We start from the raw sequence: 44,407 nt of genomic DNA on the forward strand, positions 1-44,407 counted from the left end.
GAGCGCGGTGGCCGCGAGGGTGGAGCGGAGCGGGGCGACCGCGATGGACGCGGCGGAGCCGACCGTGACGGACGCGGCGGGCGCGAGGGCGCGGCCGAGCGCGGTGGCGGGCGGAGCGAGGCGCGCGGCGCCGTCAACCGCCTCGACACGCGCCAGCGCACGGAGTTCCGCCAGTCGGTCACGAGGCTCGGTGTCTCGCCGGTGCGCAGCGTGAACTTCAGCCTCAACGTCGGCACCGCGATCCCGCGCTCGGTGACGCTGCACGCGCTGCCGCCGGCGATCCTGACCCTGGTCCCGGCCTATCGCGGCTATCGCTTCATCCTGGTCGAGGACGACATCGTCATCATCGATCCGGACACCTACGAGATCATCGACGTCATCCCGGCCTGAACCGGTACCGGGCGGCGCTCCGGCGCCGCCCGAACCTTCTCACCGCCCTCCGTCGAGGAGCTTCGAGACCACGCGGGCGGTGTAGTCGACCATCGGCACGATGCGGGCGTAGTTGAGCCGCGTCGGCCCGATCACGCCGACCACGCCGACGATCTTCTGGGAGCCGTCGCGGAAGGGCGCGGCGATCATCGACGAGCCGGACAGCGAGAACAGCTTGTTCTCCGAGCCGATGAAGATCCGCACGCCCTCGCCGCCCTCGGCCCGGGCGAGCAGGTCGATCACGTCCTTCTGCGTCTCCAGATCGTTGAAGAGCAGGCGGATGCGCTCGAGATCCTCGACCGCCCTGAGATCGTCGAGCAGGTTCGCCTGCCCGCGCACGATGAGCTGGCGCGCGTCGGACGGCCCCACCGTGGTCGCGAGCCCCGCATCGACGAGGCGCTCGGTGATGACGTCGAGTTCCCGCTTCATCGCCTGGCGCCCGGCCTCGATCTCGGCGCGCAGCGCCCCGAGGGTGCGCCCCTGCAGGCGGGCATTGAGGTAGTTCGAGGCTTCCTGCAGCGCGCCGGTCGGCAGACCCGCCGGCAGGTCGAGGAGGCGGTTCTCCACCGAGCCGTCGTCCGAGACGAGGACGACGAGGGCGCGGTCCCGGTCGAGCCGCACGAACTCGATGTGCTTCAGGTGCACGTTCTGCTTCGTCGTCACGACGACGCCCGCGCCGCGCGAGATGCCCGAGAGCAGCGTCGAGGCCTCCGCGAGCGCGGAATCGAAGGTGTGGCGGGAGGCGGCGGCGCGCATCTGCGCCTCGATCAGCGCCTGCTCCTCGCGCCCGACATCGCCGAGTTCCAGCATCGCGTCGACGAAGAAGCGCAGGCCCTGCTCCGTCGGCAGCCGCCCGGCCGAGGTGTGGGGCGCGAAGATGAGGCCCGCATGCTCCAGATCCGCCATCACGTTGCGGATCGAGGCCGGCGACAGGGTCATCGGCAGGATGCGCGCGAGATTGCGCGACCCGACCGGCTCTCCCGTCGAGAGATAGCTCTCCACGATCTGCCGGAAGATCTCGCGGGCGCGCTCGTTCATCGCGGCGAGCGCCTGGAATTGCTGCGGGGAGGAGAGGGAGCGGGGAGTTTCTGTCACCGGGTTCTTGTCCTGACCGCCGATTGTGTCGCCGCTCAGGCCGCGGATCAACCGTGCCGCCCGCGCCGCGGGGCCGCAGCGTCCCGCCCGGAGCGCATGGAGACTCTACAAGACCTGTCCTCAATACCGGCCCGCGCGGCCGGCATCTGCAAGGGAGCGCTGCGGGGAGGGGCCGTGCGGGTTGCCGCCTCCGCCGGGCCGGCCTATGAGCGCAGCCCTGACATCCGACAGGACGGGGAGAGTGGCATGCGGCCCTCGAAGCGCGCGGCCGACGAGCTGCGCAAGGTGACACTCGAGCGCGCCGTGGCGCGCTACGCGGAGGGGTCGTGCCTCGTCACCTTCGGCGAGACCAAGGTCCTGTGCACGGCCTCCCTGGAGGAGCGCGGGCCGCCGTGGCTGCGCGGCTCCGGCAAGGGCTGGGTCACGGCCGAATATGCCATGCTGCCGCGCGCGACCCACGACCGCACCCGCCGCGAGGTGAATTCGGGCAAGCCCTCCGGGCGCACGCAGGAGATCCAGCGGCTGATCGGCCGGTCGCTGCGCGCGGTGACGAACCTGCCGGCGATCGGCGAGCGTCAGATCACGGTCGATTGCGACGTGCTCCAGGCCGATGGCGGCACCCGCACAGCCGCGATCACGGGCGCCTGGGTGGCGCTGCACGATTGCTTCGCCTGGATGCAGAAGCGCTCGATCATCTCGGTCAACCCGCTGCGCGACCACGTGGCGGCGGTCTCCTGCGGCATCTACCAGGGCACGCCGGTCATCGACCTCGACTACGCCGAGGATTCCGCCGCCGAGACGGATGCGAATTTCGTGATCACCGGCACCGGCGGCCTCGTCGAGGTTCAGGGCACCGCCGAGGGCAAGCCGTTCTCGGAAGAGGAACTGCTGGAGCTCCTGCGCCTCGCCAAGGGCGGCGTGGGCCAGCTCGTCGCGCTCCAGAAGCAGGTTCTGGCGGGGGCGGCCGCGTGAGCCACCGCATCCTCTCGGGCCGCGTCGTCATCGCGACCCACAACGCGGGCAAGCTCGTCGAGATGCGCGAGCTGCTCGCGCCCTTCGGCGTCGAGGCGGTGTCGGCGGGCGATCTGAACCTGCCCGAGCCCGAGGAGACGGGCACGATGTTCGCCGAGAACGCGGCGATCAAGGCGCTCGCCGCGGCGGAAGCGTCGGGCCTGCCCGCCTTCGCCGACGATTCGGGGCTCTGCGTCGACGCCCTCGACGGGGCGCCGGGCCTGTTCTCGGCCCGCTGGGCGGGACCGGCGAAGGACTTTTCCGGCGCGATGGCCCGCATCCTGTCCGAGCTCGAGCGCCGCGGCGCCACGAACCGCCGGGCGCATTTCGTCTCGGCCCTCGTCCTCGCCTGGCCGGACGGCCACACCGAGCTCTTCGAGGGCCGGGTCTTCGGCGATCTCGTCGAGCCGCGCGGCACGGCTGGCTTCGGCTACGACCCGATGTTCCGGCCGGACGGGTTCGAGCGGACCTTCGGCGAGATCTCCTCGGAGGAGAAGCACGGCGTCGACTGGCAGAGCGGCAAGGCCCTTTCCCATCGGGCGCGTGCCTTCGTGACCTTGGCGGAGGCCTGCCTGCGCCGGCCGTGAACCGGCTTCGAGCAACGGGCCCGCAGGGGCCGGTGACACCATGCTGATCGATCACCCGACCCGCGACGCCGGCTTCGGCGTCTACCTGCACTGGCCCTTCTGCGCCTCGAAGTGCCCGGATTGCGACTTCAACAGCCACGTCCGGCAGGCGCCGGTCGACGAGCCGCGCTTCCTGGCGGCCTTCCGCGCCGAGATCGCGCATGTCGCCGCCCGCACGCCCGGGCGGCGCGTGTCGAGCGTCTTCCTCGGGGGCGGTACGCCCTCGCTGATGCGACCGGAGACGGTGGCGGGCCTCCTGGAAGCGGTCGAGGCCGCGTGGGGGATGACGGCGGATGTCGAGATCACCCTGGAGGCCAACCCGACGAGCGTCGAGGCGGGCCGATTCCGCGGCTACCGCGCGGCAGGCGTCAACCGCGTCTCCCTCGGCGTGCAGGCCCTCGACGACGCCTCGCTGAAGGGCCTCGGGCGCCTGCACACGGCCGAGGAGGCGTTCCACGCGGTGCGGACCGCGCAGGCGCATTTCGAGCGCACGTCCTTCGACCTGATCTACGCCCGGCCGGCGCAGACGCCGGAGGCGTGGCGCGCTGAGCTGACGGAGGCGATCGCGCGGGCGGCCGAGCATCTGTCCCTCTACCAGCTCACCATCGAGCCGGGCACGCCCTTTTACGGCCTCGCGAGGGCTGGGCGCCTCGTTCCGCCGGACGAGGAGAGCGCGCGCATCCTCTACGACGTGACGCAGGAGGTCTGCGACCGGGCGGGCCTGCCGGCCTACGAGATCTCGAACCACGCGCGGCCCGGCGCGCAATCGCGCCACAACCTGCTCTACTGGCGCTACGGCGAGTATGCCGGCATCGGACCCGGCGCGCATGGGCGCCTCGTGACGGAGACCGGACGCATCGGCACCGTGACGGAGCGGGCGCCGGAGGCATGGCTCGCCCGCGTCGAGGCGGAGGGCCACGGCATCACCGAGACGGAGGCGCTCGCGCCCGCCGACGAGGGCGACGAGTTCCTGATGATGGGCCTTCGCCTCACCGAGGGGATCGACCCGGCCCGCTACGCCGCGCTCAAGGGCCGCCCGCTCGATGCCGTGCGGCTCGCGGCCCTCGTCGAGGACGGGCTCGTCGCCCGGTTGGCCTCCGGCCGCATTGCGGCAACGCCGAGGGGGGCGCCGGTGCTGAACGCCCTCGTCGCCGAACTCGCAGCCTGAGCGGCGGCCATGCCGGGGGCCACCCTCGGCCTCGTCCTGTTCGCGGCCTTCCTGCACGCGGCCTGGAACACGCTGCTCCGCGGCGGCTCCGACCGCCTCGGGTCGATGGCGGTGATGAACCTCGCCAGGGGCCTGCCCGGGCTCGCCGGCCTCTCGCTCTACGGCCTGCCGGTGCCGGCGGCGTTTCCCTAGCCGCCGCCGGCGTGATCCAGCTCGCCGACAACCTCCTCCTCGTCGCCACCGACCGCAGCGGCGATCTCGGCGAGACCTACCCGATCGCCCGCGGCTCATCCCCCATGATCGTCGCCCTCGGCGCGGCGATCGCGGCGGGCGAGCGGCCGGCTCCCGGCACCTTCCTCGGCATCGCCCTCGTGAGCGGAGGCATTCTGGCCCTTTCCGTCGCGCGGGGAAGCCTCGGCCGCACGAGCCTTGGCGCCGCGCTCGCGACCGGCACCACGATCGCCGCCGACACGCTCGTCGACGGGCTCGGCGTGCGGGAATCGGGCGACTGGCAGGCTTATTCGGCGGCGATGTTCTGCTTCCACCTGATCCAGCCCGGTTGGCTCGTCCTGCGCCGCGGCGCCGACGTGCTCGACGTCACGGCCCGCGAGGCTCTGAAGGCTGTGGGCGGCGGCCTGATCTCGTCCGCGGACTACGCGGCGGTGATCTGGGCGATGCAGCGCGGTGCGATGGGGGCGGTCTCGGCCCTGCGCGAGACGAGCGTCGTCTTCGCCGCCTTTCTCGGGCGGATCGTGCTCGGCGAGCAGCTGACAGCGGGGCGCGTCGCAGCCTGCATCGTGATCGCGGCGGGCGCCGTGCTGATCGGCGGTGCCTGAGGAGCCCGCCTCAGGTCCCGGACTTGCCGAGGGTCCGCGGGGCCGGGCTCACCACCGTCGCGGCGTTGTTGCGGATCTCGTAGACCGCGAGCGCCCGGTCGCTCGGTCCCTCCGGACGGAAGCGGAAGGTGCCGTCGATGCCGGAGAAGCCCGCGCCGTTCGTCAGCGTCCCCTCGGCGAAGCGCTGCGAGCCGTACTGGCGGCTGAGCGCCGCGCTGAGCGAGACCGAATCGTAGGCCAGCGAGGCGACCCTTGGCGGGCTGGCGCCGAAGCGCGCCTGATACCGGCCCGCGAAGCCTCCGAACCCCGCGCGGTCGGGCGAGGCGAACCACGCCCCCTGGAGCGCGGGAAGGGCGAAGACCCTGGGCTCGTTCCAGACGGCCGTGCCGAGGGGGCGCACCCGCGCGGGCGAGAACCCGGCCTTCTGCAGGGCCGGCGCCACGACGGCGAGCCCGTCCGGGGTCTCGGGCAGGAACAGGGCGTCGGCCTGCGCGGCCGGCCCGGAGATGACGCCGGCGAGCCGCTGGACCGCCGGTTCCGGCGCGCCGGGCGCGTAGCGTTCGAGGCCGGCGAGGCGCGCGCCCTTGCGCGCCACCGCCTCGCGGAACTGTGCCTCGACGGCGTTGCCGTAGCTGTTCTCGGGGATGAGCGCCGCGAAGGAGCGCTTGCCGCTCGCCACCGCCTCCTCCACGACCCGGTCGACCTCGGATTGGGGGAGGAAGCTCAGCAGGTACACGCCCTTCGTCGCGACGGTGGCGTCCGTCGAGAAGGCGATGACCGGCTTGCCCGCCGCTCGGGCGGGCCCCGCGGCCGCCTGCACGTTCGCGGCGAAGAGCGGCCCCAGCACCAGCTCCGCCCCCTCGCTGATCGCGCCCTGGGCAGCCTCGCGGGCGCCCTCCGGCGTGCCCCTATCGTCGCGCACCAGGATCTGCAGGTCGGGCTGCTGGAACTCTTCCATGGCGAGTTCCGCCGCGTTGCGCAGGGCGGCCCCGAGGGCCGCGCCCTGGCCGCTCAGGGGAACGACGAGCGCCACCTTGACCGCACCGTTGCCGATCCGCCCCGGCGCCGAGGCGGAAGCCGTCCCCGCCTCGGGCGGCGGCGCGGTGCGGGCCGTCCGCGGGCCGTCCGGGCCGCCGATGCAGGCGGAGAGGGCGAGCAGCGGCAGGGCCGCGACGAGGCGGCCGATGCCGCCGAGGCCGGGTCGGGATCGCGCCATCCGTGCTGTCCTCCGCGGTGGCCCGTGCGCTCGAGCGTACTTGAAGGGATAGGATGCATGCGGCCAAAGCAATAGTGCGCGCAAGTCACGGACCATTCCGCCGGGCCTGCGCGCCGTGGCAATGTCCACAGCGATGACCCAGCGAATCGACAAGCCCGGCCGCCGCCCCGAACACGGGGCGCCGAGGCCGCCCGCCACCTTCACCGCTTTCGGCCTCGCGGCGGAGGCCGAGCCCATCGAGCCGGGGCTGCACATCGTCGCGACGCCGATCGGCAACCTGCGCGACGTCTCCTTCCGGGCCCTCGCGACGCTCGCCGCCGCCGATGCGGTGCTCGCCGAGGATACCCGCGTCACCCGAACGCTGCTCATGCATTACGGGATCACGACACCGCTCGTGGCCTATCACGAGCATTCGAACGCCGCGGTGCGCGAGCGGATGGTGGCGCGCATGAAGGCCGGGGAGGCCCTGGCGCTCGTTTCCGATGCCGGCACGCCGCTCGTCTCGGATCCCGGCTTCAAGCTCGTGCAGGCGGCGATCGAGGCCGGCCTCGCGATCACGCCGATCCCCGGCCCCTCGGCCGTGATGACCGCCATCGTCGCGGCGGGCCTGCCGACGGACCGCTTCTTCTTCGAGGGCTTCCTGCCGCAGAAGTCTGGCGCGCGGCGCAACCGCCTCGCGGCGCTCGGTGCGATCCCCGGCACCCTGGTGCTGTTCGAATCCCCCCACCGCCTGCCCGAGATGCTGACCGACGCCGCCGAGACGCTCGGCGGCGCCCGGCCCGCCGCGGTCGCGCGCGAGTTGACGAAGCTCTACGAGACGATCCGCCGAGGCACGCTCGGCAGCCTCAGCGCGCTCTTCGCGGAGGAGGGGCCGCCGAAGGGCGAGGTGGTGGTGGTGATCGGCGCGAGCCCCGAGGAGGCGCCCTCCGAGGATGCGGATGCAGCCCTCGACGCCGCGCTCGTCGCCGCGTTGGAGCGCCACTCGATCAAGGACGCGGCGAGCCTCGTCGCCGACGAGACCGGGCAGCCCCGGCGCATCGTCTACGCCCGCGCCCTCGTTCTCGCCCGGCGCGGTCCCGATGCGTCCTGACGGGGCGGAGGCGCGGCGGCGCGCCGCCTACCGGCGCGGCCTGCGCGCGGAGGTCATCGCCCTGGCGCTCCTCTCGATCAAGGGATACCGCCCGCTCGCCCGGCGCTTCTCGGCCTCGGGCGGCGAGATCGACCTGATCGTTCGGCGCGGGCGCAACGTCGTGTTCGTCGAGGTGAAGGCCCGCCCGACGCTCCTCGCGGCGCAGGAGGCGATCGGCCACCGCAAGCAGCAGAGGTTCTCGCGGGCGGTGCGCGCGTGGCTCGGCCGCAACCCGCATCTCGCGGGGCTGACCTTCCGGGCCGACGCCGTCTTCCTGGAGCACGGGGCGTGGCCCGTGCACCTCGTCGACGCGTTTCCGATCGAAGGTCTCTAGGCTGGCGTCCTAGCGCCGCGCCGCGCTGATCGCCGAGATCAGGGTGCGCTTGAGATCCGCCTGGCTGAACGGCTTCTGCACCACCGGACGGTCGCGGAAGGGCTCGCGGATCCCGGCCCCGCCGTAGCCCGTCGAGAAGACGAGCGGCAGGTCGCGCTTCACGATCGCCTCGGCCACCGGATAGATCGGCTCGCCCGCGACGTTGACGTCGAGGATCGCGACCTCGAAGGTCTCTCCCTCCGCCATTTCCAGGGCGGTCGCGAGACGCGCCGCGGGGCCGACGACCGTGCAGCCGAAATCGAGCAGCATGTCCTCGAGCAGCATGGAGATCGCCGCCTCATCCTCGACGACGAGCACCCGGGCCCCGTTGAGCAGATCGTCGTTAGCTTCCGCACTCACGCCGGATGGTCTTCCCTTGGGTTCGTCCCGAGGCCGGGACGCTGCCTGCGAAGGTCGTGGTTGTATCGACGACCGCGGTGCCTCCCGTCGCGAATGCGCCGGGCGCCCCCCGGAACAAGGCCCGGAACCCTTCGAGCCGTCGCCCGTAAAGCCGGGCGTGTCAAGCGCCCGGGCCGTTCCGCGAGCGAGGCTTAACGGCGCAATGTTACGCTCTGATACATTTTCTCACACCGGTGCTGCAACCGTGCATCGTGCTCCGAGGATGCAACCGTCGATCGGTCGAGCGGGCCGGCCCACCCGCCGGCACGTGCTGGCGGGCGCCGCCTGCCTGCCGCTCCTGCGCCGTGCCCAGGCTGCCGACGGGCGGCCCGTCGTCGTCGCCTCGAAGAGCGACACGGAGGGCGCGCTCACGGCCAGCATGATCGCCTTGTGCCTGGAGGATCTCGGGATCCCGGTCGAGCGGCGTCTAGGCCTCGGGCCGACCCTGATCGTCCGCACGGCACTCCTCTCCGGCGAGATCGGCCTTTATCCCGAATACACGGGCAACGGCGCCTTCTTCACGGGCACGGAATCCGATCCGGCCTGGAAGGATGCGGAACGCGCCTTCGCCACGATCCGCGCGGCGGATGCGGGGCGCGGCCTCGTCTGGCTGCGCAGGGCGCCGGCCAACAACACGTGGCTCATTGCCGTGCGCGGCACCCTCGCACGGCGGGAAAACCTCGTCAGCATGGCGGATTTCGCCGGCGCGGTCCGGCGCGGGCTGATCCGGCTCGCCGCCTCCACCGAGTTCGTGGAGAGCCCGGCCGCCCTGCCGTCCTTCGAGGCGGCCTACGGCTTCGCCATGCCGTTCGACCGCATCATCAGCCTGCCCGGCGGCGACACCGCGGTGACGGCGCGGGCGGCCGCACAGGGCATCAGCGGCGTCAATGCCGGCATGGTCTACGGCACCGACGGCGCCCTCGGCGCCCTCGACCTCGTCGTGATGTCGGATCCCAAGGGCGCGCAGATCGTCTACGAGGTGGCGCCCGTCGCCCGCGCCGAGGTGATCGCGCGCCATCCGGGCATCCCGGGCAAGCTCGAACCGCTGTTCGCCGCCCTCGACGCGAAGACGCTGCGGCGGCTCAACGCCCGCATCACCGTCGAGGGGGAGCCGGCCGAGAGCGTGGCGCGGGCATTTCTGATCGAGCGCGGCGACATCGGATGACGACCGGGATGACGGGCCGGCCGGACCCTCGCTCGCGCCGCGCACGGGACGCGACGGGCCTGCGCGCCGTGCGCGGCGTCGCCCGCATCGGTGCGCCGGCCGCGGCCGGTCTGTTCCTCGCCGCGCTCTACGGATTGCCGCTCCTCGCGACCGCCGGAAACCGCCTCGCCTTGGGTGACCCGGTCTACGCGTCTCAGATGGTCGGCCTCGGGGCGCACGCCGCGGCGGGCCTCGTCGTTGCGGCGGCCCTGGTGTTCCGCGCGCATCCCTCGCGCCGCGTGGCGCTGGCCGCGGCGGCTCTTCTCGCCACGGCCCTCTGCCTGCTCGCGACGGGACTCGGGGCCACCGCCTCCGACCTGCTCGCCGGGCGCCCCCCGGCCGCGCGGGCGAGCCTCGCGAGCGGCGCCTGGATCGCGCTGGCCCTGATCGGGGGCGGCCTCGGCCTCGCCCTGCGCCGGGCGGCGCTGCCCGGGCTCGGCCCGGCACTCGCGGCCGGCCTCGCCCTGCTCCTGCTCCTCGCGTACCGGCAGGGCATCCTCGACGGGCTCTCCCTCGTCGTCGAGTTCCGCGCGCGCCGCGGCGTTCTCCTGAGCGCACTCGGCGAGCACCTGATCCTCGCGGGCGGCGCGCTGCTCCTCGCGATATCCGGCGCGATCCTCCTGGCGCTGTGGCGGCGCGGCCAGGGGCTCGTCGAGGGTCTGCTGGGCGGCGTGCAGGTCGTCCCGGCGGTCGCCCTGTTCGGAGCCCTGGTGGCGTTGCTGGCGGGGCTCCTGCGCTGGATGCCGGCGCTCCGTGATTTCGGGATCGGCGCGCTCGGCCCGACGCCCGCGATCCTCGGGGTGGCGGCCTACCTGCTGCTGCCGCTCTGGCGCGGGATCAACCAGGCCCTTCGGGCGCCGGATCCTGCGACGCTCGACGCCGCCGCGGGGCTCGGCCTGACCCGGGCGGAGACCCTCCGGCGCGTGCGCCTGCCCATCGGCGCGCCCACCCTGATCGGGGCGCTGAGGGTCGCGAGCGTGCAGAGCATCGGGCTCGCCACGCTCGGCGCGCTGATCGGCGCGGGCGGCCTCGGCCGCATCGTGTTCGAGGGCATGGCACAATTCGCGCCGGACCTCATCCTCCTCGGCGCCCTTCCTGTCGTGGGCCTGTCGCTGGCGGCCGAGACCGCCCTCGGCCGGGCCGAGGACGCAGTGCGGAGGCGGCGCGCATGAGGTCCCCGCCATGACCCTCCTGCGCCGCCTGCGCCCCGCCCTCGGGCTCGCCGCCGCGGGGCTCGTCCTCGGCGCCTGCGCCCACCCGACCGTCGCCTCCCGCCTCGCGGCCGCCCTCGGCGAGGCGCCGCGGCGCGCGCTGAGCCCGGCCCACCTGTCGGCGCTGGCGCTGAACCACCTCGCCCTCGCCGCCACGGGCCTCGCCCTCACCGCGATCCTCGGCATCGGGCTCGGCATCCTCGCGACGCGTGAGGCGGCCGCGCCCCTCCGCGGCGGGATCGACGCCATCGCGGCAGCGGCGCAGGCGGTGCCGCCGGTCGTGGTCGTGGCGCTCGCGCTGCCCGTTCTCGGCTTCGGCGGCCCGCCGACGCTCCTCGCCCTCGTCCTCTACGGGCTGATGCCTGTCCTGCGCGGGACGGTCTCGGCGATCGAGGGGGTCTCGCACGAGGCGCGGGAGGCCGCCCGGGCGATCGGCCTCACGCGCGTCCAGGTTCTCGGCCGGGTGGAGATCCCGCTCGCGGCACCGGGCATCGTCGAGGCGGTGCGAACGGCGCTCGTCCTCGCTGTCGCGACGGTCGCGGTCGGGGCGCTGGCCGGTGCGCCCACCCTCGGGACGCCGGTCGTCGCCGGCCTGCAGAACCAGAACATGGTCCCCATGCTGCAGGGAACGTTCGCGACCGCAGCGCTCGCCTTCCTCTGCGACGCCGCGATGCTGGCCCTTCTCGCGCTCCTCAGGCGATGAGGGCGGCCGCGCCGACACGCTCCGTGGCGAGCGTCATGGTGGTGCGGAAGAGCGCCCCGCGCTCGTGCGAGCGCACCGTGGCGACGAAGACCTGAGCCCTGCCGGAGGGGAGGGTCGCGAGGGCGACGTCGTGGAGGACGCTGGCCACCGCGAGGCGGGCGGCCTCGTCGTTGGCGAGCACCACGCCCTCGCGGTCCAGGGCGGAGTTGCCGCAGATGTTGATGTCGAAGAAGTAGCGCGGCATGTCCCGTCCCCCGGGTCCGGCGAGCAGGCCCGGGCACACAGCTTCATCACGCGGAACGATCCCGCATTAACCCAGATCAGGGCCTGCCGCGGGCATGCGGCCCGCGGGGTTGGGGGATCGCTCATTCCTCCTTGAAGGAGACTTTCGCTCCGCGCTCGACGTGGAGGGCGAGGTCCCGCGCGTCCCAGTTGGTCAGCCGGATGCAGCCGTGGGATTCCGTCTTGCCCACCTTCTCGGGCTCCGGTGTGCCGTGGATGCCGTAGGAGGGGATCGACAGGTCGATCCAGACCACGCCGACCGGGTTGTTCGGCCCCGGATGGATCGAGAACTTCGTCTTCGATTTCACGCCGGCGAATTGATATTTCGGGTTGTAGGTATAGTCAGGCTCGAACGCGACGCCCTTCACCTTGGCCTCGCCGCTCGGTGCCGGCTTCTCGTCGCTGCCGATCGAGGCCGGATAATAGGCGATGAGCTTGCCGTCCTTGTCGAAGGCCCGCAGGTCGCGGCTCGACTTGTCGATCTCGATGCGGGTCACCTTCGGCGATTGCGGCAGATCCTTCGCCTTCACCTTGCCGCGCTCCAGGGGCGGTACCGCCGCCACCGCGACCACCGTCCCGGCCTTGTCGAGGGCCGCGCCAGGGTTGAGCGCGCTCAGGAGGTCGCGGCTCATGTGGAAGCGCTCGGCCAGCATCTCCCGCGGGTTGGTGTAGTGCATCGCGTCGAGTTCGGCCTGCTCCTCCATCTTGGCCGGGATCTTCTCCACGTAGGGTCCGCGCACATCGTCCTCGGTGAGGGTGTACTCGGCGATCACCGGGCCGGTGCCGGCGGCCTGCAGCTTCTCGAAGAGTTCGGGCGTCAGGCTCTTCGGCTCCGGCAGCCCCTGCGCCTTGGCGAAGGCCGCGAGCGCGCCGCGATAATTGTCGCCCTGGCGCCCGTCGATGGCACCGGGCGAGAAGCGGGCGCGGTCGAGGAGGACCTGCGCCTTCACGATCAGCGGGTCGGGATCCTCGTCCTTGCGCGCGCCCTTCCGCTCCGGCTTGGCTGCCTTGTCCTTGCCGCCTTTGTCCTTGGCTTCCGCGCCCGGCGCCTCCGGCGCCGCGGCGTTGACCGCATCGCGCGTGAGCGTGGGGGATTCCTCCCGCTTCGGCGCCGCGAGGCCCGGCGCGGCGAGGGCGAGAAGCCCGACCAGGGCGACGCCCGCCCGCAACGCAAACCCAGCCGACATGGCCCGACATCCCTCCGGAGGCGGCAGCGCCCCGGGCGATCAATCCGCAGGGCGCTCAGAGCGTTCCGGCTCTCATTGGCACAGGCGGTGACCGGCGCTGCGCTCGCGCTCGTCGAGATGCAGATGGTTGGCGTGGGCGGCGTCAGAGCCGGGGCCGAGCACCGTGCGGAAGAAGCCGCAGGCGCGGGTGCGCACCGCCGCCAGGAAGCGCGCCTCCGGCGTCCCGTTCGGCAGGGGACCGACCGTGATCGGCGCGCGCCCTTCGATCGTGAAGCTCATCACGTCGATGCCGTTCGCGTAGGCGTGTTCACTGAGCTTGGCGTCGGGGTCGTGGTTCTGCCCGCGGCACTCGTAGGACGTTCCGATGGCGATCGCCTTGAGCGGGCTCCCGAGCTCGGCCTCGGCCACGGCCTGGACCTCGGTCGCCCAGCGGGCCAGCGCCTCGGCGGCGCCGCAGACGAGGGTGGCGGATTGCGGCAGCGCGATGCCCTCGAGCGCCGTGAGCCTGAGCGGGCTCGCGGCCCCGCACTGCCCGCTCTCCAGGCGCGGCAGAGGCTCGAAGGCGGCGCCGAGCCGCTTCAGGCGGACCCGGCAGGCGCCGTCGTCGGGCGCCGCGACCTTCAGGGCAAGCGCCGCCTCGCCCGAGAGCTCGGCCGGCCGGGCCGGGGGGAGGGGCGGCGGAGCCGGTGGCAGCGTCGGGGCCTCGGCCGCCGGGGCCGGCTCCGGCACGGAGGGTTTCAGCTCGGCCGGGCGCTCCGGGGGAAGCGGCACCTCGGGAGAGGGGGCGGCCGGCTTCAGCTCGTCGGGGCGCTCCGGCGGCAGCGGTGTCGCGACAGCCGGTGCCCCCGCGCCACGGGCGGGCTCGGCTCTCGCGCCGGACGTGGCAGCCATGCCAAGCAGAAGTGCGGCGAGGAGCATCAGACCGCTGGAACCGGCTGCTCCGGGGACGATCCGCCGGACGGGAGAACGACGCATACGCATGCCAGACAAACCCCCTCAGGCCGGAACGCGCGAGACGCTGACATGCGCGGGCCACCTGCTGACGATCGAGATGTTCCGCCCCGTCGGCAAGGACGGCGCTACAACGCCCACGATCATTCTGCTCCACGACGCCGAAGGGGCGGGTCCGAATCGCCCCGTCCGCCAGGAGGCGGCGTCGCTCGCGGGGGCGGGCTTCACGGTGCTCCTGCCGCACTATCTCCTGCGCACGGGCCAGGAGCGGGCGGGCTTCTCCGAGATCGCCCGCCACTTCGCCGCGTGGCGGGAGGGCCTGGCGTCGCTCCTGGAGCAGGTGCGCCGGACGGCGCCGGGCGGCATCGCCCTGATCGGGCGCTCCCTCGGCGGCGCTCTCGCCCTCGCGGTGGCGCTGGACGCCGGCGGCGCGGCGGGGCTGAGCCTGCGCTCCGCCTTCCTGCCCCCGGAGATCGCGGACCGGCCGCTGGTCTTTCCGCCGGTCCTCGTTCAGCACGGTGCCCGCGACGTGCTCGTCCCGCCGAGCCACGCGCGGCGCCTCGCTGAGGGCGTGGCCGCGGCGGGCGGGCGCTGCCGCATCGCTCTCTACCCCGATCAGGCCCACACTTTCGACGCGCGGGCCGAGGCCGAGGCGACGGCGCTGACGCTGTCCTTCCTCCGGGAGCACGTCGTGCGAGCCTGAACCGGACCCCGCGCCTTTGCAGGCCGGGAGGCCGGCCCCTATCTTGCCGGGCACCGTACGGGGCGCGTCGCCCGCCGACAGGATCGAGGACCGGAATGAGCGCAGGACAGACCGCAGCCGGGCTGCAGGGCCTCGAACCCGGCAACCCGTTCTCGGAGGCGGATTGGGACACGCCCCACGGCCTGCCCCCCTTCGAGCGGATCCGGCCCGAGCATTACCTCCCGGCCTTCGAGGCGTCCCTCGCCGCCCACGAGGCGGAGATCGGGCGGATCGTCGGCGACGCGGCGCCGCCGAGCTTCGCCAATACGGTCGGCGCGATGGAGCGCGCGGGCCTCGCCCTGGACCGGGTCGCCTCGGTCTTCTTCAACCTGACGGGCAGCCACACGAACAAGGACTTGCAGGCGATCGAGCGCACGATCGCCCCGCGCCTCGCCCGGCATGGCAGCGCCATCTACCTGAACCCGAACCTCTGGGCGCGCATCTCGGCGGTCGATCCGGCGGCCGAGCCCCTGAGCGAGGAGGAGCACCGGGTGCTCGACCGCTACCGGACCCGCTTCCGCCGCGCGGGCGCCGACCTCGGCCCCGAGTCGAAGGCGCGCGTCGCCGAGATCGCGGCGCGGATGGCCGAACTCGGCACGCAGTTCAGCCAGAACCTCCTCGCCGACGAGAGCGGCTTCGAGTTGCCGCTCTCCGGGGAGGAGGATCTTGCCGGCCTGCCTCCCTTCCTGCGGGCCGCCGCCGCGAGCGCCGCCACCGAGCGCGGCGGCCGGCACAGCCACGTGATCACCCTCTCGCGATCCCTCATCGAGCCCTTCCTCGTCTTCTCGACCCGGCGCGACCTGCGCGAGCGCGCCTACGAAGCCTGGACCCGGCGGGGCGAGATGGGCGGAACGACCGACAACCGCGCGATCATCGCCGAGATCGTGGCGCTGCGCGCCGAGCGGGCGCGGCTTCTCGGCTACGAGAGCTTCGCCCATTTCAAGCTCGACGACACGATGGCGGGCTCGCCGGACGCCGCGATGGAACTTCTGCGCGACGTCTGGACGCCGGCCCGCCAGCGGGCGGGTGCGGAGCGCGAGCGCCTCCAGGCGCTGATCCAGGCGGAGGGCGGGAATTTCGCCCTGCAGGCCCATGATTGGCGCCACTACGCGGAGAAGCTGCGGCGGGCCGAGCACGACCTCGACGAGAGCGAGGTGAAGCCGTACCTGCCGCTCGAGGGCATGATCGCGGCGGCCTTCGACACGGCGGGCCGCCTGTTCGGCCTCCGCTTCGAGGAGTTGCCCGAATTCCCGCGCTACCATCCCGACGTGCGGGCGTGGCGCGTCTCGAACGCGGACGGCTCGGAGGTGGGACTGTTCCTCGGCGATTATTTCGCGCGGCCCTCGAAGCGCAGCGGCGCCTGGATGAGCGCCTTCCGCTCGCAGGAGCGGCTCAACGGCACGGTGACGCCGATCATCGTCAACGTGATGAACTTCGCCCGCGCGCCGGCCGGCGAGGCGGCGCTCCTCTCCTTCGATGATGCCCGCACGCTGTTCCACGAGTTCGGGCACGCCCTGCACGGGCTCCTCTCGGACGTGACCTACCCGCTCCTCTCCGGCACGGCCGTCTCGGGCGACTTCGTGGAACTGCCTTCGCAGCTCTACGAGCACTGGCTGGAGCAACCCGAGGTGCTGCGGGCGCATGCCCGCCACCATCTGACCGGGGAGCCGATGCCGGAGGCCCTCTTGGAGAGGCTGCTCGCCGCCCGGACCTTCAACCAGGGTTTCGCGACCGTCGAGTACGCCGCCTCGGCGATCATCGACATGACGCTTCACCTCTCCGCGGCGGCCGAGGACGGGCTCGACGTGCCGGCCTTCGAGGCGGACGCTCTGCGCCGCATCGCGATGCCCGCCGAGATCGGCATGCGGCACCGCTCGCCCCATTTCGCGCACATCTTCTCGGGCGACGGATACGCAGCCGGCTATTACAGCTATCTCTGGTCCGAGGTGCTCGACGCCGACGCTTTCGACGCCTTCCGCGAGGCGGGGGACATCTTCCACCCGGAGACCGCAGCGCGGCTGCGCCGCTACGTCTACGGGGCCGGCAACCTGCGGGATGCGCGCGCCGCCTATACCGGCTTCCGCGGCCGCCTGCCGAGCATCGATCCCCTGCTGCGCAAGCGCGGGCTCGCGGCCTGAAGGCACGGCCTCCGCCCGTCTTCGTACGCGCGGCGGCCGGTAACCTTTCGGTAAACAAACGTCCTTAACCAAAGCTTTCGTGATCCATCGACAAGCAGCGGCCGGGACGAGAGCCATGATCCCATCGGGCACCCAGACGAGCGCCGAGAAACCCGCAGCCCCGAGCGCCCCGTCACCGGAGGAGCAGCTCAAGGCGATCGTCTCGGGCGCCGCAAAGCCGGAGCCGGCGAAGGTCGAGGCTCCGGCAGCAGTCCCGCAGGCCACCGCGACGGCGTCCCGGTTCAGGCCGAAGGTCAAGCTCGACGCGCGTGTTGCGGGCATCGCCTGCGCGGCGCTTGCCTTCGGCACGCTCGTCGGCGCCGGCGCCAGCACGCTCTCGGCGCCGCGGCCGGAGCGCATGGCGGGCGCGTTCACCGAGGTTCTGGCGGGCCTCGAGGCCAACCGGGTCGAGGCCGCGCGATTGAACACCGAGATCGAGCGGCTGGGCCGCTCCCTGGCGGCTCTGCGCGACGCGACCGAGGCCGCCCGGGGCGACGCCAAGACCCGCGCGACAGGCGTGACCGAGCGCCTGACCAAGGTCGAGCAGACCGTGACGGCGCGCCTGAACGCGCTCGGCGAGCGCATGGAATCATCGGACCGCGATCAGGCGACCCGCCTCGCTGCCCTCTCGACGCTCCTCGAGAAGCGTGCCGCGGCGGCTCCCGCGCCGGCCGTGGCCGCTGCGCCCGCACCGGTGCCGACCCCGGCGCCGAAGTCCGAGCCGGCGCAGACGGGGGCGATTCCCGAGAAGCCGAAGCCGGCGATCGTCGAGGGCTGGGCCCTGCGCGACGTCTATGACGGAGCGGCGATGCTGGAGGATAAGCGGCGGCGCCTCGTCGAGGTCGCGCCGGGAGACACGGTGCCGGGCGTGGGCAAGGTCGAGGCCGTGGAGCGGCGCGGGCGCGACTGGGTCGTGGTCACGCGTCAGGGCCTGATCACCTCGCAAGCGTGGTGAGCACCGGACGTCGCCTCAGGTCGTCGGGACCGGGGTCGCGGCGAGGTCGTCGGAGCGCACCGGAAAGCGCGGCTCGACCGCCATCGCCTCGGCCATCGTCGCGGCGCGCATGGCGCGGCGGCGGCCGTTGATGCGCGCCCGGGCCTGCTCGGCCCGCGTGGGATGCAGAAGCGCCGTCAGAAGCGCCTGCCCTTCGAAATCGCTGTCCAGGTTCTTCGCGTCGAAAACAGGCATGGCTTCCTCGCACCGGCGGTGACGAGAGGGCGGCGGACGGCCGCGATAAGCTCGGCCGTATGTGGATAACGGGGACAGTCGGTAGAAGTTCCGAAAGTCGTCCCACGTCAACCAATAATTAATCGTCGCATTCCTTCCGCCCCATTGCGGTGCGAAACCGCACCCACTCTTGTGCTGGTCCGCATTCGCAAGGCTTCGCCGCCGCCGCCTGCAATGACCGCAAATGTTCGCAAGGGGACGGAGTGCCCAGCCCTCACGCCAGTCCTTACGTCCCGATGCCGCGATAGATGTTGGCGGGAAAGCCCCGGAACTCGGTCTCCACGCGGAAGACGTGCCCCGCCATCGGGTCGAGGGCGGGATCGCGCCCGCGGCGGCAAGTCGTGATGTAGAGGGTCGAGAGGTCGGCGCCTCCGAAAGCGCATTTGGTGACGAGCGCCGTCGGCACGGGCAGGATGCGCTCGACTTGCCCGTCGGGCGCGAAGCGCGTGATCCGCGAGCCGGCGTAGTGGCAGATCCAGAGGTAGCCGTCGGCGTCGAGGGTCAGGCCGTCGGGCTTGCCCCAGCCCGGCTCGAAGGTGATGAGCGGTCGCGGCTCGCCGACCCGGGTGCCGTCTAGGTCGTGGACCCGCACGACTCCGTTGCCCGTATCGATCGTGTAGAGGCGGTGCCCGTCCGGGCTCACCACGGGGCCGTTCGTGACCGCCGCCGAGCCGCCGAAATCCAGCAGGCGCTCCCCGTCCCAGCGGTGAAACCCGCCGGTGGGCTCCGTCTCGCCATCATCCATGCTGCCGAACCAGAGGGCGCCGTCCGGCCCGACATTGCCACTGTTGAGCCGGTTGCCCGGCGGGTACGGCTCGGGCCGCACGAGATCCGTGCGCGCGCCGCTCTCCAGGTCGAGACAGGCGACGCCCGACTTGAAGCCGGCGATGACCCGCTGCGGATCCGGCGTGAGCAGTGCGAAGCTCAGCTTCTCGTCGAGGGGAAGGCGGTGCGTCTCGTCCGTCTCGGGGTCGTGGCGCCAGACGGCCGGGTTCTCGATATCGACCCAGACCAGGGTGCCCGAGCGCGCGTCCCACAGGATCTCCTCGCCGAGTTCGCAGCCGCAGGCGACCGCGACGCGGGGCGTATGGGGATGGACGATGGGGGACATGCGGGACGGGCCTCCGAGGGGGATGTCGGCTCAACGCCGCAAGTCCGCGCATCGTCCCCGCCACGATGCCGTCAGCGCGTATCCTCGCGGATCAGCTCGGTGTTGACGGCAAAGGCGGCCATCGCCCCCTCGGCGGCGGCGACAACCGCGAACTGGACGCGCCGCGAGGCGTCGCCCGCCACGAACAGCCCGGGCACGTTGGTCCGCTCGTAATCGCGGGTCGGCACCGTGCCGTTCTGCTTGAGCTCGCAGCCGAGGCCGCGAATCAGGTCCGAGGGCCGGCACTCGGCCGGCATCAGGAAGACGGCGCGGCAGGGGATCGCGCCGCCATCCTCGAATTCGAGGCGCTCCGGGCCCGCCTCGTCGCCGACGAGCCGGCGGAGCTTCGCATCGATGATCCGGATGCCGTGGCGGTCGAGCCGGGCGCGATCCTCTTCGGACAGGTCCAGCCCGTGCCCGTCCGTGCAGAGGGTGACGTCCCGGCTCCAGACCGTCAGCTCGAGGGCGAGCCCCTTGGCGGACGGGCCATGGGCGTAGGCGACGACGGCGTGGTCGCGGGCTTCGTAGCCATCGCAATAGGGGCAGGAATGGACCCCCGTCCCCCAGTAGCGGGAGAAGCCATCCACATCCGGCAGATCCTGGTGGAGACCGGTCGCGAGGATGAGGCGGCGTGCCCGCTCGCGCGTGCCGTCCGCGAGCCGAACCTCGAAGGCGCCGTCGAGACGGGTGGCCTCCACCACCTCGACGGCACGCCGCTCCACCGTCGGGTAGCGCTCCAGATCGGCCTGCGCCGCCTCCCGCAGGGCGAAGGGCGGGGTGCCGTCGCGGGTGAAGACCCCCCAGGTGCGGGGGGTGGCGGCGTTACGAGGCTCGCCCCTGTCGCAGAGGAGCACGCTGCGTCGGCAGCGCCCGAGGATCAGAGCCGCATTGAGGCCCGCCGGGCCCCCTCCGACGATGACGACATCGCGCATGGGAACATTCCCCCGTGACGGGACCTGCCGGAGGAGGTCCTGCACGAGGCAAGCCGCGACGCGCGCCAACGTTTCCCGTCCGCCAAGAAAAAGGGCGCCCGCGGCGCCCTTCGTCGGGGACCGTTCCGGAGCCGATCAGGCCGCGGCGGTCTTCACCGGGATGCCCTTCTCGGACAGGAACTGCTGCAGCTCGCCCGACTGGAACATCTCACGGGTGATGTCGCAGCCGCCCACGAACTCGCCCTTCACGTAGATCTGCGGGATCGTCGGCCAGTTGGAGAAGGCCTTGATGCCGTCGCGGATCGCCATGTCGTCGAGGACGTTCACGCCCTTGAACGGCACACCGAGGTAGTTGAGGATCTGGACCACCTGACCCGAGAAGCCGCACATCGGAAACTGCGGCGTGCCCTTCATGAACACGACCACGTCCTGCGACTTGATCTCGGTCTCGATGGTGGCATTGACGTCGGTCATGGGGCCTTCCTTGTCGGTCACTTGGATTGATCCGTCGCGCTGGATGATCCTTCGGACGAACGCCGCGGGTCAATGCTGGGACGTCGCATCCGCAATCCGGCGAAGTGCTGCATCGATGTCGATCGGCTGAGCCAGAATCTCCTCCAGCGCGATGGGGCACGCCTCCGGAAGGCGTGGCAGCAGCGCGTCGCCGTAAGCGATGAGACCGGAATTGGCGATGGTCTGTGCCAACTTCCAGGTCTGATCCCAGCGGATTCGCTGACGCATCGAATTCTCATACCGGACCACGACCGCCGCGTGGAAGGTCAGGACCTCCTGGCGCAAGTGGATGTTCGCACGCGCTGCCGGTGCCGAGACCTGCTTGAGGAGATGCGACAGGATCTGCGCGAGGAGGCTCTCGACGGCGTGGATCTGGGACCGTCCCACGCTCTCGATCTCCTCGGCGACGTTTTCCCAGTCGACGGCGTTCGAAGAATCCGCTCGCGCGCCGAGCTCGCGCAGAGCCGCCGCCTGCGTCTCCGCCCAGGTCACGATGTCGTCGTCGTAGAGGCTCGGGTGATCCATCGGGCCCTCGGTCCCGCGTTCGCCCCTCAATCCTGGGGGACGCCCGTCGTCAGCGCAAGAGCGTGGAGAACGCCCCCCATCCGCCCCTGGAGCGCGCCGTAGACCATCTGGTGCTGGGCGACGCGGGTCTTGCCCCGGAAGGCCGAGGAGATGACGGTGGCGGCGTAGTGGTCGCCGTCGCCGGCGAGATCCTTGATCTCGATCTGCGCGTCGGGCAGGGCCTCGCGGATCATCGCCTCGATCTCGCGCGCGTCCATCGGCATCGTCTGGCTCCTCGGGTCTCGGAGTGAGGGATCAGGCCGCCGCGCCGGCGGGCTGGCTCGCCATGTAGGCCGGGAACCAGCCCTGGTGCGCCTCGCGCAGTTCCGCGACCGATATGGTCTGCCCGCCGGGCAGGGTCAAATGCTCGGTCCCGGTCACGCCGACGACGCCCGCGTCGATCCCCTGCGCGGAGGCGCTGTAGAGGATCTCGGTGGCCGTCTCGGGATCCACCGCGATGAGGTAGCGGCCCTGGTCCTCACCGAACAGGTAGGCGTGGGCGGGCAGGTCCATCGGCACCTCGGGCAACGCCGCACCGATATTGCCGGCCATCGCCATCTCGGCGAGCGCGACGGCGAGGCCGCCATCCGAGAGGTCGTGGACCGTGTCGACGAGGCCCGACGTGATCAGCCCGCGCACGAAGTCGCCGTTGCGGCGCTCGATCCCGAGATCCACGGGCGGGGGCGCACCCTCCTCACGGCCCTCGATCACCGCCAGATAGGTCGATTGGCCAAGCCAGCCGTCCGTCGCGCCGATCAGGAGCAGGGCGTCGCCCTCGCGCCTGAGGGCGATGCCGGCGCGCCGCTCGACGTCGTCGAGCACGCCGACGCCGCCGATCGTCGGGGTCGGCAGGATGCCGACGCCGTTCGTCTCGTTGTAGAGCGAGACGTTGCCCGACACGACGGGGAAGTCGAGCGCCCGGCAGGCCTCGCCGATGCCCTGGAGGCAGCCGACGAGCTGGCCCATCACCTCGGGCTTCTCGGGGTTGCCGAAATTCAGGTTGTCGGTGATGGCGAGCGGGCGCCCGCCGACCGCCGTGATGTTGCGCCACGCCTCGGCCACGGCCTGCCGGCCGCCCTCGACCGGGTCCGCCTCGCAGTAGCGGGGCGTCACGTCGGTGGTGAGCGCAAGGCCCTTCGGCCCGTCCTCGACGCGCACGATCGCGGCGTCGCCGCCCGGGGTCTCGACGGTGTTGCCGAGGATGAAGTGGTCGTACTGCTCGTAGACCCAGCGCTTCGAGGCGAGGTCGGGCGAGCCGACGAGGCGCTTCAGCGCATCGGTGAGCGAGGGCGGCTCCGGCACCTCCGAGGCGTTGAGGATCGGCAGGTGCACGTTCGAGCGGTGCGGCCGGTCGTAGAGCGGAGCCTCGTCGCCGAGTTCCTTGATCGGGAGGTCGGCAACGGTCTCGCCGTGCCACTTGATGACGAAGCGGAGCGTGTCGGTGGTGTGCCCGATCACCGCGAAGTCGAGGCCCCACTTCACGAAGATGGCTTCCGCCTCCCGTTCCATGCCGGGCTTGAGCACCATGAGCATGCGCTCCTGGCTCTCCGAGAGCATCATCTCGTAGGGCGTCATGCCCTCCTCGCGGGCCGGCACCTTGTCGATGTCGAGCTCCACGCCGAGATCGCCCTTGGCGCCCATCTCGACGGCCGAGCAGGTCAGGCCCGCCGCGCCCATGTCCTGAATCGCGATAACGGCGCCGGAGGCCATCAGCTCCAGGCAGGCTTCGAGCAGGAGCTTCTCCGCGAAGGGGTCGCCGACCTGCACGGTCGGCCGCTTCGACTCGGAGGCCTCATCGAACTCGGCCGAGGCCATGGTCGCGCCGTGGATCCCGTCGCGGCCAGTCTTCGAGCCGAGATAGACGATCGGGTTCCCGACACCGGTCGCCGCCGCGTAGAAGATCGAATCCGTCTGCGCGAGGCCCACCGCCATGGCGTTGACGAGGATGTTGCCGTCGTAGCGCGGGTGGAAGCCGACCGCCCCGCCCACGGTCGGCACACCGAAGGAATTGCCGTAGCCCGCGATGCCGGCGACCACGCCCGAGACGAGGTGGCGCGTGCGCGGGTGGTCCGGCGAGCCGAAGCGGAGCGCGTTCAGCGCCGCGATGGGCCTCGCGCCCATGGTGAAAACGTCGCGCAGGATGCCCCCGACGCCGGTCGCCGCGCCCTGGTAGGGCTCGATGAAGCTCGGGTGGTTGTGGCTCTCCATCTTGAAGACGCAGGCGAGCCCGTCGCCGATGTCGATCACGCCGGCATTCTCGCCGGGGCCCTGGATGACCCAGGGCGCGCTCGTCGGCAGGCCGCGCAGGTGCTTGCGCGAGGACTTGTAGGAGCAGTGCTCGTTCCACATCGCCGAGACGATGCCGAGTTCGGTCAGGGTCGGGTCGCGCCCGATCAGCCCGCGGAAGCGCTCGTACTCGTCCGGCGTCAGGCCGTGCTGGCGGACGAGATCCGGAGTGATGGGAACGTCGTTTCGGAACATGCGGCGGTCTCGACGGAATTCGGGCCGTCCCGCACGAGGCGGACGGAGGTGTTCCTCGTCCCCGTGCGGGTGGCCGCTCTGGCGACGGCTCTAGAGCGGAAGCGTCCGGGCTGGCAACAATCGATCGCTTCGCATCATGTATTCAGATCGGATTGTAAACGCTTAGCTCAAGGTTGCCGCCGGGATTTCGGGTTGCGGGCAACCCGGCGCGTGCGGGGCGGGGTCACGGGCGGCGCGCGCCCGCGCCACGACGGCGTGAACGGGCTCGGGGCCGGCGACGAGCGCGATGTAGTCGAAGGCGTCGGGCTCGTGGGCCGACATCAGAAGCTGGAAGTGGGTCTGGAACAGGTTGTACTGGCGGGTCTTCCGCCTCAGCAATTGCGGCGCGACGAGATCCTGCAGCCGCACGCGGATGACGGCCGGTCGGCTCGGCCCGGGCGAGGGGACGTTCGAGGCGGCCAGCGGGTCGCGCAGGTGGATGGAGAGCCAGTCCCAATCGGCCCGCACGTCGAGCCAACCGATCGCCGTGGCCGCGGCGACGCGGGCCAGGGCCGCGCGCGCCCGGTCCGCCAGCGGATCGAGGCCGATCCAGGGAATCACGCTGCCGATCGTGACGAGGGTCACCGGCGTGCCGCGGCGGCCGAAATCGGGGTCGCGGGCGAGGATGCGGTCGAGGGCCTCGATGGCGAGAAAGCTCGACGAGGAATGCCCGATCACGACGATCTCCGGCGCCGTGCCCTCCGCGGACCGGATGCGCTCGGCGAACGCGTCGAGGCGCGCGTGCATCCGGGTCTCGGCACCGCTCGCGTGGTCGTGCGGGAAGGTGGTGTCGTCGACGAGGTGTGCGACGTAGAACGGCCTGCCGCGGGTGAGATGGGTCAGGAGGGCGAGCACGACGTAGGCGATCGCGGGAAGGGCGAGATAGGACCAGGGCCGCACAGCGGCCGGCAGGAGGGCGATCAGCCCGGCCGCGAGGACGAGGCTCAGGAGCACCAGCCCCAGGTAGATCTGGTGGACGCCGAAGATAATGGTCGAGAAGCGGCGCGCCTCCCGCCGGAACCGCCGGAGGTACCCGCTGCGCCAGAGCCGCCACCACAGAACGGGCATGTCCCGCAGCCGGCGCCAGTTCGGCAGGGGGAAGCGGGCCGCCACGATGTCGTCCCACCGCAGCAGCCCGTAGCGCGTCGTCCGCTCGTCGAACGTGACCGTCCAGTCGAGGCTGAGGCCGTCGGCGGCCCGCACGGCGTCGCCCACCGCGATGGCGTGCCCGCGCCGGGAGGCCGTGAGCCGGCTCTCCCGCCGGAACAGCCCCCAGTACGTCTCAGGCGGGCGCGGGTCGAAGCCCGGCATGTAGAACACCTGGCGGATCGGCGCGGGATGGGGATCGCGTCGTGAGATGGCGGACTCGTCCGGGATCGAGGGCTGCGGGAACGAGGCGGGCATACGCTGAACCGCGGGCAGTGGCTACAGGCGGCGCGGCGCCCGGCCGTCGCGGAGTGCCGGCTCGGCGGCTCAGGCCCGCTCGGCCTGGGGCTGGGCGAGGAAATCCGCGATGGCCGCGACGAAGCGCTCCCCATAGGCCTCGCGCTTGCGCTCGCCGACGCCGTGAACCGAGCGGAGGGCCCAGAGATCCACGGGCTTCTGGCGCGCCATCTCGATCAGCGTCCGGTCCGGAAAGACCATGAACGCCGCGATGCCCTCGGCGCGCGCGATCGTCGCGCGCAGGCCCCGCAGGTGCTGGAACAGAGCCTCGTCCGCCTCGCCGAGCGCCATCGCCTCGTCGTCGCGGGCAGCCGTGCGGCGGCGCTCGCGCGGCTCGGCGGCCTTCGGCTCCGGGTCCGGCCTGAGCTGGATCGGCTCCCGACCGAACAGGATCGCCTCGCCCTTCTCCGTCATCGAGAGGCCGCCGAAACCGTCGCCGTTCTCGGCGACCGCGCCCGCCGCGAAGAGCTGGCGCAGGATGGCGCGCCAGGCCGCTACCGGCTTGTCGGAGCCGACCCCGAACGTCTTGAGCTGGGCGTGGCCGTTGCGGCGGATCGATTCGCTCTCCTTGCCGCCCACCACGTCGCAGATATAGGCCGCGCCGAAGCGCTGCCCGGTGCGGACGATCGCCGAGAGCACCTTCTGCGCCGAGACCGTGCCGTCGATGAGGGTGACGCCGCCGCGGCAGAGATCGCAGCGGCCACACGGCCCGCTCGTCTCGCCGAAATAGGCGAGCAGCGATTGCCGCCGGCAGGCCGCGCCCTCGCAGAGCGCGATCATCGCCTCGAGCTTGCGGCGCTCGACCCGGCGGCGCTCGTCGGGAATCTCCTTCTCGTCGATCTGGCGGCGGCGCAGCGCCATGTCGTCGAGGCCGTAGATGGTCAGCGTGTCGGCCGGCAGCCCGTCGCGGCCGGCGCGGCCGATCTCCTGGTAGTAGCCCTCGACGTTCGAGGGCATGTCGGCATGGCAGACGAAGCGCACGTCCGGCTTGTTGATGCCCATGCCGAAGGCGACGGTCGCCGTCATCACCACGCCGTCCTCCTGCAGGAAGCGGTCCTGGTTGCGCATGCGCGTGCCCTGGTCGAGGCCGGCATGGTAGGGCAGCGCGTTGAACCCGTCCTTCGTCAGCGACTCGGCGAGCTGCTCCGTGCGCTTGCGGGACGAGCAATAGATGATCCCGCTCTCCGCGCGGCGGTGGCGCAGGAAGCGCTCGATCTGGCGGGGGGGGTTGTCCTTCGGCACGAAGGTGAGCCGGATGTTCGGCCGGTCGAAGGAATGGACGAAGGTCTTCGCCGCGCGGCCCGCAGGAAACAGCCGCTCGGCGATGTCGGACCGCGTCGCTGCATCGGCGGTTGCGGTGAGCGCCAGAACCTGGACGTTGCCGAGCGCCTCGCGGGCGCGGGCGATGTCGCGGTATTCGGGCCGGAAATCGTGCCCCCATTGCGAGACGCAATGCGCCTCGTCGACGGCGAGCCGCCGCACGCCCGCGCCCCGCAGCGCCTCCATGCAGCCGTCCATGAGGAGCCGCTCGGGCGAGACGAAGAGGAGGCGCAGCTCGCGCGAGCGGATCTTGCGCCAGGTCTCGCGGCCCTGGGATTCCGGCACGGAGGAGTTCAGCGTGGCGGCCTCGATGCCGAAGGCGAGCATCTGCTGCACCTGATCGTGCATGAGCGCGATCAACGGCGAGACGACCACGGTGAGATCGGATTCGACGAGGGCCGGGAGCTGGTAGGTCATCGACTTGCCGGAGCCCGTCGGCATCACGGCGAACACGTCCGACCCGTCGAGCACGGCCTCGATCACCTCGGCCTGGCCCGGCCGGAAATCGTCGTAGCCGAAGGTGGCTCGAAGCGCGGCGCGGGCCTCGTCGAGACGTTGGGTCATGGGACTCGTCGGGGCTCGGAACGGAGAATGATCGGCGGCCTACGCTGCGCCGACACGGGAGGGCACCCTATCGTAGCGGATCGAGGCGCGCAGCCACGTCACGCACGATCGCGGGCGCGGTCGGCGCCCGGCTTCCCGGAAGCTGGCCCTCATCGCCCGCCTCGGCAAGACCGCGGCGTTGCCTACGGCGCTCGCTGACGGACCGCAACGGCGCGAAGCGTCGCTGCCGCCCTCGGAGCCGGTCGGCCGCCCTCGCCCGGTGAGGCTTCTCAGGCAGCGTCCGGCGGCACGATGTGCCCGTCGGCCACGCGCACCATGTCCGCACGCGCGCCGAGCTCCGCGAACAGGGCCTCGTCGGCGCCGGTCATCCAGACCTGACCGGGCAGCGCCTCCAGCGCGTCGAACAGGCCCGCCCGGCGGCGGGGGTCGAGATGGGCGGCGACCTCGTCGAGAAGGATGATGGGCGCGAGCCCGCTCATCGCCTGGACGAGACGGGCATGCGCCAGGACGAGGCCGATCAGCAGGGCCTTCTGCTCGCCGGTCGAGGCGGTTGCCGCCGGCACGTCCTTCGGGCCGTGGCGCACGGTGAGGTCGGTGGTCTGCGGCCCCGTCAGGGTTCGGCCGGCCGCTCGGTCGCGGTGCCGGCCCTGGCGCAGCGCGAGGCGGAAGCGATCCTCGGCCTCGATGGCGGGCCAGACGGCGACGAGGTCGTCGAGGTCGCCCTCCAGACGCACGCTGGCCCAGGGGAAGGGTTGCGCGTCGTCGCGGGTCTCGGCGATCAGGCGGTCGAGGCGCTCAACGGTCTCGCGGCGGGCGAGCGCCACGGCGACGCCGAGCTCGGCCACTTCGCGCTCGATCGCGTCGAGCCACTGGCCGTCGCCGGGGCGTTCCTCCAACAGACGGTTGCGCGAGCGCAGGGCCCGCTCCATCGCGCTCACCCGGGCGCCGTGGCCGGCATCGACCGCCAGCACCAGCCGGTCGAGGAAGCGCCGTCGGTCACCCGCCGGCCCGCGAAACAGCCCGTCGAGATCCGGGGTCAGCCAGACGATGCGCAGGAACTCGGCGAAGGCGACCGGCGAGTGGACGCCCGCCCCGTCGATCCGGCAGATCCGGCTTGCCCGCGCCTCGTAGGCCGGCGGCTCGTAGCCGGTGCCCAGTCGGTGCTCGGCTTCGTCGCGCGCGAGCGTCAGCGACACGGCGAAGCCGCCGGGTCCGCCGACGCGCGCCATCGTGGCGAAATCCGCCCGGCGCAGGCCGCGGCCCGGCGAGAACAGGGAGATCGCCTCGAGCAGGTTGGTCTTGCCCGCGCCGTTCTCGCCGACCAGGGCGACGAAGCGCCGGTCGAGCCGGAGATCGAGGTCGGCGTGATTGCGGAAATCGCGGGCGATCAGGCGGCTGAGGCGCTGGCCGCCATTCTCCACATTGCGCGAACCATCACCTCCGGAGACGATCGGGGAATCTCCCGGCCCGCTCACACCCGCATCGGCATCAGCACGTAGAGCGCCGCCGCGCCGTCGCGGTCCTGGATCACCGTGGGGGAGCCCGGATCGGCGAGCTTGAACAGGGCGGTGTCGCCTTCGAGCTGTCCCGTGATGTCGAGAAGGTAGCGGGCGTTGAAGCCGATATCGAGGCTTGCCGCCTCGTAGTCGACGTCGAGCTCTTCCGTCGCGCTGCCGGAATCCGGGTTGTTCACGGAGAGCGCGAGGCGGCCCTCCTGCAGCCCGAGCTTCACGGCCCGGCCCCGCTCGGAGGAGATCGTCGAGACGCGGTCGACCGCCTTGGCGAAGGGCTCGCGCTCCACTGTCAGGCGCTTGTCGTTGCCCGTCGGGATGACGCGTTGGTAATCGGGGAAGGTGCCGTCGATGAGCTTCGAGATCAGGACGACCCCGCTCGCGAACTGGAGCCGGATCTTGGCCGGCGACAGCTCGATCTCGACGCTCTCGCCGCCGTCGTCGACGAGCTTCTGGATCTCGGCCACCGCCTTGCGGGGTACGATGATGCCGGGCATGCCGCGGCTGCCCTCCGGCGCCTCCATCTCGACGCGGGCGAGGCGGTGGCCGTCGGTGGCGACCGCCCGCATCTTGAGGCTGCCCTCGGCCTCCAGCGTGTGCAGGTAGATGCCGTTGAGGTAGTAGCGCGTCTCCTCCGTCGAGATCGCGAACTGCGTCTTGTCGATGAGGCGCTTGAGGTCGGCGGCGGCGAGCGTGAAGCGGTGAGGAAGCTCGCCCGCGGCGAGATCGGGGAAGTCGCCCTCGGGCAGGGCGCCGAGGGAGAAGCGCGAGCGGCCGGAGCGGATCGTCATCTGGCCGGAATCCGACCCCGTCTCGAGCGAGACCTGGGCTCCGTCCGGCAGCTTGCGGACGATATCGTAGATCACGTGCGCCGGAACGGTGGTGGCGCCGGCATCCACCACGTCGGCCGGCACCGTTTCCGTGACCTCGATGTCGAGGTCGGTCGCCTTCAGCTGCAGGCCGCCCTCGTCCGCGCGCAGGAGAACGTTCGAGAGGATCGGGATCGTGTTCCGCCGCTCGACGACGCGGTGCACGTGGCCGAGCGACCGAAGGAGGGCCGCGCGCTCGACTGTCACTCTCATCGCAATAAACTCTGGTGTTCGAAAAAGCCCTGCCGCGGCCGGCAGCCCGGGTGCTCCGGGACCCTGGCCGGCCAGCTTGGCGAAGGGGCGCGGCGAACGCAAGACGGCGATTCGCGCCGTCCCGGGCTAAGGCCGGGGCGCGAGGGCCCCGGCCGCCGCCTCAATCCTGCAGCATCCGCTTCAGGAGCTCGACCTCGTCGCCGAGCACCGCGTCCTCGCCGATCTGCTTCTCGATCTTGCGCACGGCGTGCAGCACCGTGGTGTGATCGCGCCCGCCGAAGCGGCGGCCGATCTCGGGCAGCGAGCGCAGCGTCAGCACCTTCGAGAGATACATGGCGATCTGGCGCGGCTTCACGACGGCGGCGGTGCGCCGCTCGGACAGGATGTCGGAGCGCGAGACGTTGTAGCGGGAGGCCACCAGCTTCTGGATGTCCTCGATCTTGATGCGCTTCGGCTCGCGGTTCTTCACGAGGTCGCGGATCGCGGTCTCGGCGGTCTCCAGCGTCACGGCGGTGCCGGTCAGCGTGGCGTGGGCGAGGAGCCGGTTCACGGCGCCCTCGAGATCGCGGCCGTTCGCCGTGATCGCCTTGGCGACGTAGGCGGCCACCGTCGGGGAGACCTCGAAATTCGGGTGGCTCGCCCGCACGGCGGCGAGCCGCGCGGCGAGGATCGAGGTGCGCAGCTGCTCGTCGAGATTGCCGATCTCGACCACGAGGCCGCCTGCGAGGCGCGAGCGCACGCGCTCGTCGAGGGCTTCGAGCTCGGTCGGCGGGCGGTCGGAGGCGACGACGACCTGCCGGCCGGCGTCGATCAAGGCGTTGATGGTGTGCCCGAACTCGGCCTGGATCGACTTGCCCTGGATGAACTGCACATCGTCGAGGATGAGGAGGTCGATCGCCCGCAGGCGCTCCTTGAAAGCGAGGGCGTTCTGCGTCTTCAGGGCGTTGACGAAGCCGTACATGAAGCGGTCTGCCGTCAGGTAGATCACCCGGCGGCCCGCATCGCGGGCAGCGTGGCCGATGCCGTGCAGCAGGTGCGTCTTACCGAGGCCGACGCCCGCGTGGAAGTAGAGCGGATTGTAGAGGGCACCCTCGCCGTCGTGCCGGGCGACGCGCTCGGCCGCCGCGTGCGCCAGCGCGTTCGAGCGGCCGACGACGAAGCTCGCGAAGGTGAGGCGCACGTCGAGGGGCGCGCCGTTCAGGTCCGCCGGCTCGCCGCGGACGATGCTCTCGGGCTCGGCGGCCGGCATGGGTGACGGAGCGGCCGCGCCGGCCGCGTGCAGCCGGGCAAGCGGGCCGCTCGTCGGGTTCGTCTTGGCCACGCCGCCGGCGACCGGGCGGATGGGGGCCGCAGCGCCGCGCACGGAGACCTCGATGCGCGCGACCTCGTCGGCCTCGCTGCGGAAGGTGGTGAGCACGCGGTCCAGGTAGTGGGACTCGATCCAGCTCTTGAGGAAGCGGGTCGGGACCGTCAGGCGGGCCGTGCCGGCGGAGACCTCCTCCAGTTCGAGCCGCGCGAACCAGCTCGCGAAGACATCTTCCCCGAGCTCCGCCCGCAGGCGTCGCTTCACGCGCGACCAAGCGGCGGCGATCTCATGCCCTCCCGAGCCGTTATCCCCGTTCCCGCCGTCCGCCAAGCTGCCGTCCACACGCATTCTCGCTCTCCTCGCCCAGAGGGCGGAGGACCGCCGTTCGGAGCGTACTCAACACCACGCTTGACGCCCCGCACTCCCGTGCCAGACGCAGATCATCAGCAGAGTCAAGCCCTAGACCGCGGTCTTTTGCCGACAGGGACAGCCTATCAACAATTCGCTACGGTTCTCCTAACAGTGGGACTTACGGGGAAAGGCAAAACCGGCCCCGAACATCGCTCGGCCGAGACGCGCAGAGTCGAGGCACGCGACTGATCTTGCAAACGATTCGGTCCCGGTGCGCGCAAGGGGAGAAGTGTCTGAAATTGCGTTAGCGTTTGTTAAGCTACACTGGAGGCGAAGCAGCCGCAACGAGGCCGATTCCCGAACAGAGTTAACGGAAGGTGCATGAAGCCGGCTTCGAGCGGTCGCGGACGCTCGCGACAGATCGCAAGCGCCGGCCGATCGGCGCAGCACGCGCCGGACGACGGACATGAAAAAGCCCGGCGCGAAGGCCGGGCTCGATCGTCAGCGTTCCGGGGAGGAGCGTGTCAGGCCGCCGGAGCGGCACTCAGCGACTTCACGCGCGCAGCGAGGCGCGAGACCTTCCGGGACGCATTGTTCTTGTGCACGATGCCATGCTGAGCGGCCCGCATGATTTCGGGCTCCGCGCTCCGGAGGGCGGTGAGGGCCGTCTCGGCGTTGCCGGAGGCGATCGCCTCCTCGACCTTGCGGACGAAGGTGCGCATGCGCGAGCGGCGCGAACGGTTGATCGCCGTACGCTTGGCGATCTTGCGGGTCATCTTCTTGGCCGACACGGTGTTGGCCATGGGCATCCTCGTCTGGTCGGGCGGTACCGACCGGCCGGGAGCGGCCGCATGTCGGTCAACGCGTGATGTTGTCAGGCAATGGCGAAGCCGAGGGTTCGCGAAAAGCGCAAGCCCCCGGCGGAGCGGGTCCTATACGCGCACACCCTTGAGTCGTCAACGCGAGCACCGGCTCGGGTGGCTTGATCCCGGAAGCCCCCCTGTCCGATGATCCGAACCTCGCAGCCGACGGAGGTCCAGGGTGGGGCAGAGGTTCAGCGCGGCGAGCGGAACACCCTCGGAGCGCATCGCCCGGTTTCGGCCGGCCTCCGGCATGGAGACGCCGCGCTACGCGGGCGTGGCGAGTTTCATGCGCCTGCCCGTCCTCGCCCCCTCCGCGGCGGCGGGCGAGATCGACATCGGCCTCGTCGGCATACCCTTCGACGGCGCGACCACGAACCGGCCGGGCGCCAGGCTCGGCCCCCGCGCCGTGCGGGAGGCCTCGACGGGCACCCGCCAGTTCAATCCGGCCACGGGCGTCGCGCCCTACGCGCTGGCGGCCTGCGCGGATCTCGGCGACGTGCCCGTCAATCCCCTCGACGCCGCCGATACCTGCCGCCGCATCGAGGCATTCCACGGTGGCCTCAGGGCGGGGGGCGTGGTGCCCCTCTCCATCGGCGGAGACCACCTCGTCACCTATCCGATCCTGCGGGCGCTCGCAGATGGCCGCCCCCTTGGCCTCGTGCATATCGACGCGCACAGCGACACGGATGACGGCCAGTACGGCGGGATGCGCCTGACCCACGGCACGCCGTTCCGGCGGGCGGTGGAGGACGGCGTGCTCGACCCGCGCCGCACGGTGCAGATCGGCATCCGCGGCAGCCTCGATGCCGCCGACGAGAGGGACTGGGCCTGTGCCCAGGGCATCCGCATCCTCACCATGGAGGAGACGCTCGCCCGTGGATTGCCGGAGATCGTCGCCGAGGCCCGCGCCATCGTGGGCGAGGTGCCGGCCTATCTGAGCTTCGACATCGATTCCCTCGACCCCGCCTATGCGCCGGGCACCGGCACCCCGGAAATGGGTGGCTTCACCGCTCGCGAGGCCCTCTATCTCGTGCGGGGGATGCAGGGGCTCGATCTCGTCGGCGCCGATCTCGTCGAGGTCGCGCCCCCTCTGGATCCGACGGGCGTGACGGCCCTCGCGGGCGGGACGCTCGCCTTCGAGATCCTGTGCCTCCTGGCGGAGGCGGTGGCGCGGCGGCGCTCGTCCAACTGACCGCGCGCCCCCCGAGTGTCAGGCCGGAGCGGACCAGCCGCCCGTCCCGGTGAGAAAGGGCGAAGCGTCGAGGAAGGACCAGCGCAGCGGAACCGCGGCAGGGCGCCACCAACCGCGCAACGTGCGAAAGCGCCAGGAGCGGCGCGCCCCCGCGAAGCCGGCGGCCTCCGCCCCGCTCCAGTCGATCAGCGCCTCGCCCTGAAGCGTGAGGATGTCGCCGCGCTCGAAGTCGATGAAGAGCAGTGAGGCCCGCTTCTCGCCGAGCAGGTTTCCCAGCGTGTTGAAATAGCGGTTGCCGGCAAAATCCGGGATCGTCAGCACGTCTCCCTCGACGCGCACGAAGCCCGGGCGGCCGCCGCGGTGGGAGATGTCCGCCCCACCCGCCGGCCCGATGCCGGCGCGCGCGCGGCTCGCCACGAGGAACGTGTCGGCGCCTTCGATGAGCGCGCGCGCCCTGTCGTCGAGCCCGTCGAGCGCTTCGGTCGGGCCGCGGACGCGCGGAACCGCCTCGACGTCGCGCCGCTGGATGTATTTCGGGCAGTTCCCGAAGCTCTGCGCGATCGAGACCGTGAAACCGGCGGAATCGATCGCGGCGACCGACCCGTTCGCCCGGTTGCGCCGGCGCGTCGCGAGATCCAGGCCGAGAAGCCCGATCTCGGCTCCGCGCCGGAGCGCAGGCGCGGCGGGGTCGTCCGCGGGGGGCAGGGCCGAGACGCGCAGGGTGACCGGATCCTCCGCGGAGACGAAGCCGGGAGATCCCGCAAGGAGCGTGGCGACCGGCGCCCCGGTCGGGTCGACGAGGCCGACGAAGAGGTAGGGCAGGCCGGCGAAGAAGCTGCGGTGCTGCTCGGGCATGAAGGCGCGGATGGCCGGCGTGTCGCCGATCACGCCGTCGCCGAGGGCCTGCGCGGCCACCTCGTCGGCGTGGAAGCTGGGCGTATCCATCGCGGCCTCACGCGTCGGTGGGGAGGGGCGAGCGCGGCATGGGCACGAAGCCCGGCAGTGACTCGATGCGGCCGAGCCAGGCCCGGATCGCCGGGTAGGGCTCCAGCGAGACGCCACCCTCAGGCGCATGGGCGACGTAGGAGTAGCAGGCGATGTCCGCGATCGTCGGGTGCGCGGCGGCGAGAAAGGCGCGACGACCGAGATGCGCCTCCATGAAGCTGAGGATGCGCGTAGCCGTCGCCTCCACGGCATCGCGGTCGGCCTGCGCGCCGAACAGGATCATCAGCCGGGCGAGGGCCGGCCCGAAGCGGATCTCGCCGGCGGCGATGGAAAGCCAGCGCTGAACCTGCGCGGCCGTCTCCGCCGCGTCCGGCAGCCAGTCGCTGCCAGGCGCATAGCGCCGGGCGAGGTAGACGAGGATGGCGTTGCTGTCCGCGATGACGACATCTCCGTCGACGAGCACGGGGATCTGCCCGAGCGGGTTGAGGCGCCGGAAGGGCTCGCTCGCCCGCACGTCGCCGGGACTCTCGACAAAGCGGTAGGGCCGGCCGAGCAGCGACAGGAACAGCTCGGCCCGGTGCGAGTGGCCCGAGAGGCGCAAGCCGTGGAGCGTCAGGGTCGGTTGGGACATGGCGGGTCTCCCGTGGAACGAGCACATCATATTCTTGCGTGATCCCACCGAAATCCGTCAGGATTGAAGGACAGACTTTCAGTTTTCGGAACGATCGCGTGGACCGGCTCGACGAATTGGCGATCTTCGTCGCGATCGTGGACCAGGGCAGCCTCGCTGCCGCGGCGCGCCGGCTCCGGCGCTCGGCGCCGGCCGTCACCCGTGCGCTGGCGGGGCTCGAAGATCGGGCCGGGGTCCGGCTGATCGAACGGACGACGCGCCGCCTCGCGCCGACCGAGGCCGGACGGCTGCTCGCGGAGCGCGCGCGGAGCCTGATCGCCGATTATGAGGCCGCGATGTCGGGCCTCTCCGAGGTGCCGGTCCGGGGCCTGCTGCGCGTCACCGCGCCGATCCAGTTCGGCCGCCTGCACGTGGCGCCGATCGTGGCGAGCTTCCTCGACGCGCATCCGGAGACGCAGGTCGAACTCGTCCTCGCCGATCGCAACCTCGACCTGATCGAGGACGGGCTCGACGTCGCGGTCCGGATCGACCACCTCGCTGATTCGAGTCTCGCGGTGCGCCGGGTCGGCGCCGTCAGGCGCGTGCTCGTGGCGAGCCCCGCCTATCTGGCGGCGCGCGGCATTCCCGAGAGCCCTGCCGACCTCGCCGGGCACGACACCATCTTCGGCTCGCCCCGCACGGATGTCCGGGAATGGCGCTTCGGGGCGGACGGGGCGGGCACCGTGGTCCGGCTCGCGCCGCGGCTCCTCGTCAACGAGATCGAAGCGCAACTCATCGCCGTCCGGGCCGGGCGCGGCATCGCGCGGATCCTGTCCTATCAGGTCGCCGAGGAGGTGGCGGCGGGCCGCCTCGTCCGCCTGCTGAAGGGGCATGAGCCGCCGCCGATCCCGGTCCAGCTCGTCGCGCGGGGAGGCGCCCACCGCCCGCCCAAGATCGCGGCCTTCCTCGATCACGCCGCCGAGCGCCTGCGGCGCCTCCCCGTGATCCGCGAGGAGGCATAGCTCGCGCCCTACTCAGGGGGCGGTGAGCATCCGTGCGAAGACCTCGACGAGGCGGCGCGCCACCTCGTCCTTGTCGAGCGTCGGCCAGGTCTCGACCGAGCCGTCGCGGGAGACGAGATGGACGGTGTTGCGCTGCCCGCCCATCACGCCGCCCGCGGGCGAGACGTCGTTTGCCACGATGAGGTCGCAGCCCTTCCGGGCGATCTTGGCGCGCGCGTAATCCACGACCGTGTCGGTCTCGGCCGCGAAGCCGACGACGAGGCCCGGGCGGCCCTCCTGACGCTGCGCGACCGTCGCGAGGATATCCGGGTTCTCGACGAGCCCGAGGGGGGCGGGCGCGGCGCCGTCCTTCTTGATCTTCGCGTCCCGGGCCTCGGCGGGCCGGAAATCGGCAACGGCTGCGGTGAAGACCGCGAGATCGGCGGGCAGCGCTCCCTCGACGGCGGCCAGCATCTCCCGGGCGGTCTCCACCCGGACGACGTGCACGCCCTCCGGGTCGGGGATCGCGACCGGCCCTGAGACGAGGGTCACGGCAGCGCCCGCGGCGGCGGCCGCGGCGGCGATCGCGTGGCCCTGGCGGCCGGAGGAGCGGTTGGCGATGTAGCGCACCGGATCGATCGGCTCGTGGGTCGGACCCGAAGTCACGAGGACCCGCCGGCCGGCCAGCGGGCCCGCCGGCCGGCGCCCGGCCAAGAATCCGAACTCGCCGCCGTCTCCTCCGGCCGCGGCAAGCATCGCCTCGACAGCCTCGACGATCTCGCCGGGCTCGGCCATCCGGCCCGGCCCGTGCTCGGCCTCGGCCATCGGGCCCTCGTTCGGGCCGACGACGCGAACGCCGTCGCCGGTGAGCGTCGCGAGATTGCGGCGAGTGGCCGGGTGCTGCCACATCCGGACGTTCATGGCGGGCGCGATCAGGATCGGCAGCGTCGTCGCGAGCAGGACCGTCGAGGCGAGATCGGGCGCAAGGCCGCCGGCCATGCGGCCCATCAGGTTGGCGGTGGCGGGCGCCACCACGACGGCGTCGGCGTCGCGGGCGAGCTTGATGTGGCCGATATCGGCCTCGTCCGCCCGGTCGAACAGGTCCGTGTGCGCCCGCTCCCCGGCGAGTGCGGCCGCGGCCAGCGGCGTCACGAATTCCTGTGCCCCCTTGGTGAGGAGCGGGCGAACGGACGCGCCGCGCTCGCGCAGACGCCGGATCAGGTCGAGGGATTTGTAGGCCGCGATCCCACCGCCGATGACGAGGAGGATGCGGCGGTGCCGCAGGGGCCGGTCCGAGGGCTGTTCCGATGAACGTTCCATGGGACGAGCTTACCGGAAGGCCATGACCAGCGCACCGATGGCGATGCCCCAGAGCGCCAGCGTCGACCAGAGCGCCCGACGCTTCTCCTGCCGGGCGAAGGCCTCGAGGCGCTGCGCGTCTCCGGTTCCGGCCTCGTCGAGGCGGATCAGGATGCGCTTGAGGCGTTGCGACAGGTCGGGCACGTCGCCCACGACATCGGCGATGGTGAGCACCGCGCGCCCCGCACTCTCGATGCGGCCGATCGGCCCGAGGTTGCGGGCGATCCAGCTCCGCACCACAGGCTCGGCGCCGGTCCACATGTCGAGCTGCGGATCGAGGGAGCGGGCGACGCCCTCGACGACCACCATGGTCTTCTGCAGCATCACGAGCTCGGTGCGCGTGCTCATGTCGAAGAGGGCGGTCACGTCGAAGAGCAGCGTCAGCACCTTCGCCATCGAGATCTCGTCGGCCCGGCGCTGATGGATCGGCTCGCCGATGGCGCGGATCGCCTGCGCGAAATCGTCGACGGAATGGTGGGCCGGCACGTAGCCGGCCTCGAAATGAACCTGCGCCACGCGCTTGTAGTCGCGCAGGATGAAGCCGAGCAGGATCTCGGCGAGGAAGCGCCGCTCCTTGAGCCCGAGCCGCCCCATGATGCCGAAATCGACGGCGGTCAGGCGCCCCTCGGCATCCACGAACAGGTTTCCGGGGTGCATGTCGGCATGGAAGAATCCATCCCGGATCGCCTGGCGCAGGAAGGACTGGATCACCGTGCGGCCGAGCGCCCGCAGATCGTGGCCGGCCGCGATGAGGGTCGCGTGGTCGTGGAGCCGCGCTCCCTCGATCCACTCGCTCGTCAGCACGTCCCGGGCGGTCAGTTCCCATTCCGGCTTCGGCACCCGGAAATCCGCGTCGTCCGCGGTGTTCTGGGCGAGCTCGGACATCGCGGCCGCCTCGAGCCGGAAATCCATCTCCATCATCACCGAGCGGGCCAGGATCTCGACCACTTCCCGCGGGCGCAGGCGCTCGGCCTGGGGCGAGAGGGCGTGCACGACGCGGGCCATGAAGCGCATCGCCTGGAGGTCGCGCTGGAAGCGCTCGCGCACGCCGGGCCGCATCACCTTGACGGCGAGGTTGCGCTGCGTGCCGTCCGCGTCGATGACCGTCGCCTTGTGCACCTGCGCGATCGAGGCCGCCGCGATCGGCTCGCTGAACGAGGCGAAGACCTCGCGGAGCGGCCGCCCGAACGAGGTCTCGACGACGCGGATGGATTGCCCCTGCGGGAAGGGGGGAACGCGGTCCTGCAGCTTCTCCAGGTCGATCGCGGCGGCCATGCCGACGATGTCGGGCCGCGTCGCCAGGAACTGCCCGAACTTCACGTAGGAGGGGCCGAGGCGCGTGAGCGCCGCCGAGAGGCGGGCAGCCCCTTCACCGAGGCCCGGCCGCTCCAGCATGCGGCCGACCCTGAGGGCGAGGCGCAGGTGCGGGGGCAGTTGCGAGGGGTCCATGAAGGCGAGCCCGCCCTCGCGGGCCATGACGAATCCCACATGCGCGCCGCGCACGAGATGGAAGACGGCGCCGATCACGAGAGCCGGGGCTCCCGACGGGTCGGTGTCTCGGCGACCGCCATCAGGAGACTTTCCAGCCCGAATGGATCGCCACGATGCCGCCCGACAGGGAGCGGTGCGTGACGTGGCGCAGGCCGGCCGCCTCGATCATGCCGGCGAAGGCGCCGGGGGAGGGGAAGCGGCGGATCGACTCGACGAGGTAGCGGTAGGATTCGGCATCGCCCGCGACCCGAGCGCCGATCCGCGGGATCACGTGGAAGGAGTAGGCGTCGTAGATCCGGTCGAGGACCGGCATGTCCACCTTCGAGAATTCGAGGCAGAGGAAGCGGCCACCCGGCCGCAGCACCCGGCGCGCCTCGCTGAGCGCGGCCTCGATGCGCGGCACGTTCCGGATGCCGAACGCGATCGTGTAGGCGTCGAACGCGGAATCGGGCAGAGGCAGAGTCTCGGCATTGCCGGTCACGAAATCGATGCGGCCCCGAAAGCGCTCGCCGGCCCGCTCGGCCCCGACCCGCAGCATGGCCTCGTTGATGTCGAGGACGGTCACCTGCGTCTGCGGGCCGCCGGCCTCGAGCGTCCGGAACGCGATGTCGCCGGTCCCGCCCGCCACGTCGAGATGGCGGAAGGGCCTGGCCTTGGGCGGGCGCAGCATCGCGATGAGCTGCGCCTTCCAGGCGCGGTGCAAGCCCCCCGACATCAGGTCGTTCATCAGGTCGTAGCGCTTCGCGACCGAGCGGAACACGTCGTCGACGCGCCCCTGCTTCTCGCCGAGCGCCACACGCTCGAACCCGAAATCCGTCGTCCCGTCGCCGGACGGCCGCTCGTCGTGACGCATGGCACCTACCCTTCGCCCGCCTCCATAGCGAAGCGAGGGGGAAACCGCCATGCGTCGAAACCCGCACCGCGACAGCGGGGACAGGCCGGACAAATCAGGGTCTCGGGTCAGAAAGTGCTCACATTACTGGGTCGGCGAGACATAATTTCTTCCAAACCCATCGAAGATCTCGGACTTGCAGTGTGAGCGCGAATGTTTCACACTGCGAATGCTGCAGAGTCGATCCCGCCTGTTAGACGACGTCTTCGATGTCCATCGCTTTCCGGACGCGCTCCCCGGGCGCCCTGCTCGCGCAGATCGAGCGGGCGGTCGCGGATGGGTTGATCCTCGAATGGATTCGGGAGGAGGGCGGCTTCACCCACGGCACGCATCGCTGGCAGAGCCGGGCCTTCCTGGTGCCGCGCCTGTGCCCCGGGGAGCTCGTCTTCCACATCGTGCGCGGCGAGCGGGAGCCGGTCTCCAGCGGGGTCTACGCGTTCTATCACGCGAGCTTCATCGAGTGCCTGCTCACCCATTGCGATGGGGCCTTCGCGGAGGCCTGCGCCTCCGCGCAGCCGATGCCGGGCGACCGGGTTTCCTGACGCGCGGCGTCGCAGCGGGATTGCTCGGCGAGCGCCGCAGGCCGATATCCTGGCTCCGTTCCGACACCGCAACGCACCCGATCGCATGCCCGAACTTCCCGAGGTTGAGACCGTCCGCCGCGGGCTTCAGCCCGCCATGGTTGGGGCGCGGTTCTCCCGCGTCACCCTGCGCCGGCCGAACCTGCGCTTCCCCTTCCCCGAGCGCTTCGTCGAGCGCCTCGAAGGCCGCCGGGTCACGGACCTCGCGCGCCGGGCGAAGTACCTGACGGCACCTCTCGATTCCGGCGAGACGCTGATCATGCATCTCGGCATGAGCGGTCGCTTTGACGTGGCTCTGCCGGACGGGCGCAACCTCTCGCCGGGAGACTTCTACCTGGAGGGCGCGCTCGGCACGCCCAAGCACGACCACGTCGTGATGGCGATGGAGACGGGTGCCACCGTCACCTACAATGACGTGCGCCGCTTCGGCTTCATGGATCTCGTTCCGACCGAGACCCTCGCCGCCTCCCGGCACTTCTCCGGGATGGGGATCGAGCCCTTGAGCGAGGCGCTGACGGGCGAGGCGGTGGCACGCCTGTTCCGCCACCGGATCACGCCCCTGAAGAGTGCGCTCCTCGACCAGCGCCTGATCGCGGGGCTCGGCAACATCTACGTGTGCGAGGCCCTGCACCGGGCGGGCCTCCACCCCGAGGCGCCGGCGGGAAGCCTCGTCACGAAGGGGGGCCAGCCGACGGCGAAGGCGCGGCGTCTCGCCGAGGTGATCCGCGAGGTCCTGACGGAGGCGGTCGCGGCCGGCGGCTCGACGCTGCGCGACTACGCCCATACGGACGGCAGCGCCGGCGCCTTCCAGAACGCCTTCCGGGTCTACGACCGGGTCGGGGAGCCCTGCACCTCGCCCGGCTGCCGCGGCGTGATCGGCCGGATCGTGCAGTCCGGGCGCTCGACCTTCTTCTGCGCCGGCTGCCAGCCCGTCCCGACCGGCCGCGCGAGGGCCTGAGCGCGGCAAAGTGAGCGCCGCCACGGCAATTTTGCCATAAAGCGGGCTAGGGTCGCCCCTTCCGCGGTCTCCTGACACGCGCGCCCAACCGTGCCATCCTGATCGCGCCGCTCCGGTGGCGCCGTTCCCGGCCGGAGACCGGGCAGGGGTCAGGAAGCGCGAGCCCGAGCAGGATTTCGATGTTCTTCCGCAGACGCAAGCCGCCCGCTCCGACGCCGGCCATCTCCGACGAGCCGGCCCTGCCGAACCGCCTCTCGCCGCGCTCGCCCGGGGAGGCGATCAAGCCCACGGCCGCCCTCCCGCCCCCGGAGGAGCCGGAGCGCGAGCGCGGCGGGCTGCTCGCGACGATCAGCGGCCTGCTGACTTTCGCGGTGGTCCTCGCCATCGGCGCGATGATCGGGCTGACGCTGGTGCAGCGGCAGATCAACGAGCCCGGCCCCCTCGCCAACGACAAGGTGGTGGTGATTCCCTCCCGCAGCGGGACGGGCGAGATCGCGGAAATCCTGCAGCGCGAGGGTGTGATCGCCCATACCGGCCTGTTCGAGATCGCCGCCCGTTTCGGCGGCCGGCCGCCGCTCAAGGCCGGCGAGTACAGCTTCAAGGCCCATGCCACGATCAGCGACGCCCTCGACGTCGTCACCTCGGGGCGCCAAGTCCAGCACGCGATCACCTTCCCCGAGGGCCTGACCAGCGAGCAGATCGTCGCGCGGCTCAACGAGAACGACGTGCTCGCGGGCGAGGTCAGCGAGATCCCGGGCGAGGGCTCGCTCCTGCCCGATACCTACAAGTTCGAGCGGGGCGCCACCCGGCAGCAGATCGTCAACCTGATGCGCGCGAAGCAGAAGGAGGTGCTGAACCAGATCTGGCAGCGCCGGAACACCGAGGTTCCCGTGCGGACGCCTGCCGAGATGGTCACCCTCGCCTCGATCGTCGAGAAGGAGACGGGGCGGGCCGACGAGCGGCCACGGGTCGCCGGCGTCTTCGTCAACCGCCTGAACAAGCGCATGAAGCTGCAATCCGACCCGACCATCGTCTACGGCCTTGTGGGCGGGCGCGGCACGCTGGGGCGCGGCATCCAGCGCTCCGAGATCGAGCGGGCGACGCCCTACAACACCTACGTGATCGAGGGGCTGCCGCCGGGCCCGATCGCCAATCCGGGCCGGGCCGCGCTCGAGGCGGTGGCCAACCCCTCGCGGACCAAGGATCTCTTCTTTGTGGCGGACGGCACGGGCGGCCACGCCTTCGCGGACAGCCTGGAGGGCCACCAGAAGAACGTCGCCCGCTGGCGGGCGGTGGAGAAGAGCCGTCAATCGCCGACGCCGGACGCGGGCGGCGTCGACAAGGCCGAGCCGCCGCTCGACCCGGGCGCGGTGCCTGGCCGCGCCTCCGCCTTCGCGCCGCCGACGAATTCGGCGCTGGCGCTCGACGGGGCGAACGCGGCGGGCCCGCGCTCCCGCGCCTTCGACGCGTCCGAGGGCACGAAGCTCGACCCGCTGAAGAACAAGACCTTCGACCTGAATTCGGCGAAATCCGTGCCGGTGCTGAAGCAGCCGCACTGACCGACGGGGCTCGCGGGGCGCGGGCCGCACCATGACAGCGGGGGCTCAGTCGACGACATGATCGCCAGCATGACCGGGTTCGCACGGGCCGCGGGCGCGACCGGCCCCGTGCATTGGGCCTGGGAGGTCCGCAGCGTGAACGGGCGCGGGCTCGAGGTGCGGGTCCGCGTTCCGAACGGTGCCGAGGCCGCGGGCGAGGTCGCCCGCACCGCCCTGCAGAAGACCCTGACCCGCGGCCAGTGCCAGCTCTCCCTCTCTCTGACGAAGCCCGAGACGGCGGCGCGGGTGCGGGTGACCGAGGCGCTCCTCGCGGCTTTGGCGGAGGCGGTCGCGCGGGTGCCGGTGCCGGAGGGCATCGCGCCGGCGACGATGGACGGGCTGCTCGGGGTGCGCGGCGTCATCGAGAGCGAGGAGGCGGAGAGCGCGGAGACCGAGTCGCTCGCCCGCGACCTCGCGGAGGGCGTGGTGCGGCTCGTGGCCGACCTCGTCGAGGCGCGCCGGGCCGAGGGGCGCGCTCTTCAAGAGATCATCAATGGACACCTCGGCACGTTGATCGCGATCATCCAGGCCGCGGAGGATTGTCCGGCCCGCAAGCCCGATGCCGTGCGCGCGAAACTCGCCGCGAGCGTCGCCAGCCTGACCGAGGCGGGCACCGGACTCGACCCGGACAGGCTCCACCAGGAGGCGGTGCTCCTGGCCGCCAAGGCCGACGTGCGGGAGGAGCTCGACCGGCTCCGCGCCCACCTCGCCTCGGCCGCGGAGCTGATCGCGGGCGGAGGTGCGATCGGCCGGCGGCTCGACTTCCTGGCGCAGGAGCTCGGCCGCGAGGCGAACACCCTGTGCGCCAAGGCCAACGACATCACCCTGTCGCGGATCGGACTCGACTTGAAGGCCGTGGTGGAGCAATTCCGCGAGCAGGTTCAGAACGTCGAGTAGGGTGCGTCGGGGCATGATGCGAGCCAGCGGGCAGGTCGAGATGGGGAGCGGGCGCCGATGAGCGCGGGGGCGCCGGGGGGCCGGCCCGGATCGCAGGGCGAAGCCGAGGGCCGGATCGGCCGGCGGGGCCTGATCCTGATCCTGTCCTCGCCGTCGGGCGCGGGGAAAACCACGCTGACGCGGGCCATCGCGCAGGACGGCGGCTGGGGGCTCGAACTCTCGATCTCGGTGACGACGCGGCCGCGCCGCCCCTCCGAGATCGAGGGCAAGCATTACCGCTTCATCGACCGTGAGGCGTTCGACAGCCTGCGCGCCCGGGACGACCTGCTCGAATGGGCGGAGGTGCACGGCAATTTCTACGGCACGCCGCGTCGGCCGGTGGAGAAGGTCCTGGCCGAGGGCCGGGACATGATCTTCGACATCGACTACCAGGGCACGCGGCAGGTCCGCTCGAAGCTCTCGGACGACGTCGTCACCGTCTTCATCCTGCCACCCAGCATGGCGGAGCTGCGCCAGCGCCTGGAGCGGCGGGCGGAGGATTCGCCCGCCACGATCGAGAAGCGGCTCGCCAATGCTCGCGTCGAGATCCAGCGCTGGAGCGAGTACGATTACGTCATCGTCAACGACGACCTCCAGAACGCCTTCACCTCGCTCCAGGGCATCCTGACGGCCGAGCGCCTGAAGCGGACCCGCCGCACGGGGCTCGGCGCCTTCGTCGACGATCTCCTGAGCGAGAGCGAGGCGCGGTAGGGCGGCCGAGCCGGGCCGCGTTTCCCGCCCCTTCCGGAGCCGGCGCC

45 protein-coding genes are annotated in these 44,407 nt (G+C 71.7%); 21 read left to right on the top strand and 24 right to left on the bottom strand.

Annotated features, from left to right (window positions below; translation table 11 throughout):
* On the top strand, positions 1–390 hold a 390-nt coding region (locus tag E1J50_RS12565; RefSeq protein ID WP_132254098.1), incomplete at its 5' end, for a DUF1236 domain-containing protein.
* Between the two features lie 39 nt (positions 391–429).
* On the opposite strand, the gene hrcA is transcribed toward E1J50_RS12565, so the two are convergent.
* Positions 430–1,467, bottom strand: a complete 1,038-nt coding sequence (hrcA, locus tag E1J50_RS12570; RefSeq protein WP_245516560.1) for a heat-inducible transcriptional repressor HrcA — start codon at positions 1,465–1,467, stop codon at positions 430–432.
* A 303-nt stretch (positions 1,468–1,770) separates the two neighbouring features.
* Between hrcA and rph the strand changes: the two genes are divergently transcribed.
* The 5 genes from rph to E1J50_RS12590 are packed head-to-tail and all read left to right on the top strand — an operon-like array spanning position 1,771 to position 5,165.
* Positions 1,771–2,496, top strand: coding sequence for a ribonuclease PH (rph, locus tag E1J50_RS12575; RefSeq protein ID WP_132254102.1), 726 nt, complete (start codon positions 1,771–1,773; stop codon positions 2,494–2,496).
* Positions 2,493–3,122, top strand: a complete 630-nt coding sequence (gene rdgB, locus E1J50_RS12580; protein WP_132254105.1) for an RdgB/HAM1 family non-canonical purine NTP pyrophosphatase — start codon at positions 2,493–2,495, stop codon at positions 3,120–3,122. Before rph ends, rdgB begins: the two co-directional genes overlap by 4 nt.
* A 40-nt stretch (positions 3,123–3,162) precedes the next feature.
* Positions 3,163–4,329: a radical SAM family heme chaperone HemW gene (gene hemW / locus E1J50_RS12585; protein WP_132254107.1), complete on the top strand. Its 1,167-nt coding sequence runs from the start codon at positions 3,163–3,165 to the stop codon at positions 4,327–4,329.
* A 9-nt stretch (positions 4,330–4,338) separates the two neighbouring features.
* Positions 4,339–4,521 (top strand): hypothetical protein, encoded by a 183-nt coding sequence (locus E1J50_RS27815; RefSeq protein WP_207919197.1) that lies wholly within the window; start codon positions 4,339–4,341, stop codon positions 4,519–4,521.
* A gap of 11 nt (positions 4,522–4,532) precedes the next feature.
* Positions 4,533–5,165, top strand: a complete 633-nt coding sequence (locus tag E1J50_RS12590; protein ID WP_207919198.1) for an EamA family transporter — start codon at positions 4,533–4,535, stop codon at positions 5,163–5,165.
* Positions 5,166–5,175: 10 nt separating this feature from the next.
* On the opposite strand, the gene E1J50_RS12595 is transcribed toward E1J50_RS12590, so the two are convergent.
* On the bottom strand, positions 5,176–6,381 hold the full coding sequence (locus E1J50_RS12595) for a penicillin-binding protein activator (RefSeq protein ID WP_132254109.1): 1,206 nt from the start codon (positions 6,379–6,381) through the stop codon (positions 5,176–5,178).
* Positions 6,382–6,514: 133 nt separating this feature from the next.
* Between E1J50_RS12595 and rsmI the strand changes: the two genes are divergently transcribed.
* The gene (rsmI, locus tag E1J50_RS12600) at positions 6,515–7,471 is read left to right on the top strand and encodes a 16S rRNA (cytidine(1402)-2'-O)-methyltransferase (protein ID WP_132254112.1); all 957 of its coding nucleotides are present in this window, start codon (positions 6,515–6,517) and stop codon (positions 7,469–7,471) included.
* The gene (locus tag E1J50_RS12605) at positions 7,461–7,844 is read left to right on the top strand and encodes a YraN family protein (RefSeq protein ID WP_132254114.1); all 384 of its coding nucleotides are present in this window, start codon (positions 7,461–7,463) and stop codon (positions 7,842–7,844) included. The genes rsmI and E1J50_RS12605 overlap by 11 nt, the downstream gene beginning before the upstream one ends.
* Positions 7,845–7,853: 9 nt before the next feature.
* Here E1J50_RS12605 and E1J50_RS12610 read toward each other — a convergent pair whose 3' ends face one another.
* Positions 7,854–8,243, bottom strand: a complete 390-nt coding sequence (locus E1J50_RS12610; protein WP_132254116.1) for a response regulator — start codon at positions 8,241–8,243, stop codon at positions 7,854–7,856.
* A gap of 262 nt (positions 8,244–8,505) precedes the next feature.
* Here E1J50_RS12610 and E1J50_RS12615 point away from each other — a divergent pair, with 262 nt between their 5' ends.
* Genes E1J50_RS12615 through E1J50_RS12625 form a run of 3 tightly spaced genes read left to right on the top strand, consistent with a single transcriptional unit; the run spans position 8,506 to position 11,400 of the window.
* Entirely contained in the window at positions 8,506–9,447 is a 942-nt protein-coding gene (locus E1J50_RS12615; protein ID WP_132254118.1) for an ABC transporter substrate-binding protein, read from the top strand.
* The gene (locus E1J50_RS12620) at positions 9,444–10,658 is read left to right on the top strand and encodes an ABC transporter permease (RefSeq protein ID WP_245516557.1); all 1,215 of its coding nucleotides are present in this window, start codon (positions 9,444–9,446) and stop codon (positions 10,656–10,658) included. Before E1J50_RS12615 ends, E1J50_RS12620 begins: the two co-directional genes overlap by 4 nt.
* Before the next feature lie 19 nt (positions 10,659–10,677).
* On the top strand, positions 10,678–11,400 hold the full coding sequence (locus E1J50_RS12625) for an ABC transporter permease (RefSeq protein WP_425374929.1): 723 nt from the start codon (positions 10,678–10,680) through the stop codon (positions 11,398–11,400).
* On the opposite strand, the gene E1J50_RS12630 is transcribed toward E1J50_RS12625, so the two are convergent.
* The 3 genes from E1J50_RS12630 to E1J50_RS12640 all read right to left on the bottom strand — a co-directional run bounded on the left by E1J50_RS12630 (position 11,390) and on the right by E1J50_RS12640 (position 13,760).
* Positions 11,390–11,644, bottom strand: a complete 255-nt coding sequence (locus E1J50_RS12630) for a DUF6894 family protein (protein WP_132254123.1) — start codon at positions 11,642–11,644, stop codon at positions 11,390–11,392. The two genes, E1J50_RS12625 and E1J50_RS12630, sit on opposite strands and share 11 nt — an antisense overlap.
* Positions 11,645–11,765: 121 nt before the next feature.
* The gene (locus E1J50_RS12635; RefSeq protein ID WP_132254125.1) at positions 11,766–12,869 is read right to left on the bottom strand and encodes a L,D-transpeptidase family protein; all 1,104 of its coding nucleotides are present in this window, start codon (positions 12,867–12,869) and stop codon (positions 11,766–11,768) included.
* 72 nt (positions 12,870–12,941) lie between these two features.
* A complete protein-coding gene (locus E1J50_RS12640; RefSeq protein ID WP_245516558.1) occupies positions 12,942–13,760 on the bottom strand; it encodes an extensin family protein in 819 nt (272 codons plus the stop codon).
* Between the two features lie 88 nt (positions 13,761–13,848).
* Here E1J50_RS12640 and E1J50_RS12645 point away from each other — a divergent pair, with 88 nt between their 5' ends.
* From E1J50_RS12645 to E1J50_RS12655, 3 genes are all read left to right on the top strand, one after another.
* Positions 13,849–14,523 (top strand): dienelactone hydrolase family protein, encoded by a 675-nt coding sequence (locus tag E1J50_RS12645; protein ID WP_165937852.1) that lies wholly within the window; start codon positions 13,849–13,851, stop codon positions 14,521–14,523.
* Between the two features lie 95 nt (positions 14,524–14,618).
* Positions 14,619–16,700 (top strand): M3 family metallopeptidase, encoded by a 2,082-nt coding sequence (locus E1J50_RS12650; protein ID WP_132254132.1) that lies wholly within the window; start codon positions 14,619–14,621, stop codon positions 16,698–16,700.
* Positions 16,701–16,815: 115 nt separating this feature from the next.
* The gene (locus E1J50_RS12655) at positions 16,816–17,694 is read left to right on the top strand and encodes a hypothetical protein (RefSeq protein ID WP_132254135.1); all 879 of its coding nucleotides are present in this window, start codon (positions 16,816–16,818) and stop codon (positions 17,692–17,694) included.
* 15 nt (positions 17,695–17,709) lie between these two features.
* Here E1J50_RS12655 and E1J50_RS12660 read toward each other — a convergent pair whose 3' ends face one another.
* From E1J50_RS12660 to rpsT, 13 genes are all read right to left on the bottom strand, one after another.
* Positions 17,710–17,928 (bottom strand): hypothetical protein, encoded by a 219-nt coding sequence (locus tag E1J50_RS12660; RefSeq protein ID WP_132254137.1) that lies wholly within the window; start codon positions 17,926–17,928, stop codon positions 17,710–17,712.
* A 265-nt stretch (positions 17,929–18,193) separates the two neighbouring features.
* Entirely contained in the window at positions 18,194–19,078 is an 885-nt protein-coding gene (locus E1J50_RS12665; RefSeq protein ID WP_132254140.1) for an SMP-30/gluconolactonase/LRE family protein, read from the bottom strand.
* A gap of 71 nt (positions 19,079–19,149) precedes the next feature.
* Positions 19,150–20,049, bottom strand: coding sequence for an NAD(P)/FAD-dependent oxidoreductase (locus E1J50_RS12670; RefSeq protein ID WP_132254142.1), 900 nt, complete (start codon positions 20,047–20,049; stop codon positions 19,150–19,152).
* Positions 20,050–20,184: 135 nt separating this feature from the next.
* Positions 20,185–20,523: a Grx4 family monothiol glutaredoxin gene (gene grxD, locus E1J50_RS12675; protein ID WP_132254144.1), complete on the bottom strand. Its 339-nt coding sequence runs from the start codon at positions 20,521–20,523 to the stop codon at positions 20,185–20,187.
* 69 nt (positions 20,524–20,592) lie between these two features.
* Positions 20,593–21,087, bottom strand: a complete 495-nt coding sequence (locus tag E1J50_RS12680) for a DUF29 domain-containing protein (protein ID WP_132254146.1) — start codon at positions 21,085–21,087, stop codon at positions 20,593–20,595.
* Positions 21,088–21,113: 26 nt separating this feature from the next.
* Complete coding sequence (locus E1J50_RS12685) at positions 21,114–21,350, bottom strand: BolA family protein (RefSeq protein WP_109886983.1); 237 nt, start codon at positions 21,348–21,350, stop codon at positions 21,114–21,116.
* 31 nt (positions 21,351–21,381) lie between these two features.
* Positions 21,382–23,607 carry a phosphoribosylformylglycinamidine synthase subunit PurL gene (gene purL / locus E1J50_RS12690; RefSeq protein WP_132254148.1) on the bottom strand — a complete coding sequence of 742 codons (2,226 nt, stop codon included), beginning with the start codon at positions 23,605–23,607 and terminating at the stop codon, positions 21,382–21,384.
* A 162-nt stretch (positions 23,608–23,769) separates the two neighbouring features.
* Positions 23,770–24,975: a type 1 periplasmic-binding domain-containing protein gene (locus E1J50_RS12695; RefSeq protein WP_245516561.1), complete on the bottom strand. Its 1,206-nt coding sequence runs from the start codon at positions 24,973–24,975 to the stop codon at positions 23,770–23,772.
* A 144-nt stretch (positions 24,976–25,119) separates the two neighbouring features.
* Positions 25,120–26,973: a DNA helicase RecQ gene (gene recQ / locus E1J50_RS12700; protein ID WP_132254150.1), complete on the bottom strand. Its 1,854-nt coding sequence runs from the start codon at positions 26,971–26,973 to the stop codon at positions 25,120–25,122.
* Positions 26,974–27,242: 269 nt separating this feature from the next.
* Positions 27,243–28,394 (bottom strand): DNA replication/repair protein RecF, encoded by a 1,152-nt coding sequence (gene recF, locus E1J50_RS12705; RefSeq protein WP_207919199.1) that lies wholly within the window; start codon positions 28,392–28,394, stop codon positions 27,243–27,245.
* A 50-nt stretch (positions 28,395–28,444) separates the two neighbouring features.
* On the bottom strand, positions 28,445–29,566 hold the full coding sequence (dnaN, locus tag E1J50_RS12710; protein WP_132254152.1) for a DNA polymerase III subunit beta: 1,122 nt from the start codon (positions 29,564–29,566) through the stop codon (positions 28,445–28,447).
* A gap of 160 nt (positions 29,567–29,726) precedes the next feature.
* Positions 29,727–31,220, bottom strand: coding sequence for a chromosomal replication initiator protein DnaA (dnaA, locus tag E1J50_RS12715; RefSeq protein ID WP_132254154.1), 1,494 nt, complete (start codon positions 31,218–31,220; stop codon positions 29,727–29,729).
* 527 nt (positions 31,221–31,747) lie between these two features.
* A complete protein-coding gene (rpsT, locus tag E1J50_RS12720; RefSeq protein WP_132254157.1) occupies positions 31,748–32,026 on the bottom strand; it encodes a 30S ribosomal protein S20 in 279 nt (92 codons plus the stop codon).
* A gap of 310 nt (positions 32,027–32,336) precedes the next feature.
* On the opposite strand from rpsT, the gene speB reads away from it, so the two are divergent.
* Positions 32,337–33,278: an agmatinase gene (gene speB / locus E1J50_RS12725; protein WP_132254192.1), complete on the top strand. Its 942-nt coding sequence runs from the start codon at positions 32,337–32,339 to the stop codon at positions 33,276–33,278.
* A gap of 18 nt (positions 33,279–33,296) precedes the next feature.
* Here the strand turns inward: speB and E1J50_RS12730 are convergent, their stop codons facing one another.
* Both E1J50_RS12730 and E1J50_RS12735 read right to left on the bottom strand, forming a co-directional pair.
* Positions 33,297–34,223 (bottom strand): pyridoxamine 5'-phosphate oxidase family protein, encoded by a 927-nt coding sequence (locus tag E1J50_RS12730; protein ID WP_132254159.1) that lies wholly within the window; start codon positions 34,221–34,223, stop codon positions 33,297–33,299.
* Between the two features lie 7 nt (positions 34,224–34,230).
* On the bottom strand, positions 34,231–34,854 hold the full coding sequence (locus E1J50_RS12735; protein WP_132254161.1) for a glutathione S-transferase family protein: 624 nt from the start codon (positions 34,852–34,854) through the stop codon (positions 34,231–34,233).
* A gap of 98 nt (positions 34,855–34,952) precedes the next feature.
* Between E1J50_RS12735 and E1J50_RS12740 the strand changes: the two genes are divergently transcribed.
* A complete protein-coding gene (locus E1J50_RS12740) occupies positions 34,953–35,855 on the top strand; it encodes a LysR family transcriptional regulator (RefSeq protein ID WP_132254164.1) in 903 nt (300 codons plus the stop codon).
* A 12-nt stretch (positions 35,856–35,867) separates the two neighbouring features.
* Here the strand turns inward: E1J50_RS12740 and coaBC are convergent, their stop codons facing one another.
* Genes coaBC through ubiE form a run of 3 tightly spaced genes read right to left on the bottom strand, consistent with a single transcriptional unit; the run spans position 35,868 to position 39,537 of the window.
* Entirely contained in the window at positions 35,868–37,154 is a 1,287-nt protein-coding gene (gene coaBC, locus E1J50_RS12745; protein ID WP_132254166.1) for a bifunctional phosphopantothenoylcysteine decarboxylase/phosphopantothenate--cysteine ligase CoaBC, read from the bottom strand.
* Between the two features lie 9 nt (positions 37,155–37,163).
* The gene (ubiB, locus tag E1J50_RS12750) at positions 37,164–38,720 is read right to left on the bottom strand and encodes a 2-polyprenylphenol 6-hydroxylase (RefSeq protein ID WP_132254168.1); all 1,557 of its coding nucleotides are present in this window, start codon (positions 38,718–38,720) and stop codon (positions 37,164–37,166) included.
* A gap of 43 nt (positions 38,721–38,763) precedes the next feature.
* On the bottom strand, positions 38,764–39,537 hold the full coding sequence (ubiE, locus tag E1J50_RS12755; RefSeq protein WP_132254171.1) for a bifunctional demethylmenaquinone methyltransferase/2-methoxy-6-polyprenyl-1,4-benzoquinol methylase UbiE: 774 nt from the start codon (positions 39,535–39,537) through the stop codon (positions 38,764–38,766).
* Between the two features lie 248 nt (positions 39,538–39,785).
* Here ubiE and E1J50_RS12760 point away from each other — a divergent pair, with 248 nt between their 5' ends.
* The 5 genes from E1J50_RS12760 (at position 39,786) to gmk (ending at position 44,360) form a co-directional block, all read left to right on the top strand.
* Positions 39,786–40,118, top strand: a complete 333-nt coding sequence (locus E1J50_RS12760) for a hypothetical protein (protein WP_132254174.1) — start codon at positions 39,786–39,788, stop codon at positions 40,116–40,118.
* 85 nt (positions 40,119–40,203) lie between these two features.
* The gene (gene mutM / locus E1J50_RS12765; protein WP_132254176.1) at positions 40,204–41,115 is read left to right on the top strand and encodes a bifunctional DNA-formamidopyrimidine glycosylase/DNA-(apurinic or apyrimidinic site) lyase; all 912 of its coding nucleotides are present in this window, start codon (positions 40,204–40,206) and stop codon (positions 41,113–41,115) included.
* Positions 41,116–41,294: 179 nt separating this feature from the next.
* The gene (mltG, locus tag E1J50_RS12770; protein WP_132254178.1) at positions 41,295–42,674 is read left to right on the top strand and encodes an endolytic transglycosylase MltG; all 1,380 of its coding nucleotides are present in this window, start codon (positions 41,295–41,297) and stop codon (positions 42,672–42,674) included.
* A gap of 69 nt (positions 42,675–42,743) precedes the next feature.
* Complete coding sequence (locus E1J50_RS12775; protein ID WP_245516559.1) at positions 42,744–43,610, top strand: YicC/YloC family endoribonuclease; 867 nt, start codon at positions 42,744–42,746, stop codon at positions 43,608–43,610.
* Between the two features lie 57 nt (positions 43,611–43,667).
* A complete protein-coding gene (gene gmk, locus E1J50_RS12780; protein ID WP_132254183.1) occupies positions 43,668–44,360 on the top strand; it encodes a guanylate kinase in 693 nt (230 codons plus the stop codon).
* The last annotated feature ends 47 nt before the right edge of the window (positions 44,361–44,407 follow it).

The organism is Methylobacterium segetis (assembly GCF_004348265.1).
Lineage (GTDB): Bacteria > Pseudomonadota > Alphaproteobacteria > Rhizobiales > Beijerinckiaceae > Methylobacterium > Methylobacterium segetis.

What these genes read in the sequence shown, in the direction of transcription:
- grxD (WP_132254144.1), bottom strand. Translation starts at nt 20,523, where the DNA reads ATGACCGACGTCAATGCCACCATCGAGACCGAGATCAAGTCGCAGGAC.
- hemW (WP_132254107.1), top strand. Translation starts at nt 3,163, where the DNA reads ATGCTGATCGATCACCCGACCCGCGACGCCGGCTTCGGCGTCTACCTG.
- rph (WP_132254102.1), top strand. Translation starts at nt 1,771, where the DNA reads ATGCGGCCCTCGAAGCGCGCGGCCGACGAGCTGCGCAAGGTGACACTC.
- E1J50_RS12630 (WP_132254123.1), bottom strand. Translation starts at nt 11,644, where the DNA reads ATGCCGCGCTACTTCTTCGACATCAACATCTGCGGCAACTCCGCCCTG.
- E1J50_RS12775 (WP_245516559.1), top strand. Translation starts at nt 42,744, where the DNA reads ATGACCGGGTTCGCACGGGCCGCGGGCGCGACCGGCCCCGTGCATTGG.
- speB (WP_132254192.1), top strand. Translation starts at nt 32,337, where the DNA reads ATGGAGACGCCGCGCTACGCGGGCGTGGCGAGTTTCATGCGCCTGCCC.
- E1J50_RS12615 (WP_132254118.1), top strand. Translation starts at nt 8,506, where the DNA reads ATGCAACCGTCGATCGGTCGAGCGGGCCGGCCCACCCGCCGGCACGTG.
- E1J50_RS12595 (WP_132254109.1), bottom strand. Translation starts at nt 6,381, where the DNA reads ATGGCGCGATCCCGACCCGGCCTCGGCGGCATCGGCCGCCTCGTCGCG.
- ubiE (WP_132254171.1), bottom strand. Translation starts at nt 39,537, where the DNA reads ATGCGTCACGACGAGCGGCCGTCCGGCGACGGGACGACGGATTTCGGG.
- mutM (WP_132254176.1), top strand. Translation starts at nt 40,204, where the DNA reads ATGCCCGAACTTCCCGAGGTTGAGACCGTCCGCCGCGGGCTTCAGCCC.
- purL (WP_132254148.1), bottom strand. Translation starts at nt 23,607, where the DNA reads ATGTTCCGAAACGACGTTCCCATCACTCCGGATCTCGTCCGCCAGCAC.
- E1J50_RS12635 (WP_132254125.1), bottom strand. Translation starts at nt 12,869, where the DNA reads ATGTCGGCTGGGTTTGCGTTGCGGGCGGGCGTCGCCCTGGTCGGGCTT.
- E1J50_RS12605 (WP_132254114.1), top strand. Translation starts at nt 7,461, where the DNA reads ATGCGTCCTGACGGGGCGGAGGCGCGGCGGCGCGCCGCCTACCGGCGC.
- E1J50_RS12670 (WP_132254142.1), bottom strand. Translation starts at nt 20,049, where the DNA reads ATGCGCGATGTCGTCATCGTCGGAGGGGGCCCGGCGGGCCTCAATGCG.
- E1J50_RS12655 (WP_132254135.1), top strand. Translation starts at nt 16,816, where the DNA reads ATGATCCCATCGGGCACCCAGACGAGCGCCGAGAAACCCGCAGCCCCG.
- E1J50_RS12760 (WP_132254174.1), top strand. Translation starts at nt 39,786, where the DNA reads ATGTCCATCGCTTTCCGGACGCGCTCCCCGGGCGCCCTGCTCGCGCAG.
- E1J50_RS12645 (WP_165937852.1), top strand. Translation starts at nt 13,849, where the DNA reads ATGCCAGACAAACCCCCTCAGGCCGGAACGCGCGAGACGCTGACATGC.
- dnaA (WP_132254154.1), bottom strand. Translation starts at nt 31,220, where the DNA reads ATGCGTGTGGACGGCAGCTTGGCGGACGGCGGGAACGGGGATAACGGC.
- E1J50_RS12665 (WP_132254140.1), bottom strand. Translation starts at nt 19,078, where the DNA reads ATGTCCCCCATCGTCCATCCCCATACGCCCCGCGTCGCGGTCGCCTGC.
- E1J50_RS12660 (WP_132254137.1), bottom strand. Translation starts at nt 17,928, where the DNA reads ATGCCTGTTTTCGACGCGAAGAACCTGGACAGCGATTTCGAAGGGCAG.
- gmk (WP_132254183.1), top strand. Translation starts at nt 43,668, where the DNA reads ATGAGCGCGGGGGCGCCGGGGGGCCGGCCCGGATCGCAGGGCGAAGCC.
- recQ (WP_132254150.1), bottom strand. Translation starts at nt 26,973, where the DNA reads ATGACCCAACGTCTCGACGAGGCCCGCGCCGCGCTTCGAGCCACCTTC.
- E1J50_RS27815 (WP_207919197.1), top strand. Translation starts at nt 4,339, where the DNA reads ATGCCGGGGGCCACCCTCGGCCTCGTCCTGTTCGCGGCCTTCCTGCAC.
- E1J50_RS12650 (WP_132254132.1), top strand. Translation starts at nt 14,619, where the DNA reads ATGAGCGCAGGACAGACCGCAGCCGGGCTGCAGGGCCTCGAACCCGGC.
- mltG (WP_132254178.1), top strand. Translation starts at nt 41,295, where the DNA reads ATGTTCTTCCGCAGACGCAAGCCGCCCGCTCCGACGCCGGCCATCTCC.
- hrcA (WP_245516560.1), bottom strand. Translation starts at nt 1,467, where the DNA reads ATGAACGAGCGCGCCCGCGAGATCTTCCGGCAGATCGTGGAGAGCTAT.
- E1J50_RS12680 (WP_132254146.1), bottom strand. Translation starts at nt 21,087, where the DNA reads ATGGATCACCCGAGCCTCTACGACGACGACATCGTGACCTGGGCGGAG.
- rsmI (WP_132254112.1), top strand. Translation starts at nt 6,515, where the DNA reads ATGACCCAGCGAATCGACAAGCCCGGCCGCCGCCCCGAACACGGGGCG.
- E1J50_RS12620 (WP_245516557.1), top strand. Translation starts at nt 9,444, where the DNA reads ATGACGACCGGGATGACGGGCCGGCCGGACCCTCGCTCGCGCCGCGCA.
- E1J50_RS12730 (WP_132254159.1), bottom strand. Translation starts at nt 34,223, where the DNA reads ATGGATACGCCCAGCTTCCACGCCGACGAGGTGGCCGCGCAGGCCCTC.
- dnaN (WP_132254152.1), bottom strand. Translation starts at nt 29,566, where the DNA reads ATGAGAGTGACAGTCGAGCGCGCGGCCCTCCTTCGGTCGCTCGGCCAC.
- E1J50_RS12640 (WP_245516558.1), bottom strand. Translation starts at nt 13,760, where the DNA reads ATGGCTGCCACGTCCGGCGCGAGAGCCGAGCCCGCCCGTGGCGCGGGG.
- E1J50_RS12685 (WP_109886983.1), bottom strand. Translation starts at nt 21,350, where the DNA reads ATGCCGATGGACGCGCGCGAGATCGAGGCGATGATCCGCGAGGCCCTG.
- rpsT (WP_132254157.1), bottom strand. Translation starts at nt 32,026, where the DNA reads ATGGCCAACACCGTGTCGGCCAAGAAGATGACCCGCAAGATCGCCAAG.
- coaBC (WP_132254166.1), bottom strand. Translation starts at nt 37,154, where the DNA reads ATGGAACGTTCATCGGAACAGCCCTCGGACCGGCCCCTGCGGCACCGC.
- E1J50_RS12735 (WP_132254161.1), bottom strand. Translation starts at nt 34,854, where the DNA reads ATGTCCCAACCGACCCTGACGCTCCACGGCTTGCGCCTCTCGGGCCAC.